Annotated in this window: 32 protein-coding genes and 1 riboswitch; of the genes, 20 read left to right on the top strand and 12 right to left on the bottom strand. The window is 55.5% G+C overall.

Translation table 11 applies throughout. The features are described 5' to 3' along the window. The 4 genes from HMPREF2756_RS06595 to HMPREF2756_RS06580 form a co-directional block, all read left to right on the top strand. Positions 1-644, top strand: a 644-nt coding sequence (locus tag HMPREF2756_RS06595) for a DUF6318 family protein (protein WP_070619529.1), incomplete at its 5' end; no start/stop codon positions are given. A gap of 242 nt (positions 645-886) precedes the next feature. Beyond that, positions 887-1,579: a DUF6318 family protein gene (locus HMPREF2756_RS06590; protein ID WP_070619527.1), complete on the top strand. Its 693-nt coding sequence runs from the start codon at positions 887-889 to the stop codon at positions 1,577-1,579. A gap of 79 nt (positions 1,580-1,658) precedes the next feature. Then, positions 1,659-2,357, top strand: a complete 699-nt coding sequence (locus HMPREF2756_RS06585) for a DUF6318 family protein (RefSeq protein ID WP_070619524.1) — start codon at positions 1,659-1,661, stop codon at positions 2,355-2,357. A 28-nt stretch (positions 2,358-2,385) separates the two neighbouring features. Further along, positions 2,386-3,603 (top strand): MFS transporter, encoded by a 1,218-nt coding sequence (locus HMPREF2756_RS06580; RefSeq protein WP_070619522.1) that lies wholly within the window; start codon positions 2,386-2,388, stop codon positions 3,601-3,603. A 79-nt stretch (positions 3,604-3,682) separates the two neighbouring features. On the opposite strand, the gene HMPREF2756_RS06575 is transcribed toward HMPREF2756_RS06580, so the two are convergent. The 4 genes from HMPREF2756_RS06575 to HMPREF2756_RS06560 form a co-directional block, all read right to left on the bottom strand. Then, positions 3,683-5,674, bottom strand: coding sequence for a M13 family metallopeptidase (locus tag HMPREF2756_RS06575; RefSeq protein ID WP_070619519.1), 1,992 nt, complete (start codon positions 5,672-5,674; stop codon positions 3,683-3,685). Between the two features lie 196 nt (positions 5,675-5,870). Next, on the bottom strand, positions 5,871-7,316 hold the full coding sequence (locus HMPREF2756_RS06570; RefSeq protein ID WP_070619516.1) for an MFS transporter: 1,446 nt from the start codon (positions 7,314-7,316) through the stop codon (positions 5,871-5,873). A 358-nt stretch (positions 7,317-7,674) separates the two neighbouring features. After that, positions 7,675-9,996: a 5-methyltetrahydropteroyltriglutamate--homocysteine S-methyltransferase gene (metE, locus tag HMPREF2756_RS06565; protein WP_070619512.1), complete on the bottom strand. Its 2,322-nt coding sequence runs from the start codon at positions 9,994-9,996 to the stop codon at positions 7,675-7,677. Between the two features lie 42 nt (positions 9,997-10,038). Next, a complete protein-coding gene (locus tag HMPREF2756_RS06560) occupies positions 10,039-10,950 on the bottom strand; it encodes a methylenetetrahydrofolate reductase (protein WP_070619509.1) in 912 nt (303 codons plus the stop codon). A 77-nt stretch (positions 10,951-11,027) separates the two neighbouring features. After that, positions 11,028-11,136, bottom strand: a riboswitch (SAM riboswitch). 415 nt (positions 11,137-11,551) lie between these two features. On the opposite strand from HMPREF2756_RS06560, the gene HMPREF2756_RS06555 reads away from it, so the two are divergent. The 7 genes from HMPREF2756_RS06555 (at position 11,552) to HMPREF2756_RS06520 (ending at position 23,622) form a co-directional block, all read left to right on the top strand. After that, positions 11,552-12,388 (top strand): Abi family protein, encoded by an 837-nt coding sequence (locus tag HMPREF2756_RS06555; protein WP_004006414.1) that lies wholly within the window; start codon positions 11,552-11,554, stop codon positions 12,386-12,388. A gap of 87 nt (positions 12,389-12,475) precedes the next feature. Then, positions 12,476-13,477 (top strand): aldo/keto reductase, encoded by a 1,002-nt coding sequence (locus HMPREF2756_RS06550; protein ID WP_070619506.1) that lies wholly within the window; start codon positions 12,476-12,478, stop codon positions 13,475-13,477. A 120-nt stretch (positions 13,478-13,597) separates the two neighbouring features. Next, positions 13,598-15,079, top strand: a complete 1,482-nt coding sequence (locus HMPREF2756_RS06545; RefSeq protein ID WP_070619503.1) for a sugar porter family MFS transporter — start codon at positions 13,598-13,600, stop codon at positions 15,077-15,079. A 287-nt stretch (positions 15,080-15,366) separates the two neighbouring features. Next, entirely contained in the window at positions 15,367-16,563 is a 1,197-nt protein-coding gene (locus HMPREF2756_RS06540; RefSeq protein ID WP_070619500.1) for a cytochrome P450, read from the top strand. Between the two features lie 1,563 nt (positions 16,564-18,126). Beyond that, positions 18,127-18,324: a hypothetical protein gene (locus tag HMPREF2756_RS06530; protein WP_070619497.1), complete on the top strand. Its 198-nt coding sequence runs from the start codon at positions 18,127-18,129 to the stop codon at positions 18,322-18,324. Positions 18,325-18,365: 41 nt separating this feature from the next. Continuing rightward, entirely contained in the window at positions 18,366-21,407 is a 3,042-nt protein-coding gene (lanM, locus tag HMPREF2756_RS06525) for a type 2 lanthipeptide synthetase LanM (protein WP_070619495.1), read from the top strand. A 1-nt stretch (position 21,408) separates the two neighbouring features. Next, positions 21,409-23,622 (top strand): peptidase domain-containing ABC transporter, encoded by a 2,214-nt coding sequence (locus HMPREF2756_RS06520; protein ID WP_070619492.1) that lies wholly within the window; start codon positions 21,409-21,411, stop codon positions 23,620-23,622. Between the two features lie 220 nt (positions 23,623-23,842). Here HMPREF2756_RS06520 and HMPREF2756_RS06515 read toward each other — a convergent pair whose 3' ends face one another. The 4 genes from HMPREF2756_RS06515 to HMPREF2756_RS06500 form a co-directional block, all read right to left on the bottom strand. Next, positions 23,843-24,262: a VOC family protein gene (locus HMPREF2756_RS06515; protein WP_070619488.1), complete on the bottom strand. Its 420-nt coding sequence runs from the start codon at positions 24,260-24,262 to the stop codon at positions 23,843-23,845. Between the two features lie 87 nt (positions 24,263-24,349). After that, a complete protein-coding gene (locus tag HMPREF2756_RS06510) occupies positions 24,350-25,129 on the bottom strand; it encodes a helix-turn-helix transcriptional regulator (RefSeq protein ID WP_168163749.1) in 780 nt (259 codons plus the stop codon). Between the two features lie 62 nt (positions 25,130-25,191). Then, positions 25,192-25,695, bottom strand: a complete 504-nt coding sequence (locus HMPREF2756_RS06505) for an LURP-one-related/scramblase family protein (protein WP_070619483.1) — start codon at positions 25,693-25,695, stop codon at positions 25,192-25,194. 25 nt (positions 25,696-25,720) lie between these two features. Continuing rightward, entirely contained in the window at positions 25,721-25,969 is a 249-nt protein-coding gene (locus tag HMPREF2756_RS06500) for a hypothetical protein (protein WP_070619480.1), read from the bottom strand. A 278-nt stretch (positions 25,970-26,247) separates the two neighbouring features. Between HMPREF2756_RS06500 and HMPREF2756_RS06495 the strand changes: the two genes are divergently transcribed. Then, positions 26,248-27,477 carry a hypothetical protein gene (locus HMPREF2756_RS06495; protein ID WP_246825867.1) on the top strand — a complete coding sequence of 410 codons (1,230 nt, stop codon included), beginning with the start codon at positions 26,248-26,250 and terminating at the stop codon, positions 27,475-27,477. Between the two features lie 135 nt (positions 27,478-27,612). Then, a complete protein-coding gene (locus HMPREF2756_RS06490) occupies positions 27,613-27,963 on the top strand; it encodes a VOC family protein (protein ID WP_070619632.1) in 351 nt (116 codons plus the stop codon). 77 nt (positions 27,964-28,040) lie between these two features. On the opposite strand, the gene HMPREF2756_RS06485 is transcribed toward HMPREF2756_RS06490, so the two are convergent. Both HMPREF2756_RS06485 and HMPREF2756_RS06480 read right to left on the bottom strand, forming a co-directional pair. Continuing rightward, a complete protein-coding gene (locus tag HMPREF2756_RS06485; RefSeq protein ID WP_070619477.1) occupies positions 28,041-28,781 on the bottom strand; it encodes a lytic transglycosylase domain-containing protein in 741 nt (246 codons plus the stop codon). Between the two features lie 145 nt (positions 28,782-28,926). Continuing rightward, a complete protein-coding gene (locus HMPREF2756_RS06480) occupies positions 28,927-29,670 on the bottom strand; it encodes a peptidoglycan-binding protein (RefSeq protein ID WP_070619474.1) in 744 nt (247 codons plus the stop codon). A 136-nt stretch (positions 29,671-29,806) separates the two neighbouring features. On the opposite strand from HMPREF2756_RS06480, the gene HMPREF2756_RS06475 reads away from it, so the two are divergent. Both HMPREF2756_RS06475 and HMPREF2756_RS06470 read left to right on the top strand, forming a co-directional pair. Continuing rightward, on the top strand, positions 29,807-30,565 hold the full coding sequence (locus HMPREF2756_RS06475; RefSeq protein WP_070619472.1) for an ABC transporter ATP-binding protein: 759 nt from the start codon (positions 29,807-29,809) through the stop codon (positions 30,563-30,565). A gap of 36 nt (positions 30,566-30,601) precedes the next feature. Further along, the gene (locus HMPREF2756_RS06470; RefSeq protein ID WP_083301683.1) at positions 30,602-33,391 is read left to right on the top strand and encodes an ABC transporter permease; all 2,790 of its coding nucleotides are present in this window, start codon (positions 30,602-30,604) and stop codon (positions 33,389-33,391) included. A gap of 141 nt (positions 33,392-33,532) precedes the next feature. Here the strand turns inward: HMPREF2756_RS06470 and HMPREF2756_RS06465 are convergent, their stop codons facing one another. Then, the gene (locus HMPREF2756_RS06465) at positions 33,533-36,487 is read right to left on the bottom strand and encodes a multicopper oxidase domain-containing protein (RefSeq protein WP_371440703.1); all 2,955 of its coding nucleotides are present in this window, start codon (positions 36,485-36,487) and stop codon (positions 33,533-33,535) included. Positions 36,488-36,620: 133 nt separating this feature from the next. Between HMPREF2756_RS06465 and HMPREF2756_RS06460 the strand changes: the two genes are divergently transcribed. Together HMPREF2756_RS06460 and HMPREF2756_RS06455 are read left to right on the top strand one after the other, a co-directional pair. Beyond that, on the top strand, positions 36,621-37,253 hold the full coding sequence (locus tag HMPREF2756_RS06460; RefSeq protein WP_070619469.1) for a hypothetical protein: 633 nt from the start codon (positions 36,621-36,623) through the stop codon (positions 37,251-37,253). Positions 37,254-37,511: 258 nt separating this feature from the next. Beyond that, positions 37,512-38,822: a glycosyltransferase family 87 protein gene (locus tag HMPREF2756_RS06455; protein WP_070619465.1), complete on the top strand. Its 1,311-nt coding sequence runs from the start codon at positions 37,512-37,514 to the stop codon at positions 38,820-38,822. A gap of 90 nt (positions 38,823-38,912) precedes the next feature. Here HMPREF2756_RS06455 and HMPREF2756_RS06450 read toward each other — a convergent pair whose 3' ends face one another. Further along, on the bottom strand, positions 38,913-41,924 hold the full coding sequence (locus HMPREF2756_RS06450; RefSeq protein WP_070619463.1) for a hypothetical protein: 3,012 nt from the start codon (positions 41,922-41,924) through the stop codon (positions 38,913-38,915). A 217-nt stretch (positions 41,925-42,141) separates the two neighbouring features. Here HMPREF2756_RS06450 and HMPREF2756_RS06445 point away from each other — a divergent pair, with 217 nt between their 5' ends. From HMPREF2756_RS06445 to HMPREF2756_RS06435, 3 genes are all read left to right on the top strand, one after another. Continuing rightward, entirely contained in the window at positions 42,142-44,595 is a 2,454-nt protein-coding gene (locus HMPREF2756_RS06445) for a CPBP family glutamic-type intramembrane protease (protein ID WP_246825866.1), read from the top strand. Between the two features lie 9 nt (positions 44,596-44,604). Next, positions 44,605-45,918, top strand: coding sequence for a M18 family aminopeptidase (locus HMPREF2756_RS06440; protein WP_070619458.1), 1,314 nt, complete (start codon positions 44,605-44,607; stop codon positions 45,916-45,918). 186 nt (positions 45,919-46,104) lie between these two features. Next, complete coding sequence (locus HMPREF2756_RS06435) at positions 46,105-47,763, top strand: ATP-binding cassette domain-containing protein (protein ID WP_070619623.1); 1,659 nt, start codon at positions 46,105-46,107, stop codon at positions 47,761-47,763. Positions 47,764-48,160: the final 397 nt, after the last annotated feature.

Here is a 48,160-nt window from a genome sequence, read left to right as displayed (position 1 = left end):
CCGCATGCTCAACCAGTAATTCTAATGGCGGCGGTTCTGATTCGTCGAAACGTGACGACTACAGCGGCGAGGTCAAGCTTGAGAAGTTTGATACTTCCGCCGGGAATTATGAGCCCGCAACCCGTGAGCATCCCGCAAAAAACGTTCCGAAACCTATTAAACCCGATAACCTGAATGATAAATCGGTGGAGGGCTTCTACCAGAATATTGCCTTTCTTGTTGCTGGTATGCAGTATATCTCTATGACTGCAGATGGCAGCGCTCTTAAGGAGAGCAATATTAAAAACAAAGAACAAGTCTCAACGCTTGAAGAACAGATGAAATCTTCTGGGGCACCAGATAAGTCTTGGTCTGAGGACTTCACTGTCAAAGCTTCTCTCGATACTCCGCAGCCCAAGATTGAGGGCGACAACTATACCTGGGAAGGAAAGTTATCGATAAATCTGGGCAGCTTTATGGTTCGAGATGGTCAGGCGATAGATATCCCTGAGAAATCGCGGCATCAGGAAATGCCATATACCTTTACGGGTACCTATAAAGATGGTACCTGGGAAATTGACCTGAAGCCCAAGACTTCCGCGTCTTCTGGTGCCAGCGGTGGCGCATCCACCGGTTCCGGCAGCGGCGGAGGATTCGGGTTCTAAACCTCTTTCGTGCTGAACCGCATCGGACGTAAATATGGGACAAGCCCGCAGAAACACGTGCGTTTCTGCGGGCTTGGTCTATATCTGCGGGGCCTGTTTGTGGTGGGAGTGTCATAATTACCTGTACTGCGGCTCTACTCCGGGATAATAGAGGATGCGCCCGTCACGGTAACATCACTCCCCGAACGAAAATACCGGTAACGACGCCGTATTTTCCGCTTCCATGAGAAAGGTACCCGCCTATGACTTCCTCGTCCTTATCCCGCAGAGCTGCCCTCGGCGTGCTAGGCACCGGTTCCGCGCTCGCCTTCGCCGGATGCGCCTCCCGCGTGCAGCCGCTCTCGGCGGACGCATCCGCGAGCTACCGTGCCGACTATTCGGGTGAGGTCACGTTTAACAGCTACGACACCTCCGCAGGAGAATACGTGCGCGCAACCCGTACCCAACGCGCGAAGAACGTGCCGAAACCGGTGAAAACCGCCATGATGACCGAGAAAAGTTCCGCCGGGCTCTACTCGCTATTTGGATTTCTTGGGGCAGCCTTCACCTACGGAATTATGACCAACGATTTCTCCCCCTTCAAAGAAATTACCTTTGTGGGAGGAATAAACGGAGCCGAAGCCTTTGAGGAAAGCAGCGTGAAGGAGCTTGAAAATATGTGGTTTGAAGACCCTAAAATGACGTTTACGCTCAAAGATCCGACTCCCACCCAGAACGGTGACGTCTACACATGGGCGGCAACGACCACATTCTCAACAGGTAATTTTGTAGTGTATGAGGGCACTGCGGTAGACATTCCCAGCGAGGCAAAGAAAGACGTTCACGACGGAGAGTTTAAGGCACGATATAACAACGGACGCTGGTTGCTGATCGATATTCCCACCAATACCGATTTGTCTTCTAGCTTTGGCTCAGCGGGTAACTTGAGTGCCTAATTCCAGGGATAGTACTGGCCGTGAGTATCCGGGATAATAGTGTTAGAACAATAGTCGCCATCGATGAAAGGTCTTTTTCATGACACAGTCGTTTGTATCCCGCAGAACCGCCCTAGGCGTGCTGGGCGCAGGTTCCGCGCTCGCTTTTGTTGGATGCGCATCCAATGTCGGCAGCGTGAAACCGCTCCCGACGGATGCTACGGCAAGCTACCGCAGCGATTTCAGTGGCGAAGCGAAGATCGATGAATACGATACCTCGGCGGGGGAGTACCGTAAGGCGACCCGCACCGAACGCGCGAAGAACGTGCCCAAACCCATCAAACCTAAGAACGCCGACGAAAACTCGGTGGCAGGGCTGTATTCCAGTATCGCGTTCTATACTGCGGCGACCCAGTACATGATGGAGAGCGGTGACGATAGCCTGATCGAGCAGACCGCGTTGAATGATACAGATAAAAGCTCCGTTAAGTCGTCCTCGTACCAGTTTTCAACGATCTGGTTTGAAGAACCCAAGGTGACAGCCAACCTCACCGCACCGAAGCCCAAGGAATCCGGCGGGGAATACACCTGGCCTTCCCGATTCACCATAGGGTTGGGCAGCTTTATCGCCACCTCAGGAAGGGATGCTGATGTCCCCTCAAGCTCCCGCAGCACCACGCTCGACGTGGATATAACAGGGAAGTATGAAAACGGGCAATGGGTTATTGGCGGGTTCGCCGCAGCCTTCCGCAGCCAGGTAGGTTCAGGCTCTAGCAGCAGTAGTGGATCGAGCATCTAGCCTTCTGCTCTGAGAGGTTTTGCGGAACATGGTGAGGCACAGCAGAGCGTACTATCTCATCCCGGCGACGGCGCTTTCACGCATAGGCACCGTCGCCTACACCATTGTGGTGACCTGGTATATCAGCCAGCACGCCGGTCAGCAGATGGTTGGGGTGATGAATGCGTGTAGCGGTGCGGGCATATTCCTCGCCAGCATTCTTGGATTTGTTGTCATTGACAGGTTTAAGAAAAAATCCCTGCTGATTTTCTACGATATTTTTAATAGCCTCTGCTGCCTGTGCGCTCTTATTCTTTTATCGTCAGCACGCGGAGAATTTATCGTTTATATACTGATTATTCTTTCCGCTCTCATGTCTTTAGCCGCGACTGCGTACAGCCCCACAAGCCGCGCTATTATTCCTGAGATTCTTGGAAATCGAGAATTTGAAAAATACAATAGTACCTATTCGATGGTGGGAGAACTATCCCGTGCTGTGAGCCCCCTCGTGGGAACCATGATTCTCATGCAGAATTTTGCGAATGCTCTGGAGCTTTCAATCATCGTCAATCTGGTGTCATTTATTCTGTCTTTGGTGCTCACTTTTATGGTGCCCGCTGGGTCTGTCGCTACCCGACGCTCGGAGGGTTCCGAAGTATTCCAAAAAACGCATATAGTTCACGATTTATGGTTTGGACTAGTATATATAGCCTCTAGTGCATATTTTAGACGTGAACTTGTCTTCGCCGCCCTCCTCAATATGTGGGGTGCCTCAACCCTTTTCCTGCTTCTAGGGCGAATTGCTTACTTGGGGTTAGGGCAAGAGGTTTACGGTATTGGTATGTTTATGGGAACTATGGGAGCCGTGGCTGCATCTTTTAGTCTCAACCGCATGCCTGCGTTGAGGCGGTGGGCGCATCCACAAATATTACTGCTGGTTATCAGTGGCGCGTATGTATTGGCACTTATACCCGGAATTATCAGCGTTATTACTGCACAAAGTATAGTGAGTGGAATTATTGTTATCTACACTATTGGTCTTTTCTCGGATTTGCAGAAGAAGAGCGATGCTGGGCATATTGGAAAAGTAATGTCTGTCTTTAGTTTAGCGGCAGCGCTTTTTACATCGCTGGGAAATCTACTCTTCTCACATCTAAGTGCGCGGGTAGATACCGGAACATATGCGTTCGTATGTGCCGCATCCTTAGCCCTTACAGCGGCGGTGCTTTGGGCAATACGGCATCTTTTAACCCGCGCGAGCAGATAATATTTCGGCGAGCAGATAGCAATCCGTTATCTGCTCGCCGAAATATTATCTGCTCGCGCTATTGGGAACTGGCAGGTGGCTACCAGATACGCACGCGATCCTCAGGCGCCAGGTACAGTTTGCTGTCCTCAGGAACATCGAACGCATCATAAAACTCGTCGATGTTGCGCACCACGCCGTTCACCCGGAACTCGTCGGGGGAGTGCGGATCCACCGAAATCATCATTTCCGCATGCTGCGGGCGTGACTTAGTACGCCATCCCTGAGCGGTAGACCAGAAGAGGCGTTGCGCGGCCGTCATGCCATCAATAACCGGCGCATCCGCCAGCGAAGTGATGCCCTGCTCGGCAAGCGCAATCTCATAGGCCCTCAACGCAATCGACAGCCCCGAAAGGTCGCCGATATTCTCGCCTAGAGTCAGTTCGCCGTTCACCTGGAACTTCTGCGGGTCAAGGTTCGCAGGGGTGTAGGCGTTATACTGCTGCACCAGCGCGCTCGTGCGTTTGGTGAACTCGGCGAAATCCTCCTCGGTCCACCAGTTATTCAGCGCGCCGTCGCCGTCATAAAGCGCACCCTTATCGTCAAACCCGTGGCCGATCTCGTGACCGATTACCATGCCGATGCCGCCGTAGTTCGCTGCGTCGTCGGCCTCAGGGTCGAAGAAGGGCGGGCGCAGAATAGCCGCGGGGAACACAATCTCGTTAGCGGGCGGCATATAGTAGGCGTTCACGGTCTGCGGAGACATCAGCCATTCGTTCTTATCAACCGGGTCGCCAGCGCGATCGATCATGAAATCGCTGTTAAAGGCGGCGGTGCGGCGCAGGTTCTCGAACAGGTCACCGGGTACCAGGGTCAGTTTCGAGTAGTCGCGCCACTCATCCGGGTAGCCGATTTTCGTGACAAACTTCGAGAGCTTTTCCAGCGCCTTTTCGCGGGTGGCTTCGGTCATCCAATCCAGGTTCGTGATGGATCGGCGGTATGCTTCCAGCAGGTTATTGACCAGCTTGAGCATTTTCTCCTTGTGTTCCGGCGGGAAATGCACCGCCACGTATTCTTTGCCGAGCTCCTGATCGAGCGCGTTCTCCACAGCCGCAACGCCGCGTTTCCAGCGTTCGCGCAGCTCTTCGGTGCCCGAGAGGGTGCGACCGTAGAAATTGAAGTTTTCCTGCACGAACGCATCCGGCAGGTAGGGTGCGCGGGAACGGATAGCGCACCACAGGGCCCAGAGTTTCCAGGTCATCAGCGGGGTGGACTGCCACATATTCGCCACGCCCTCCAGGAAAGACGGCTGAGAAACAATGACTGTGCCCAGCTCTTTGGGGTCTGCCCCCAGCGCAAGAAGCCACTGCTGGAGCGGGAAACCGGGGAATTTCTCGTCAAGTTCGGTGGCTTTGACGGGGTTGTATTTCGCCTCTGCATCACGGTTTTTCACGACATCCCAGTGATGCGCGGCGATCTCGGTCTCGTGCGAGAAAATGAGCTGTGCCGCCTCCATAGGGGTTAGGGTGAAGCTCTCGGTAAGACCGGTCAGTTCGAACATAGTGGCGATATGCTCGATATACGCGGCGCATACCTGCTCGTATTTCTCTTCGCGATAGTAAGCCTCGTCGGGCAGGCCCAACCCGGCCTGGGTGAGGTAAAAGACGTAGTGCTCGGGGTCTTTCTGATCGATGCTGGTGTACCACCCGAGAAGCTGCGCCAGCCCAGCCCGTGAGAGGAGCGCTAGAGTGACGGCGAGCTGCTCGCTCGTGGCGGCGTTGAGAATCGGGGCAACCTCGCGCATGAGCGGTTCCAGCCCGTCGGACTCAATCTTTTCGGTATCCATAAAAGAGTTGTAGAGCGCGCCGATGCGGGATTCAGGCTGTTCCTTGGCGATACGCTCAACGATCTCACGCACATGCTTTTCGGCATCATCGCGCAGAGTGTACAGCCCGCCGTCTTTGGAACGGTCGGCGGGAATTTCATAGGTATCGAGCCAGCGGCCGTTCACGTGGCGGAAGAAGTCATCGCCCGGTTTAACCGCATTATCGACCCATTCGGTCGTAATTCCAGAGTTCTTTGCATTATCCATGACCCCATTCTAGGGGCTTTGAGGCGCGAGAACCTTGAAGATAACACCTCTTCGGCATATTCCCTCAGGGGCGTAATTCGGTGAACGCTGCCACTCTTTGCCCTTAAAGGTAACCGCGAGCAGGTAGGATTTTGCCGATAAGGTAGGAAAATCCTACCTGCTCGTATCAAAAACCACCTGCTCGCGGAAGCTGAAACTACGCCTGTGCGTTTTCTGCAGCGAGTTTCTTATCCCTCTCAGCCATCATGCGTTTCTCGGCCCCATTGACAAGCCAGAGGAACACAATAGCCAGTCCCGAGCACACGATCATGAAGATGAATGCGGTGCTCCAGCCCCAGTGATCCACAATGATGCCGATACCGGTAGAAGCCAACGTAGCACCCAGGGCATACCCGAAAAGACCGGTAAATCCTGCGGCGGTACCCGCGACATGTGAAGGCGACAGGTCAATAGCCTGCAAACCAATCAGCATTACCGGCCCATAAATCAGACCGCCAATCAGGGCCAACGCAATATAGGCGACAATGAGCGGAGCATCGGCTGGAGGCAGCCAATACAGCAAAATAGCGCCTACAGTAGCAATCAAGAAGAGAATACCCGCGGGTGAACGACGCCCCTTAAAGACATAGTCAGAGACGAAACCGCAGAGAATAGTGCCGCCAATACCGGCAAGCTCCAGGATTGAGAACCCAGCGATACCGCCCTCAAGGGAGGCGTGGCGCACATCGTGCAGATATTTAGGAGCCCACACCAGCACACCGTAGCGCAGCGTGTACACAAAGACATTAGCAAGAGCCAGATACACCATGGTCGAATTAGTCAGCACATGCTTACGAATAGTCGTCCATGTTGATTCAGAACGGTCTTCGTCCGTGGACTCAACCTTGTGGGGATCGTTGCGGTACACGTCAATAGTGGGCAGACCCTCAGCCTCTGGATTATCGCGAATCAGCAGCCACGCCACAAAAGCAAGCACAAAGCTAATCACGGCGGGGAACCAAAAAGCAACCTGCCAGGTTTTACCGAAGAGCGTGAAACCCCAGGCAACCAAAAGACCTGAAAGCGCGCCACCAACGTTATGTGCGGTATTCCAGAGAGAAACCTTAGACCCGCGCTCGCTCGTTGAGAACCAGTTCACGAGCACGCGGCCTGAGGGCGGCCACCCCATACCCTGGAAGATACCGTTGAAGACCATAATGGCGGCCATGGTGGATGCGATTGCGGCCCCGTATCCTGCAGCCGCCGCACCGGATCCCATGTACCCGGCGATAGCGAGCAGAACGTTTGCAATACCAGAAAGTACTAATCCTATGGGGAGAAATAACCGCGCATTAGAGCGGTCAGAAATCATAGCGGTAAAGAACTTGCTGAAACCATAGGCTAAAAGCAACGCCGTAGAAAGCGCACCAATAGCCGCATTACTAAAACCGAGCTCATGAGTCAGAATCGGTGTAACAAGCGGAACGTTATTGCGAATCAGATAAAACGTTGCGTACCCGATAAAAATACCCATAAAAACCTGAAAACGTAGGCGTGGGTACTTCGATGCGACCTCTGCTGTGTTCAGTTGAGGTTTTGCTGTCGGGATAGCAAGCCAGCGGGGTACAGAACCCTTCTTCTTTGGAGAATCTGTAGTAGTCATGCTCGCATTTTAGGAATAGATACCTATAGAAATAGTAATTTTAAGAGCATATGTACAGGTTACTTAAACTAGAAGTGAACATATGTTCAGAATGATTATTCTGTGAATAACAATTTTAGGCTGTCACAACAGTAAATTTTTTATTTATGTGAGATAGGACTATGTCTTAGGGAACATAAATGCCTATGTTGGATGCGCATACCCTCTATATAACCGCGAGCAGGTAGGATTTTGCCGATAAGGTAGGAAAATCCTACCTGCTCGAACCAAAAACCACCTGCTCGCGGAATTATTGTGATTGTTTAAGCCTGTAATTAAGGCACTTTATAGGGGTAGGGGAGAGGCTCCGCGCCAGAGACTACAGGCTCGCCCGAACCTTCTTCGCTGCGGACACTACGTTCTCCAGCGTCCTCTTCGTCTCCTCGTAGTCGCGAGTCTTCAAACCGCAATCCGGGTTAACCCACAGGTCAGAGATGGTTCCGTACCCAATCGCGGCACGGATCAGCTCCTCAACCTCAGCCTGCGAAGGCACACGCGGCGAGTGAATATCCCACACGCCCGGGCCCAGCCCCGAAACATAGCTTTCGGGAATATCCGCCAGCAGCTCCATATGCGAGCGCGCCGCCTCAATACTGGTCACATCCGCATTCAGGGCATTAATCGAATCAATAATCTCGTTGAACTCCGAGTAGCACAGGTGGGTGTGAACTTGAGTTTTATCCTCGACCGCGCTCGTCGCCAGGCGGAACGCATTCACCGACCACTTCAGGTACGCGGGCTGCTCATCGCGGCGCAGTGGCAGAAGCTCACGCAGTGCCGGTTCATCCACCTGAATAATGCGGATGCCCGCCTCTTCCAAATCGGCGATTTCGTCGGCGAGCGCCAATGCAACCTGATTCGCGGTTTCCTCGCGCGGCTGGTCATCACGCACGAACGACCAAGCCAGAATAGTCACCGGGCCGGTCAGCATGCCCTTGACGGGACGGTCGGTGAGGGACTGGGCGTAGGAAATCCAGGGCACGGTCACGGCCTCGCCGCGCAGCCCTTCACCTGCGCGTTTCACATCGCCGAACAGCACCGATGGGCGGGTGCAACGCGAACCATAGGACTGCACCCAGCCGTGCTTTGTCGTGGCGAAACCATCGAAATTCTCGGCGAAGTACTGCACCATGTCGTTACGTTCGGCCTCGCCGTGCACGAGCACATCCAGGCCCAAATCTTCCTGGAGTTTAATAACGGAGGCGATCTCTTCACGCAGGAACTCGTCAAGCTGCTGCTGCGTGATTTTACCGGCACGCGCCTCTGCACGGTGGCGGCGAATATCGCCGGTCTGCGGGAACGAACCAATGGTTGTGGTCGGCAGCTTCGGCAGATTCAGATCGGCTTGGGCATCCCGGCGGGTCTTCAGTTCGGGACGCTCAAAATCCTGCGGTTTCACGGATGCGGCACGCTCACGGATTGCCGCATTATGCTTACGCGGATCCGCTGTGAAACGTGCTAGCGCTTCGTCGGCGGTCTTCAACTCTGCCTCAACCGCAGACTCACCGTCGGCAAGACTGCGGGCAAGAGTCACGATCTCGGCGACTTTCTGGTCGGCAAAAGCCAGACCGTCTACGGGCACATCGGCGGGGTCTTCAAGGTCAAGATCGTGCGGCACATGCTGCAGCGAGGTTGAGGACGCAACCGCCACCGCACCGCCGTTAATGTTCTGGAGTGCGTGCAGGAGCGCTCGCAGGTCGGCACGCCAAATATTGCGCCCGTTAATGGCACCTGCCACCAGAGTTACGCTGGAGTCTTTGAAGGCGGTCAGCGCCTCGGCATCGTAGAGCGTGGAAACCAGGTCGAGATGCAGCGCCTCAATACCGGTGTCTAACAGTGCGGGCAGGTTCTCGCGCAGATTGCCGTAGGGGCTTGTCACCAGGATTGCGGGGCGGTTCGTTTCGGCTGCCAACGCGGTGTAAGTTTTACGCGCCAATTCGGCGATTTTGGCGTTGGGAATGTCGCGGTCCACGGTCAGGCCGGGTTCGTCGAGCTGCACCCACTGCACGCCGCGTGCCGCCAGTTCGGCGAGCACTTGCTGGTAGGCTTTCACGAAATCGTCCAGGCGATCCAGCGGTGTGAACCCTTCGGGCGAATCCTGCTCGGCTTTCGCCCCGAGAAGCAGAGTGAGCGGGCCGACCAGCTGCGGGCGCACCGTCACGCCGTGCTCCTTGGCGACTTCAAGCTGCTCGTCGATAGCCTCAAGATTCAGCTTGATCTCGGTATCCGGGCCGATCTCGGGCACCAGGTAGTGGTAGTTCGTATCGAACCATTTCGTCATCTCCAGCGGAGGCAGCGTCTCGGTGCCGCGCGCTAGAGCAAAGTACCCGGGCAGATCGAGCAGGCCGCGCGCATCCTTGGCGTCGGCAAGACGCTTGGGCACGAGGGTGAAAAGGCGCACGGCATCGAGCACCTGATCGTAGTACGAGAAAGTCGCCGGAATAGACGAATCGGTGGCGCTAAGACCGCGCTCGATCACACGGTCATAGTAGGTGCGCTGCACATCTGCGGCCGCCTGGCGCAGTTCATCCTGCGTGATTTTGCCTTTCCAGAACGCTTCCTGTGCCTTCTTCAGCTCGCGGAAACGGCCCACGCGGGGGTAACCGACGATGGTTGCTGCGGGGAATGGGGTGTGGGTCATCCTAGTTCCTTACTGTGGGAGGGTGTCAAATAAAAGGGGAGTTTAGAGGTATTGAAGATCGCTTAGGGGGAGTTTGAAACGGTTCGAGTAGCGCGGAACGTCGAGTTCTTCGAGGACGTCCAGCACAGCCTCATGCTCGTTAAATGTGAAGAAATGCAGGCCGGGGGCGCCAGCATCAAGCACCTTGCGACATTGGTCGAGCGCATGTTCCACGCCGATGCGGTGCATCTCGCGCGGCTCACTCGCGGTTTCCAGACGATACGCCAGCTCGCGCGGTACTTCAAGCCCGGCAAGCTCGCACAGCTTCGTCAGCCGAGTCAGCGAGGTAACGGGCATAATACCGGGGATAATGGGCATCTCCACCCCGGCAAGGCGCGCCGCATCCACCAGCCCCGAATAGCGCTCGGTCTCAAAGAAAACCTGGGTGATGGCGAAATCCGCCCCGGCACGCTGTTTTGAAAGCAGAATCTCAATGTCTTGAAGAAGCGAGGAAGACTCGGGGTGCTTATGCGGGTACGCCGCAACCCCAATCGATACCTTCCCCGCAGCAAGATGCGCGAAATCCTCACGTTCCACCCTACGAATCAGCTCCACCAGGTAGCGGGCAAAAGGCAGCTCAAGCGGGCGCGTGTTTTCGGTCGGAATATCGCCGCGCAGCGCCAAGAAACCGCGTACTCCAAGCCCCAGAATCAGACGAACCGAGCGTTCCAAATCGGCCACGGAATGCCCCACGCAGATTAGATGCGCCAGCGGATTCAGCGAGGTTTCATGCACCAAGTGATCGAGCAGAGCCAGCGTCTTTTGGCGGCGCTGCGCATCGCCCGAATAGGTAACGGAAACATAATCCGGGTTGGTTTGCTCAAGCTCGGCAATGGTTTTGAGCAGGGAATCGCAGCTTGCGTGCGACCGTGGCGGATACAGCTCGTAAGAAAGAGCCGGGTGAACTGTCGTCATTTTCATTCCTCCGTGTTCACCCGATAGAAGCGTGCCCGAAGGTACGCCGAATCTTAGCAAGACGCGAAGGGAATTCACTTCTATCGGTTCTGGCGGGAGCACCTTGTCCGTCCACCCCATGGGTGGAGGCTGGCGAGGTTGCTGCGACGTCTAAGAGCCAGATCTCTCGGTCGCTCTGGATAGATAACGTTCCTATTCTAGGCAGGATGCGCGGTGTCAGCAAGAATATGTCGGCACATGTCGTCGAGCGGTCATAACCGCTTAATATTGTGGGATGCGGCGAAACAATACGTCATACGGGTTCGCGGCAGGTCGGACTAGCGCGTTGAAACCTCCACCTGATTTGGCCGCAAGCAGATAATATTTCGACGAACAGATAGCGGAATGTTATCTGCTCGTCACGAAACTATCTGCTCGCGGGAGAAGGCATTCTACAAGGAAAAAACCGGGTATTGTTCTGAGAAAACATGTCGTGTAAACTATGTGTAAGAGTCCCCCGACCGCCTCTACCCGTGAGTCTGCAGGTTCACAGGATATGCGCATATGTCGGGGCCCTTCTTTACCTGCTTCCGGTCTTATAGATCCTCAAGAAAACCCTGAAATGGTATATACACGACAACCACAAAACTATATTGAACATCTGGAACACAGCGGTTTCAGTAGCCTACCCGATAACTTTTCGAGTACTTCTATCTTCTCAATGCCTTTGGAACGGTTACGCGGATACATCGGCAACTATGTTGTTCTTTCGCAAGAACCCTATCAATCCGCCGGTCTTGCTCGCATTATCGATCTTGATATTCAATGCGCTCAACTGGTTTTTGGCAGATTAATGCAGGCGGAATTGCTTTTGCGCAGACTCACCGTTGAGTCTTATGAAAGACTGTCACAAACCCCTTGTGACTATCTTAATCCTCACTATTATCTGGAAACTAGCCCAGGAAGTGTCACAAGACTTCTAGAAGATCTTGATGAACAATACCGCAGAACGAACCCTCATCACCGCGAGGCGCCTATGCCGTCCTTTGAGCAAGTAGTCGATAGCTTTTCACTGGGTCTATTGAGCAGATTTATCACACAGTACAGACCGGATGCGCAGGATCCGATTCTTTTCTGGAAAACCATTGCCCACGAGCTGGAGATACCTGTTCCTGCTTTTGAAAGCAACCTAAAATCGTTGACGGTTTTTCGTAATCGGGTGGCGCATCATGACAGGTTATGGGCTTCGACAAGCCCTGAGGCGGCACGAAAAGCTCGGCTTTTTGCGAAACGTTTGCGCAGCAGCCACCCGCGCTCATTGCACGTAGCTGTGCTGAATCTTGCGTTGTTTTTGGGACCGGGTGAACGCGAGGAATGTGCCCGCGAGTTTGAAAATTTTATTGCGCAGGATGAGCTGTATTACATAGGGGCTACGACTCTTCACACAAACTTACACTAGAAATCATCTATTGCTCGCGAGGGAGTTGCAGGGTGCCGTGAACGTCATGTTGCGACCATGTACTGTCAAACACGGTAGAGTAAACGTATGGAACGCATCGAATCTCCCGCATATGCACGCCTGGGTAACTCCGGGCTGGTCGTGCCCTCCGTCGGTATCGGCTGCAACAACCTGGGACGCCCCGGCACCCCCACTCAAACTCAGGAAGGCACCAACGCCGTTATCGCCGCCGCAGTTGAGGCGGGCATCGGCTTCTTCGATATTGCCGACCTATACGGCGCCGAGCCCGGGCTTTCAGAAACCATGTTCGGTACCGCGATGCGCGAACTCAACCTCAACCGCGATGACCTGATCATCGTCACCAAATTTGGGCTTCCCACCGGTACCCTCAACGGCAATGATTGGGATGCGCGCGGCTCACGCCGATACATCATGCGTGCCGTCGAAGGTTCACTGCGCCGTCTGGGAACCGAGTACATTGACCTGTATTTCTACCACAGCCCCGATCCGAACACCCCGCTGGAAGAGACCCTATCTGCGCTCGACACGCTCGTGACCAGCGGAAAGGTGCGTTACCTGGGGCACTCCAACTTTGCGGGGTGGCAGCTTGCCCACGCCGAGCACCTCGCCCGCGAACTCGGCATTGAGCGGTTTATCGCCGCCGAAAACCACTACAACCTGCTGGATCGCCGTGCCGAACTCGAAATTCTTCCCGCCGCCCGCCATTTCGGGCTCGGGGTTCTCCCGTATTTCCCGCTCGCCAACGGGCTTTTGACCGGAAAATACCGCCGCGACAGCATCCCGGCAGGGTCACGTCTGTCGCACTCCAAAGCGCAGGTACTCGCGCAAGCCGATTGGGAACAACTCGATGCCTACCGCGAATTCTGCGTCGATCTGGGGGTCTCAGAGGTTCAAGCATCCATCTCTTGGCTCAAACAGCAGAACCCCGTCGCCAGCGTGATCGCCGGGGCAACCACCCCCGAACAAGTACACGCAAACGCGCACGCCGCAAGCGTGCGTTTCAATGATGAAGAACTGGTGCGGCTCAACGAGATTTTCCCAGCGCCCGAAAGCATTGCGCTTTTCTGACAGTTCTCCTTCGCCACTGCAAATATAGCCAAATGGGAATATAACTAATCGGGAATATACCCAAGCCAGCAAGCGTTTAAAGACTGTGCGGTCTCTCAACCTGTGCCGTACAAGACCCTCATGAAAGACAAAAATACCCGCATGAGCATCACCACCGAGCCGCCAAACCGCGCCAGTGCACTACCCCCGCTCGGGCAGGGCGCACACACACGCCGCCTAGGCGTTATCGCGCTGGTGGCAACCTTCGGCGGGCTCCTCTTCGGGTACGACACCGGCGTTATCAACGGTGCCCTCGACCCCATGAGCCGCGAACTCGGCATGGACAACACCATTCAAGGCTGGGTCACAGGCTCCCTCGCCTTCGCTGCCGCCCTCGGAGCCATGGTCACCGGGCGCATCTCAGATGCCATCGGGCGACGCAAAACCATCATCGGACTCTCAATCCTCTTCATCGCGGGCGCGCTCGCATGCGTCTTCACCCCCAGCATTGCTGTACTGTTGATGGGTCGCACGATGCTCGGGCTCGCTGTGGGAGGGGCATCTGCGGTCGTGCCTGTTTTCCTCGCCGAACTTGCACCCTACGAAATTCGCGGATCACTCTCCGGGCGTAACGAACTCATGGTTGTCGGCGGGCAGCTCGCAGCGTTCATTGTGAACGCCATCATCGGTAACCTCTGGGGCGAACACGACAGTGTATGGCGGTGGATGTTCGCCGTCTGCGCTCTGCCTGCGCTCGCGCTTTTTATCGGTATGCTGCGCATGCCCGAATCCCCACGCTGGCTTATTGCGCAGGGGCGCACCGAGGATGCGCGCGCCATTATGCGGCGCATCCGCCCCGCCGAACGTGCTGACGCCGAAATCGCAGACATTGCGCGTTCACTTGAGGAAACGCGCACCCAAATCGGCGCGGGGACTAGGGGCAGCATGGGTAAAATCCTGCGTGAAAAATGGTTTGTGCGGATTCTGCTGGTCGGTATTTTGGTGGGTGCCGGGCAGCAGCTCACCGGTATTAACTCCATCATGTACTACGGCATTAAGGTGCTCAAAGAGGCCGGGTTTGACGAGGGTTCGGCGCTCGTTGCGAATATCGCGCCGGGCGCTATCGCCGTGGTCGGCTCAATCTTTTCGCTGCGTATGATGGAGCGCGTGAACCGCCGCACGATGGTGATCGCTGGGTATTCGCTGACCGCGTTTTTCCACCTGCTGATCGGGGTAGCGTCTATGCTCCTGCCGGAGGGCAGCCCCGCGCGTCCCTATATTATTCTGGTGCTTGTGGTCGGGTTCGTGGGGTCGATGCAGACCTGCCTGAACGTTTCGACGTGGGTGCTGATGAGCGAGCTGTTCCCGCTTCGGGTGCGGGCGGTTGGCATGGGCCTTTCCGCATTTTGCGGCTGGATGATGAACGGCATGCTTTCCCTCGTATTCCCGGTTATTTTGGGTGCGCTGGGACTGACCGGCTCATTCTTCGGGTTCATGGTGGTGAACGTGCTGATTGCCGTGATTATGTGGCGTAACCTGCCTGAGACCCGCGGCAAAACCCTGGAAGACGTGGAGGCGGGCGTTATCTCAGGTGCCGCCTATCCGTTTGCGGCTACTCGGTAGACGCGAGGCTTCGCTAGGACGCGAGCAGGTAGGATTTTCCGACCTGCTCGTACCAAAAACACATGCTCATGGATAGATAAGACCGGTGGATGCTCTGCAGACCCACACAGCAAAGGCATTCCTATCCTGCGAGGGCGCGGGTTAAGTGATAGTGTCAAATATGTTATAACTATCCTTCGGTTGTGGTGCCGTCGCGCGATATTCCCGCTGCCGACTCCACGGATAGCGCACGGTCGCGCATACTTGACGGCACGCGCATACCTGTGACTTTTAGAAGGCAGAAAGTCGTGGCAGACAACGTAAAAAATGATTGGGATTTGCGCAGCGAGAAGGTTCAGAAGAACCAGGTGGCCGCTTATGACGAGATGCGCCGCCGCTGTCCCGTAGCGCACGACGAGTTCATGGGCTACTCCGTGTTCAAGAACGCTGATGTGCAGCATGTGCTCGATCATCCCGAAATTTACTCGAATGTCGTCTCGACGAGGCATATTGCCGTGCCGAACGGTATGGATGCGCCCGAACACACAACGTTCCGCGCCGTGAACGACAAATACTTCACCCCCGAGCGCCTGAGGGAGTTCGAGCCGAAAATTCGTGAGGTCGTCAAGAACCTGGTAGCTGATCTGCCGCGCGGCACCGAGGTTAATGTGATGGATGGGTTCGCGCAGGCTTATGCGATGCGCATTCAGAACGCGTTCATGGGCTGGCCCGCAAGCCTTGAGAAGCCACTGATCGAGTGGATTGAGAAAAACCGCGAGGCTACGCTACGCCGCGACCGCGAGCAGATCGGCAAGGTCGCCCTTGAGTTTGACACCTATATTCGTGAGCTTCTGGATGCGCGCCGCGAGCAGGCTGCCGCCGGTAACCCGCAGGATGTGACCGCCGAGCTGCTGACCGACACCGTGCAGCTGCCCGGTCAGGATCCGCGCACCATGACTGATGAAGAGATTGTGAGCCTGATTCGTAACTGGACGGTGGGGGAGCTTTCGACCGTTTCGGCGTGCGCCGGGATTATCGTGAACTTTTTGGCACGCAACCCGCAGGAGCAGGCGCGGCTGCGTGACTCACTGGGGGAGGGGCATGCGGAGATCGCCGCAGCGGTTGAGGAGATTATGCGCCTTGAAGACCCGCTGGTGACAAACCGCCGTGTGACTACCGAGGATACCGTGCTGGGCGGGCGTACTATTCCGGCTAATTCGCGGGTGACGATTAACTGGTCGAGTGCCAACCGTGATGAGGACGCGTTCGAGGATGCGCTCGCCTATAACCCGCATCGTGATCAGTCCCGCAACCTGGTGTATGGCGACGGTATTCACGTCTGCCCGGGTGCACCGCTGGCCCGCTTGGAGCTGTGCCTGCTCATGGAGGAGCTGCTGAAGGCGACCGAGAGCATTGTTCCTGGTGACGAGTCAGACGTACCCGCCACCGAGAACGCGACCTACCCGATCTCGGGCTACTCGATGGTTAGGGTGGTGTTTGGGTAGGGCTTAGGGTCTGGTGGTAAAGGAAATTAGAAGATGCCTCAATATAAGTTAAGGTATCTGGTTACACTCTACGGCTAGATTGTAATAGAGCTTCCGTAAGTTTTAGACACGCCCTCTAATCCCTGCTTAAATTCCACCGAGGAAACATACCTCAAGCCTGAATGCAGCCTCTGACAGTCCTTTATTTATAAGGAGTAGCCTTAGAGCCTTAGAGTAATCGCGAAAAGGGGCTGGCTACGTGCGCTTACGCTTCCTTAGGCTCCTTAAATAGGGAGTATGACTGTATAGTCATTAGGGCAAAAATTGCCCAGTAGAAACCTGTCGACTGATTATGTTGAGGTCCCCAGTACATTGCACCGAATAGGGTGACTGCAGCGAGGAGAACTGAGAGTATCAACCACACCCTGTGCAGCCCTGTATTCTTCTTATTCTTCATGACGCATCAATCCTTAGGGATAAATCTCAGCTCGTTGAACCTGTTTTTCTGAATACTACCAGACAGAGAACATTCTTCAAGGGGGTATTTGACCCCGTAACTACGCTGTTTAAGAACGGGTCTTGTACCTGTTAACCTGAAGCTGTAAAACTGCCAGAAAACCAACACACGATTCGTTACGCCAATACTGCTAGATACATCCTCAACTCACCTGAGCCTCACTATTGGAAACTGTCGCACAGGCATGCTGCCTGGGCGACAGCATCCAAATTTTTTGGTGCTTCTTCAAAAACCAACGTGGCAAATTCTCTGTAAACCGCATAGTATTTCACCCATAAAGTTTAAATTTCTAAGCAACAATACTCAGATTTCTCGGGAATTTTTAATGATTTTGTTATCTTAAAAATGATACCAAACCGTTACAAAAACTTTTTCAAAATTATTTTTCTAATACAAAAACAAAAGTTACTGTAAATAATGGAATACTTTCCGGACGCTTTATTTTCTGAGTAAACTAACCTAATCCCTTGAAATTACAGCCCAAAATCGTAATGATTATTGTTTTGAATCACGTTTAAAATGCTTGACATCAATATTATTTACCATTTTAAAGAGTGCACAATAAATTTTTGACCCCTAGAGTACATCTTGAAACACGTTTATCAAGTTGTTACTGTAGAGTCACCGATTTCAATAGAGAGAAAACCGACTCTGATAAGGACTTTTGTTCCATGACCTTGCCGCATGATGAGAATAGAAGATATATCTCACCACCCCTATATGTCGCAACCCGCGACGAAAGTTCATAGTCAATGGAGATGTGAGGTTTTCGTTGCTTGGCACCTGTAGCACGCGCGGCATCCCCACATAATTCAGATGACATAGCCCTGGCAGCCTGTGTCCAATAGCTATGTTTACAGTGCTACAGAAATAAGTAACAAATTTTACAAACTTCCTTTCCTTGAGGCGTTAGCTCGCCGTAAGGAAGGGTAGTGGGTTCCAGGCGAATACTGTGGAAAAGCAAACACCTGGAACCCAGTCAGAGAATAGTTTGATGTCTTCAGCATCAAACTAAACACCGATAATACTATTCCTGAACGGATCAGGAATATTTAAGGAGGATAACCATGGCTAAGGATATCACGCTCCTGGAAGAGATCTCGGACCTCGACCTGGACCAGGTTAACGGCAGCGGTCACGGCGGCGGCGGCTACAGCGGTGGCGGCTACAGCGGTGGTGGCAACGGCGGCGGCGGCAACTACTGCGGTAACGGCTGCGGCAACTACAACTTCGGCTTTGGCTTCTGGGGCGGCAGCTCTTCCTAAGTCCGGGGAATAAGTAAATACGATAGATAAGGAGATACCAGGTGTTAATCAGGGAACTTCTTCCTGAACTGGATGATGAGCAATTCCGACGCCTAGAAACGTATGTATCTAGCACTTCGTTGTTAGAACGTTTGGGTACCGCATCCAATACTCCCGACTCCGAGTCTATCGTACGGTTGTCGGCTCCGGTGCTCAAAGCACTGGGGCCGACGGTCGAACCCTCCATGTTTCACGCGCTCATCGCCCAGCTCGCCGAGGGTGAGCGTGACAATGTTGAACGTGCTGTTGCCGCATCGAGCTACGCCGCACCGTCGCGGCTTCCCCTCCTAGCTGGCCAGTTTGTGGAGAACCTGACCGCGCGTTTAACTAATTTCTACCTCAGACCGCTGGTTGCGCACATTAAAAAGATCTCCTCGCAGGGGCTTCTGCACGGCGACACCCCCGAAGAACGGTATGAAGACTACTGCCGACGTTGGGGCGAAGAATTTAGTGACGACTTTTATGCAAGCTACCCGCTTCTGCCCGGTGTTCACGGCAGAACTATTGAGCAGTTTCATGCGATGATTGCCGAGATTTTTGAGCGGGTGAGCGCTCGTGAAGATGATATTCGCGAGCTTCTTAACGTCAAAGATGACGAACCCCTCAAACTCGAATCCTTCGGTCTGCCCAGAACTCGTTACGGCGGCGGACGCGCCGGTTGCCTTCTCGAATTTACCCAGGGTGTGGTGGTCTACAAATCCCGCAATGTTGAAGGCGAATGGGTCTTCTGGAAAATCGTTCAAGACCTTGCCGCGCAGGGGGCGCCTTCGATGCGTGCTGCCCGCGTGATTCGGGGTGACGGCTATGGTTTCATGGAGTTTATTAAACGTGAAGACGCAGACTTTTATGCCGAAGACTTCCTTGGGGCTTGCGGGCGGCTGGCGGCTTTACTCTACACCCTGCAGGCTAAAGACCTGCACGCCAAGAATTTGATACCTCTGCGCACAGAACCCGTTCCGATTGACCTTGAAACGATTCTCCACCCCGTGCATATTCTGACGGAGGATATTCAGAGTCCTCCCGAAGGCAGCGTTTACCTGCGTTGGTTGCGTGGAATCGCATGCAGCGCATTTCTGCCTACCCGCCGCACACGCCGCGATATCTCGCTAGGGTTCCGTGACGTAGGCTTCCTACACGGCGAACAGGGGACGAACCCCTTCCACGAGGTAACCGTCGCAAATCCCTTCCGTGACGATGCTGTGGCACGCATCAACCGTGAACCCAGCCCAGAGAACCCGACCACGGAAGACGCAGATCGCGCCAAAGAAGCTAACGCCAGCACCCCGGAGGAGCGGCGTATTTCTGAGGCAGCCCGCGCCCGCGCCTTCGCACGCGGATTCACGCAGATGTACCGGTGGGTCTGCGAGCACCGCGAAATCATGACCGAGGTGGTCCGCACGAATTGCTCCGGGCTGACGCTGCGTGCCCTGCTGCAATCCACCAGGTACTACACCCGAATCCTCAAAATGCTCAGCAGCCCCGAAGCGCTGGCCTCCGAAAAAGTCTTCGCCACGATCGCGCTGCGTGCCGCAACACTGAGCAATAACCGTCCCCTTGAGATGATCGGGGCCGAAGTAGAAGCCCTCTGGCGGTTCGACATTCCCTTTTTCATGCATCGCACAGATGGCTCCGAGATCATATCTTTCGACGGGCACGCCGTAGGACTGACCATCGACAGCAGCGCGCTCGATGAAACCCTGGAGCATATTGCCGCTCTCGGTGAAGACGACCTTGAAGAGCAGATGCAGCAGATCTGGTCAGCCTTCGTATCACCCTACCCACCGGATCGCATACTCGCGGACGCATCGGCAGAGCTACTGTCAAACAGGCAGAGCGTGCAGCATGAACGAGAACTCTGCGAGGCTATTGCCGACCACCTAACGGCGACGAACCACCCGGGCGGCAGAGAGGAAGACGCCTGGACCTGGCTGGCACCCACCCCCGGCCTGTGGCAGCAGCACCTTAGCCTGTGGAACACCGAAGTCCTCGGCATAGACCTTTACACCGGCTCAACCGGGGCTGCACTCGCCCTCACCCAGGCCGCACGGATGCTCGAAAAACCGGAATACACGCAGACGGCCCGTCGGGTACTAGACCCCATCGCACAAGACGTCTTCGCTGACAGGCTTTTCAGCATTCCCCCCGAAACCTGCGACGGCATATCCTGCGGCGAAACAGGCATCGCCTTCGTGCTCGCCGCTGCCGCAGAAAACCTTCAGGATACCCGTTTTGCTGAGGCAGCCGTCAAGATTGGCGACCGCACCGCCGCGCGCCTAGCGCAGGTTGAACATCCCATGCCCGGGTACCTGGACCACCAGGTAGGGGCTGCCGCCCTGCTCCTGGGTTATAACCTCGCCACCGACCGCGCGGCTCTGTTGGCGGTATTAGACAGGCACGCCCAAGACATTATCGCCGGTATGGTAGAAGAAAACTGGTGGCACCGCAGCGGATTCGCCTACGGAATCAGCGGATCAATCTTCGCGCTCGCCCGCTGGAACCACCAGATGCCCTCACCCGAGCGAGCCCGCGAAGCCGTCGAAATTCTTCTGCGCCGCCTCAACGACTTCAACACCGGGGACGAATGGCGAGCCCAGCTCACCGAGCATGACAGCGGCGAAGAGCATGCCAGCGGCACTTGGTGTTCCGGCAGCGCGGGCATCGCCCTCGCGTTCGCGGCACTGCACCTGTGGATGCCCGAACTCGCCAGCCGCACCGACCTCGACCGCGCGGTACAGCATGCGTTCCGCACCGGAACCCAAAGCAACCTCACCCTCTGTCACGGCGACTTCGGCACCCTGGATGCGCTCGCCTGGATAGCCGACCGGATCCCCGACGTGCCATGTGCAGAGGCTATCCGGGATGCCATCGAGAACGGTTACAGCGCATCGGATATTCGGGCAGTCCTCGACGATAAATCCGTGCGCTACTCGCTGACTCCCTCGTTCATGGTCGGCACCTCCGGTGTGCTGTCCTGGCTGGCTCGCCGAGCAGACAATGCTCGCCCGTACAGCCCTCTTATCCCCGAGCCGTTCGAGGTTCGATAGTATGGGTTTTCCTGCTGTTCTTCAGGCGGCGAAGACCGAATGCGGGCTGGGCGTGGGGGCGTCCGTCCTGCAGCACTACGGGCGCTATCAGACTATTTCAGACCTTCGCCTGATTGCCGAACCCGGTCGTGAAGGCCTCTCGATGCGCCAAGTGCGCGACCTTCTCGTTGAGGAAGGTATGGAGGTCAAAGCCTTCAGGGCGCCCTCTCTCGAACATCTTCGGGATATTGGCAAGCCGGTTATTCTGCACTGGAACAATTCCCATTACGTGGTTTTGGTGCGCATCCGTAAGGATCGCGTGCATATTATGGACCCCTCCACGGGAATGCGGGTTATGGATCTTCAGGAGGCTGAAGAGTCTTTTTCCGGCAGTATTCTGGTGCCGTCTCCGCGGAAAGATTTCAAAAAGAAATCCCGCAGTGTCTTTCAAGATTGGCAGTTGGGCACCTTCTTCACGAAGAAAATGTTCGGCCAGTACGCGCTGTTCCTGCTGCTTCTCATCATCACCTACAGCGTTACCTTTGCCGTGCCTATGGTGATCCAAACCGTGGTGGATGCGCAACTCAGGGGCGCAAAAAACACCGTCGTGGAAACAACGGTCGGTGTGGTAGTTGGTGTTATTGGCTACTACCTGGTTTCCATTGCGCGCGCCGCAACGCTGGCGAGTATCGTCTCGTCCATCGGATATAAGCTCTTGGGCAATATGTTCGACAGGCTGCTGAGGCTGCCGCTGACCTATTTCGCGCTGCGTTCTCCGGGCGATATTCTCTACCGCCTTTCAAGCGTGAACACGCTGCGCAACTTCTTGTCTACAAGCCTGACCGAGTTCGTGATTAACATCGGCACGATGATTGTGATTCTCATCTTTATCGCCCAGCAATCGAGCCAGGTTTTGATAATCACCTTCGTGGTTCTTGCCGTGCTGATGCTGATCTGGTTCGTCACGGCGCGCCCCACCTCCCAGGCGCTCGACGCCGAGTATGCGCACGCCTCCGAAGCGCAGGTGGTTGAGCTTGACGCTATTAACACCATTGCAGCCATGAAGATGACGGGTTCCTCAACGCCCACCTATAACACCTGGCGCGAAGCCTATATGCAGTCGCTGGCGTCAATGCGCCGCCGCATGGTGCTGCAGCAGGGTGTGCTCGGGTCTGCCGCATCCGTGGTGCAGTTGGGCGGTCCTCTGATTCTGCTGTTGGCGTCGATACCGCTGGTGAATGATGGAACGCTCACGCTCGGTCAGGCTATTGCGACCGAGGGTATTTCTGCGCTGCTGTTTTCGTCGGTTGCTTCGACGATGTTTGGCATTATGAGCATTATCGCGGTGGACCGTGCGGTTGCGCGTATCGTGGATATTCAGCGTTATGAACCGGAGAAGAGCACGGGATCTGTCACCGATATTGCTGATGGTGACCTTGACCTTGAGAACGTGAATTTTACGTATCCGGGCGGTAATAAACCTGTGCTGACGGATATCTCGCTGCGCGTGCCGGAGGGCCACGATGTTGCTCTCGTGGGTTCGTCCGGTTCGGGTAAGAGTACCTTGGCTAAGCTGTTGTGTTCGTTGTACAGCCCGGTTTCTGGCACGATTCGTGTGGGCGGAATCGATGTTAAAGATTATTCTTTGGACGAGTTACGTTCCCATATCGGGTATGTGCCGCAGCAGCTGCAAACCAGGTCGGGAAGCCTCTACGATAACCTCACGGCGGGTCTGGATGACGGGCGTAGCCGTGAAGAAATCGAAGAGAGTATTCTCGCGATGGGCATCCTGGATTTTGTGAAGGATTTGCCGATGGGCTTCGATACGATCATGGCGAGCGGCGGCGAGAACTTCTCGGGCGGTCAGCGCCAGCGCATCGCGATTGTTACGGCTCTGCTGCGGTATCCGCGCATTTTGGTGTTGGATGAGGCGACCAGCGCGCTTGACACCGCGACCGAGCGGCAGGTGACGGAGCTGATTGCGCAGTATCAGTGCACGAAGGTCGTGGTGGCGCACAGGCTTTCAACGGTGCGCAATGCCGAGAATATCGTGGTCATGGAGGATGGGCGCATTATTCAGAGCGGACGCCACGATGACCTGATGATGGTTGAGGGCCGTTACCGGGAGCTTTATTCTCAGGAGGAGCAAAGCAGCCAGGCGGGGTACATTTGGGCGCAGTGGCCCCCCACGAAGGTTTCTCGCCACGGCTTCGGCTTGGGAATGTTCACCTCGTAGCTCACGACTCTGTTGGATGCGCGGTGCACGCGGGCGTTCTGCAATGTTTGGCAACCGGCATAACAACTTCGGGAGCGATGGTTTCCAGCGGGAACAGGGTTCCTCTGGGTCGTTAACCTCGCCAGCTTCGGAACGTTATTGTATCCTCGCGCACTCGGCATAACGTCCCTCAGCAACTGAAAACCACCATCGCTTTCACTTCTCGCTTCTACGCCATTTCCTAGTACATGACTTCCCAGGCGGTGCCGAACCGGTCGATGCAGCGCCCGTCGTATGCTCCCCACACCCGCTTCTCAAGCGGGTAAAGTACGGTTCCGCCCTCTGACAGCGCTGCAAAAACGCGATCCGCATCGGGCACAGAATCAGCCGGATAGACCAGAAAACTTGCTGGTGCGCCTTCGGGTGCTTCCTCATGCATAACATCCGAGCCCATGAGAGTCATGTTATTAAACTTTAAGGCGGTGTAAGCGATCTTCTCACCCCATTCTTCCTTATACATCCCAGCGCTCTTGAGCGCGTCTGCCATGTCCCGGTAGCGGATAAGGCCATCTCGCTGCGCCCCGAAAAGCTTCTCATAGAAGTCGAAAGCTTCACGGGTGGTTCCGTGGTGGTTTGAAAGATAAACATTCATCTGTGCCATGTGAAATTCTCCTGATTTCGGATGATGGGGACAATAATTTCATGGTAGCAAAGCCACGCTGCCCTTTGCTTATCTTCAATTGCGCACTTATTGACTCTTGCGGGATGACAGCAGGTAACGTGCCAGCAACACCGGAAAATTCGTGGTGATAGGCGGGTCTTCGGGCAGAGGCATGCGCATTGTCAGATGAACTGGGTCAGGTGTTGTCGCCGCATCAAATGTTATAGGAAAGTCTGCTTTAGCTCGGTAATTCTGACTAAGCGCCTTCAGCGGATGCACCCCGAAACGCACCTCGCACGCCAGCAGGTAGTAGGTTCCAGACGGAATATTTGTGAAGGTATGTTCCACAGAACCAACCGCCGCCACCCCAATAACCGGCTCTCCCTTAGGAATCGCGGTAGGAAATAGCCCCATAAACGTAATATCACTGCGGTAGCCTGGTGGATACACTGCGCGCACCGTCAGCTGATGCGGTGTTGTGACGGCGCTTTGACGGTGCTCAAACTGGGCGTTATAACCACGTAGCCCTGAGAGTAAGTTTTGAGCATTGAGAGACTCCCGTATATATTCGCGAGGTGAGCTACCTGTATGTTGCTTGAAGATACGAGAGAAGGTCGTCAGGCTGTTGTAACCAGCGCCGATAGCGCAGCTTGTCACAGTTTTAGCGGGCGATGTGTTTAGGAGCTTTTCAATGCTGTGCTGAATCTTCAACGCCTCAACATACTGCTTAATGGTGTATCCCCTCACTTGTCTAAAACGGCGTGAGAGATGGTACGGGCTGTAACCGCAGGCTTTAGCGATGTTGGCAAGAGTCGGCTTATCTTCTGCGTGCTGACGAATGTAATGTGTGATCTTGGTGGTATCCATAAGACTTCTGGGAGCGTGCATAAAATCTGGAGGTTCATATATGAGGCGAATAAGGGGAAGGACTATCCTGTGGCTACTACAAAGCCGCGCCTGCCGCCGATGTAGTGGGAGAGCACCATGAAAGCGGCCAGAATAAGCTCTTGGAGATTATCATCGAGAATTTCGAGGGCGTAGTTGTATTTCAGAACAAAACCCGGGCGAGTAATTTTGGCGATGATCTTATCTTCCTGGGTTATCGTGAATTTGCCGGAACCGATGCTTCCTTCCAGGAGGAATTCTGCATCGGCTGTTTTAATGCTGATGCTCGGGTGGAATGGTTTCCACTCTAGCCTTTCTAGGGAGGCGCTGCTTCCGTCGGCAAAGTCTGCGGTGTAGTGGTGTTTGGTGTCTGGGACACGGCTGACCGTGATGACTTTTTCTTCGGTATCTGCCTTAGTGAAGACGACGCTTTTTCCGCCGAGACGGAGCCTGCCGTCGGTTTCATAGACTGGTTTGAAATCAGTGTTGAGGATGTTGTACCGGTATTCGGGGTATGCCATCTTTGACTTGGCGTAGAGAGTAGTCATAGGTTTGTATCTTTTCGTAGAAAAATTAGTGGTCCTGGGGTTTATTTTTATTTTTCTGCGCGGAAGATTTTTTGTGTTCGCGGTACATCATCCAGAACCCGCAGACGATAAGAACCGCGCCGAGTATAAAAGAAGTCGTGAGATCGAGCGGTAATATACGACCGTCACCAATACGGGGTAGCGCTAAAACGAAAGTTGCTAGGGCAAAGACCCAGAGCGAAGACGGAATTTCTTTACGTTTTGGCTGTTTATCTTGGTGATCATTATGTGCCATGCTCGCTCCTCTCATAGGTTTCCGACTAGGGGTTATGACATGTTGAGAGAATACGCTCACTAAAACATTATACTGTTCAAATTTATAGAAAACAAGGAATTTGTGCATCATTTACATTTATTGTTATGTATAAAATAGTTCTACTTATCAACTGCTTAAAAATATAAAAATATATTAGGGTTTACGCGGTGTATGTGTGATGTTATTGTGATTCAAATAGATGTAAAAACTTTTTATTAGATTCTTGTATGTTTATGAATAAGCACAGGTGGTTTTTCATGAAGGCAGCTTATCCGGGTGTAAGGTTTACCGTCCTTGGAGTGCTGCTCACATTATGTCTTACGACGTGTGGCACGCCGAAGGCGCAAGAATCTAAGAGCCCGGAAGAATCGTTGAAGAATAGCGCCCTAGCGGTCTCTGTCGCTGGTGACTATCGAGAAAGTGAGGATCCTGGAGGAGGTGTGGGCTTCTACGATCCGCACACCAACTCGTGGACTAAGCTGTCAAACGAAGGATCTCAGACCTCAGAAATTGACTACTATAACAACAAGCTTTATTTCGGGGATAAAAAGAAGGATTATATTTTAGGAGACTCACTGCAAGGTTACGACAGGAACTACGAGTCTGTTTATAATGAGGAGGTATGGGGACTGGATAATGGTGGATTTATCGCAACCAAAAATATTGGCTATACCGAAGATAAAACCTCCTATATTTATAAAATAGTCACCCATGATGGGCAGAATACCGAAGTTCACACCTCGAATCGTAGTATTAAGAACCCTGCACGGTGCGCTAATGGCAGTGTATGGACTGTCAATAATGAATCACACAATTCTCTTGGGCAGAAGCAGAAAGAGAACCAAGGCGATACAAAAGATAAAAACGAACCGACTAAACTGATTCGCCTATACCCTAACTTTTCCGATGATCCTGTAACCGAGCATACGTTTTCTCTTCCCAATGAAGGAATCGATGGCATCACGTGTGTTGGGAATAAAGTCGTTATCATACGGGATACCTATCCTCCCGGCAGCGACCCGCAGAGGAGCAGCTCAAAAGATGTTACGGGTTCCGTTCTTGAGGTATTTGATACAGATACCAGTCAGGCACATGAAGTTCCTATAAGCGGCGACCATGCAGTGCGTGTGAACAATGACATGTGGCAGTCGAAGGAGGGGCATTACCATGCAATCGGTCGCGAAATATGGTGGCAGTCGGGCGATGGGACTATTATTTCTACAGATGTAGAAACCGGGGAAAATACCCGACATTTCACCCTTAAAGACTATAAGAGGTCAAAAGATCAGGGTCTCTTTTATTGGTCTGATAAATATCTCTACAACATAAACTCAACGGACAATAAGGATACTCTGCGCATATACAGCCTTCACGAGAATAAGCTGATTAAAGAAAAAGAACTCCCCGACATGAAGGCTATCCTGTCGAAGCATCAATTTACATATGCCATGGTGGTCACAAACGAGGAAGAGCTTCTCAAGCTATAAAAATAAGAAGGCTTATCCATAGGGTCTGTGCGCCCCAAACCCTGCCTTCACCCCATCAGCGTGCATCTTTGATAGGCTTCAGAGTAAGTGCCGTGAAGATTTTGCCAGGATAAAACACTCATGGAAGGGCTGCTTATGGCTGTTAAGCGTATCGTTACTAACCTTGCCGCTGATAAACCCGAGTCTGCCGCTACTTTTTATCGGGATGTCCTGGGTCTGGAGCTGCTCATGGACCACGGATGGATACAGACTTACGGCAATGCGGAAACTATGACTGTGCAAGTCAGCATAGCCAGTGGAGGGGGCTCAGGTACACCGGTTCCTGATTTATCGATTGAAGTAGATAATCTTGATGAAATCCTCGCTCGCATTCATGCGGCAGGTATTACGCTTGAATATGGCGTTGCTGAAGAACCCTGGGGAGTGCGGAGGTTTTTCGTTCGCGATCCGCTGGGGAACCTTGTGAATATTTTGCAGCATGTATAGAGGACTCGCCGCCATCAAAAATTATCGCCAGAAAATGGGTTATCAAATTATTGAAAGAGCGGCTAAAACCTCATAACTTAGCTTTCCTTAGATCCGGCGCGCGAAGACGGCACTACGGCATGTATGGAGTCTGCGGCGAGTGCATCCGGCGCGGTGGAGTCTTGCTTGGAAGCCTGAGCTTCAATACGCACAATCTGCGACTGCTTAAACCGGTGGTCCGGTGTGCAGGTCAGCTTATATTTTGTCTCGGAAAGATCGCGAATCTTCTGCACATAGTTCTGTGTCTCGGGGAAGGGTGGAATGCCCTTGTACTTCTCGACTGCACCGGGGCCAGCGTTGTACCCGGCAAGCGCCAGATCGAGCGCCTCGTCGTCGTTATGGGCGTATTTGCCCAGCCGTTTCTTGAGCGATTCCAGGTACCGGCCCTGCGCATCAATCGAATTGTGCGGATCGAGGATATCGCCGCCGTTACCCCAATCCTTCCAAGCCTCATCGGTGAACTGGGCTACGCCTCGGGCACCCGCGCTCGAAGCCGCATTGATGCGCCAGTGGCTCTCAGTTTCAAGCTGTGCCGCGATCACACCCGGGCGAATATTCGCTGTCTGCCCGGCCTTGCGGAGATCCTCGTGAACCTCTTCCGGTGCGTAGGTCAAGTCGGTCATACCGCAGTAGTCGTCGTAGGTGGCAGCGAGCCCCACCACACCCGTACCCAGGAGCAGCGCGGAGGCAATAATCTGCCAATGCGCCAGCGCCCCGGCGGTCACTTTCGTGAAGATGTTCTTGCCGGATGCGGTCTTGAGTGAGCTCTTCTTCGCCATTTCTCTAGCCTAGCACCCCAGTAAGCCCGACTGGCGCGGTTTTCACGGACCGGAAAGCAAAATTCCTGTCTCCATTCGCCCCTTTGTTTAAGCGTTAGTATCTGCACAGGAATGAAGGGGTAGGCAAGAACCGATATGCCAGAACCTACCGAGCCTCAATACCGTCGGGGAGGTCATCGCTGGTGAGATAGTAGCCGTTGGGCCAGATAACGCTCCAGGTGACGGATCCGCTGCCGCCTTGATCCCCCGAAGAACGCTCGACCGCGCGAACAACAAATACGCTCTGTGGCTTATCCATACCCGGAATCTTGACCTTAGCTTCGCGGTAATCCCGCACCTGAATATAGGTGCCGGGTTCGGGGTAGAGCCATTTACGTGCGTACTGCTCCGCCTCCTGCATAGTCTTCAGGCGCACCTTAGAATAGTCGAACGTGCAGTCAGCCTCTCCATCTGCAACCTGCTGGTAGGAGACGTCCTCCGGGCATGTGGGTTCTTTCCCCGGGGATGCGCTGGCAGACCCACTGGCACTGGGGGCGGCGCTTGTAGCATCGGCTTTATGTTGTTCCTGCCCAGCGTCAGATGAAGTGCTCGGCGACGGTTTGGCAGTATCTGTTGCGGATGGCGAAGCAGATTCCGAGGGCGAATCCTGCGCTCCCTGCGACTGCTGCGGCTGTTCCGGTGCGGGTGCCGCCTGCGCGCTCTGCTCAGAAACCTGCGGGGTCTGTACCGGGGCGCTCGATACCGGCGCGGAACTTGTGGATACGCTGGGGGTCGCCGTTCTGTTGGGTGTAGCCTCGTTCCGCTGTGTGCCTTTATAAAGCAGGAACATCAGGGTCAAGAACGCCACAATCGCTAGTGCTATGAGAGCGTATTTACGAAATTTTGCCACGGAGTCAACCTCGCCATCGGTGTAAGCACTGAGGGTTTTTCTTTAATGGTATCCGTGGAAACTATAAATATATAGGGGTTTTCCCTTCCGTTATAAATACAGGGTTTTGCGGTGGGTGACTGTAACAATTAAGAATATGACTACTGCAGAAACCACCGCTGAAACTCCAGCGGTATCCACCAAAAACCTGTTCAAAACCTACGGTCGGGGTGAGGCAACTGTACACGCCCTGAATAATGTCACTATTGATTTTGAGCGGGGTAAGTTCACCGCAATTATGGGACCTTCAGGTTCGGGTAAATCAACACTGATGCAAACCCTCGCCACACTGGATACTCCCGATCATATTCCAGAGACCAGCATCCGTATTGGTACCACCGAACTGTACGGGCAGAAGGATAACCAGCTGACCGAGTTCCGGCGTGAGCACGTGGGGTTTATCTTCCAGGCGTTTAACCTGGTGCCTACCCTGACCGCCGGGCAGAACATTGATTTACCGCTGGGGTTGGCGGGTAAGAAGCCAGACCCGGTTTGGCGTGAATACCTGGTCAAAACCCTTGGTCTGTCGGATCGGTTAGGTCATCGCCCCGAACAGCTTTCAGGTGGTCAGCAGCAGCGTGTTGCTATTGTACGTGCGCTGCTCTCGCGCCCGGAGGTGGTGTTTGCTGATGAACCCACCGGTAACCTCGACTCAAATTCGGGTGCTGAGGTGCTCAGGCTATTGCGGGATGCCGCCACTGAGCAGAAGCAGACGATTCTGATGGTCACCCATGATGCGCATGCTGCTTCGTATGCTGATCGTGTGGTGTTTTTAAAGGATGGTGCGATTGCTGGGGATATGCTGAATCCTACGCATGATGCTGTGCTGCAGGCGATGGGACAGCTGGAAGGGTAAAGCACTCGTACGTCTGACAGGAGGGGAAATAGCCGCATGTCTACTATGTCCAAACGATCTAATACATCCACCAATCTGAATACGGTGGCGCGCTCTAACCTGCGTGCTTCTAAAGGTAAGTACGTTCTGACCGGCATCGGCATAGCGGTTGCCTCATTCTTTATTGCCGCCATTATTGTGCTCCTCAGTTCGCTACAGGGAACTATGGATGCCGCTATGGGAGATATGTTCTCAGAGGACGATAACGTGGTCCTTTCGGCGGGAGCTAACGCTCCAAATAATTACACGGCAAACCGTTATCTCACGCCCGAAAATCTTGACACGATCACCAACGACCCTTCGGTTCAGCGGACCTGGGTCATATATGACGGGCAGGGTAAACTCGGCACCGGAGAAGACTCAGTAAAGGTACAGTATGCACAGGCACCCACCGACACCGAGCTCTTCCCCTTCCCCATTGACGGCAAACTGCCGGGCACAGACACCGAGCTGTTGATCTCAAAAGACTTCGCCGAGAAACACAACCTGCACCTTGGCTCAACGGTGACCTCACCGGATGTTGTGGCAGCTATTACCGACCCTAACACCGGTGCCACTAAGGAATACACCATTGCTGGTATTTTCGACACCGGGTTCTCCGGCTCACTCTCGAACGACAGCGTTTATATTGGTGGTACCTCCTATCAGAACGCGGCAGATGAAGCGCTCAAACAGCTTGACCCGACATCTAGGGAGGCGTCGCAGCTACCGTATCCAAGCATGATGTTCGTCCAGTTCAAAGGCGACGATGACGCCCACGCACGCACCGAGCTACAGAAAAAGCTAGCTACCGGTGATCAGAATACCGAACCCGTGGCGAAGTCAGGTGGGGAGTACCTGCAGGATCTCAAAGAAGAAACATCACAATTCTTTGCCTTTATCGGCGTGATTCTAGGGGCGTTCGCGGCGCTCGCCCTGCTGGTCTCATCTTTCGTTATCTCGAATACGTTCGCAGTGCTGGTCGGTCAACGCATCCGCGAGTTGGCGCTACTGCGCACCCTGGGGGCGCACGGGAAATCCCTGGTGCGCATGCTCTTAGTTGAGGCGCTCGTGGTGGGAGTCATTTTCTCCGCTATCGGCGCTGCGCTCGTTTACCCGGTCGCGGCGCTCGCCGGTGTGTTGTTTAAAGATTTCATGGTCTCGTATAACCCGCTGGCGTTCGTGGTGGGTGTGGTGGTCTGCACGCTCGTGACGGTTGTTGCATCGCTCGTCCCGGCACGTAGCGCCCTAAATATTTCGCCCATCAGCGCCTTGGGGGAGGGTACCGCCCAAGCCGTGAAGAAGCCGGGCATTGCGGGTCTGATCCTGGGCCTGATTGCCGCCCTGGCAGGGGCAGCAGCAGTGTGGCAGTCGCTGAGTCTGACCAGTGCCCCGGATGCAGGTGCGCAACAAAGCAGCGCTGGGGTGCTGTTGGTCATGGTTGCGGCGTTGCTTTTGGGCGTTGCCGTGTTCTTACTCCTGCCGTGGTTGTTGCCGCCGCTGATTCGCGTGTTTGGTTCGGTGATTCGCTCCCAGACCGGGAATCTGGCAGTCGCTAACGCGCTGCGTTCGCCTAAGCGCACGGTTTCGACCGGGCGTGCCGTATTGGTGGGTGTGCTCGTGGTGTCTGCAGTACTGAGCGGGTACTCCATCATGACTGCATCGACGGCGAAGTCCATGGAACGTGCCTATCCCGTCTCGGCGACGGCAACCTACGGGACCGGTGGCGGCACGGGAGCTGAGAGCCTTGCTAAGGCGCACTCGGTTGCCGATAAAGTGCAGGGGATTAAGAATGTCGAAAGCGTTGCGGTGGCTCCAGCCGCCGGTGCCCTAGAGTACACCCTCACGTCGAAAGACGGCAGCCAGTCAATGAGCAACACCGCGAGTATGGTGGCGCTCAGTCAGGAAGACTTCGCCAAGGTTATTCCGGCTGAGGGCAAGTACCCGACTGAAGATAACACGGTGCTTGTGCCCGAATCTCTGTATAAAGATGCGGGCTTTGACGATTCCACCCGCCTGAAGGCACGCGGGCCCTTGGGAGAGATTGAACTCAAGCCTATTAAGTCGACCAGTAAGATCGCGAATCTGTACGTGGTGAACCCAGCCACCGGTGCTAAACTGCAGAACCCGGATGACCCGCAGCCCTTGACTCTGCAGCAGCCTGGAGAAGCTGGGGAACAGCCCCAAGGCTCAGCCGCGCAGGGGCAGCGGGGCGCATCCGCTGCCCCAGGGGGTATGAATCCCTCAGCCGGGGCGGAGACTATGGTGCTGGTACACGCTAAATCCCCGCTGACCGCTACTGAGAACTCCGCGCTACAGGATCAGCTTAATAAGGCTAATGACGGCAACGAGTTCACCGGCGGTTTGCAACAGCGCGGTCAGCTCGATCAGGTTCTGACGGTTATGCTGGGGATCACCCTGGGTCTTCTCGCCCTTGCCGTGGTGATCTCGGTGATCGGCGTGGCAAATACGATGACTCTCTCGGTCAATGAACGCCGCCGCGAGAATGCGATGCTGCGCGCGTTGGGGCTCTCCCGCAAGCAGCTGCGCCGCATGATTTCGGCGGAGGCGGTACTAATCACCCTCGGCGCGGTGGCGTTGGGTATCCTTGGGGGCGTCTTTATCGGTAGCGTGAGCGCAAAGGTGGTGCTTGCTGCAACAGACCAAAAGGTGGATTTCGTGCCGGATCTGCCGTATCTGGGTCTGGCGTTGATATTGCTGGTAGGTCTTGCTTCGGCGCTGGTTGCATCCGCTCTGCCGGCGGCACGGTCGGCTCGGATGTCGCCGGTGGAAGGACTCGGCAGCTAGCTAGTCTACGCTGAGCCCATACTTTTGTCATGGTTGTGCTTTTGTCAAACGACCGTAACCATGACAAAAGTGTGGGAAGACAGTAAGGGGGGGGGCAGGGAGTCGACAGCGATAATCCCGCCACCTCCCCGACTGCCCGGACTACTTATCCGTCACCTTGATGTGCCCCATAGCGCCGCGTTCCATCTCGGCGAACTGGTGATTCACGAACGTGTACGTGCCGGGTTCGCGGAACTGCATCTCAACAAAACCACCCTGCGCCGAGTCCAGATCGAGGGCCTGCGAGTGACCGCCGGTTTCCCCATACGGATCTCTGCCGTCCCGAAGCAGGTAGCCGCCTTCCTTATACACGGTGTCAAATTGTGAGCCGACCACGTGGAAACTCATGCCCTTCGACGGTCCCGCAGCCAGCAGCCAGATGCGCACACGCTCGCCGGTTTTCACCTCCAAAGGCTGATTCACATACTGGGTGGCGTGCCCATTGAACATAGTGAGCGAGGGGGTGCCCGCCGCAATGCCATCAGAGGAAACTTCGGCGAGCTTATTGCCGTCAGCCGCAGTCTGCCCCGTATCGGTCAGGTATGTTTCATTCTGAACCATCACATACTCATGATCTACCGGTTCCAGATCCGGCGGGTCGATAATCACGGCACCGTACATGCCCGCCGCCATATGCAGACTCATGGGCGCGGTCGAGCAGTGGTACAGCCAAATACCAGAGCCGGTAGCCTCAAAACGGTAGGTCAGCTTCTCGCCCGGAGCAATGGTTTTCATCGTGTTATCGGGCGAAACCATGCCCGCGTGGAAGTCGAGCGAATGCCCCATCGAACCGTTGTTCTCCAGGGTAATCTCGAAGACATCGCCCAGCTTACCGTGCAGCACCGGGCCCATATACGAACCGTTGAATGTCCATGCCTTCACATCAAGCCCGGGTGCAATTTCACGGTCGAGCTCCTGCACATCCATGGTCATCTTGTGAACAGTCTTACCGTCACGTTTCTCGCCCGCAGGCACGGGACGCAGCACCGGGTCACGGCGCTCATGATCTTTGCCGGGGGATGCGTGCATATCAATATTCGCGTTCTGCGCGGTCAGCAGATTCGTGTTTGTGCCCGAGCCATTTGACCCGTTATTACCGCCGGAACCACCCCCGTGATGCCCGTTCGCCTGCAGGTTATTGCCGGTGGTTTTCACATGAAATACCATGCCCTGCTGGCGGTGCCCGGCAACCGAGCACCAGCCCTCAAGGTCGGAGGTCACCACGCCAACATCCACGCTCTTAGTCTCGCCGGGGTTCAGCGTTCCGGTTTTCGCGCCGTTGGCGAAGGTGAGGTCGTGGGTCATACCCTGATCGTCGTTCGTCACCTCAATCACCAGGCGGTTACCCACCGGAACCTGCGCGGTATCGGGCGTAAACCGGTAATTTGAGGTCGCCTTGACCTTCAGCGTTGTGGTCTGCCCCGTGCCGGTCGCCGTAGAACCACCTATAAAGTTGAAGCCTACCGAGCTGGGATCGGCCGCAATACCCAAGGTCAGCGCCAGAATCACAGCAAGCGCACCGAAAAGGGTCTGCCGGGTATGATTCACAGGTTCCTGTTTGACCTCCGTAACAGGGACAGGCTTCTCACCGCGCGCCCGCGCAGCCATCATCTCTTTACGGGTATTGACCGAAGCCTTAACGCCGCGCACCATAAACGGCAGGAACGAAGCCAAACCGAGCGCACCCACGGCAGAGACAGCGACCTTCACCCAAGAACCCGTAAGCGCATTCGGCAGCATAAAAATAATAAGGCTCAAGTTCACAACCGTCACACGCCCGGCGGCAAGCCTACTAAACTCCTTATTGGATGCGCGCACCACGGCGGGACCGCCGCCCATACGCTGGGGAAGCAGGTAACTCATAGCCCCCAGAAGCACCTGAAGCAGGAAACCCGCCACGAAAATGGGGGTAACCTCGCTCATGCGAAGCTCCTCAAACGGGGTGGTAAACACCAAGCCAGCAGTCCACACCACGCCGATAATAAGCCAGATAAAACCTGCACCCACCGACATTGGTGGGAACTCTGTGGGACGCTTCGTACGAAGGGTTCGCACCATCACCCACGCCACGATCAGCAGCCCCAGCAGATACACGAGCAGGCCCGCGCCCGCGAGGGGGCGCATCCCGAAGAGTGAAGCGAGCGTGGTAACCCCAACGCCCACACACATCAGAATGAGGGCGCGCACGCTGGTTCCCAAAGCGTTTTCGACCATCTTGGTGCGCAGCATCGTAGGCCAGAAGGTAATAAGGGTACCAACCACCGTAATACCCACGAACCCGAGAACATTCACGGCCTCATGCGCGAGCATAAACTGCGAATGCAGCGTGCCCCGCAAACCAGGCAGAGCCGTCATCGCGCCCAGTACGGCACCGACGGGAAGCAGGAACGCCGCAGCGATATAGAAACGAATCGTGGCGCCAAACCGCGAGGGAAGCGCCTGTTTGACCTGGCGAAGAAGCGCATAGCCATGCCAGGCGACCATAGCACCCACCACCAGCGCCCCGACAACCGTCAGGGGATAGAACTGCGGCATGAGATCCTGCAGAATCATGCCCGCCATCAGCAGCACAATACCGCCGTTAAGCGCAAAAATACGTGTGATCTGAATACCGCGGGCCGAATCAGGAATTTTAATCTTCATGAGCGCTTCGGTGAAGTGCTGGCTCCAGATCAGAATCGAATTCGTAATCAGCCCCAGAGTCACCATATGCACGATCAGCCAGCCGCCCTTGGGGATAAAGCGATGCACCAGAATTGCGATAATAACGCCAAAAATCCAGTACGATACCGGTTTCGATGCGCGGCGGTGCCAACTGCCCCGACCGGAGGCGCGCTTAGCAATCTCCTCGGGCGTTAGCGAGGCACCGGGAAGCTCGGTGGGGCGCATCCCAATTGTGAGTCCATCGTTGCCGGAACCTGAAACATCGGCCCCGGACCGTGCAGAATTTTGCGCCGCGCTCGGCTTTGAGGATGCGCCGCCACGACCGGTATCGCGGCCGGTTGATCCTTCTGAGTCAGAACCCGAGGGAGTGGGGTTATGGGGATTCTCGCTCACGGTGTTGTCTTTCGATCGCTTTTAGTCACAGTGCATATAGTTCCATTATATTGCCCGATTCATGCGAATTTTGGCTTTGCGTGAGCCGTCATACAGTAAGGTGCCGGCGAGTGGTAAACGCTAGAATAGCCCTATGAAGTATCTGACTCTCGCCCCCCTCGCCGCTGTTTCCGCTGTGATGCAAGCGCTCGCTATTTACGCTTACGACCAAGATGGAATGGCGGTGGCGGGGCAGATCTTCTTTCCCGTTCTCTTTACGCTGATGGCGTTGTACCTGATGATGAGGAATCCGGGAGGGTCTGCCAAACAGCTTGTGGTGGTGGTCCTTGAGCTGGCAGTTTTCGCCGTCACGATGGTGGGGGTAAATCAGAAAAATCCTTATCTGTACCCCTCGATTATCGTCTACTATGCGTCGTTTGCGGTGCTTGCCTTAGAGGTTGCGGTGCGCATCGCCGAGATGCCCAAGAAGGCGAAGGTTCAGGACGATAGCGAAGATCCCGAATCTTCCGATCAGGATGCGCCCGCCGAGGGCAGCGATGATACCGCCTCCGTAAAAACCGATGAAAAACCTGCGGCGAAATCTTCGGCGGCAACAAAATCGGCAGGTCATGGACTGCGGCGCGCCCGAGCTCAACGCGGTACGCACTTGGTGGCGAAGGTGAAGCCGCGTGAAGGCGCCGAGTCTTCCGGGCAGAGCTCTCAGGATAAGACTCACGACAGCACGAAATCTGAGCCCAAAAAATCTTCGGAAAAGACTTCTGACTAGTATATATTTTGTATTTGGAATATAACGTGGATGGCTTGTTCGCATAGGGTGAGGAACCGTATTCGCTGCACATCAGCGATTGGCGTGTGCATCCCACGCCCCAAGCAATGTATTTAACGTAAGCAGATGTCACCCCAGAAAGACAGGCTCTCATCTGGGTATATGCCCGAAGAGGAATATAATCTTTCGGCGAACAGAATATCCACGCTACACTAAAGGGCGAGAACTTCAGCTCAGTAAGACAGGTACTAATACGCCATGACTGAATCCCGCGCCCAGACTCCGGTTCTGGGCAAACTTGCAGTAGCGGCGCTCATCCTCATGGTGGTGGGCGGCTATATTTTTGAAGCCTTCGTGAACACCTACGGCGGTCTGGATTTTTCGATCTACCGCATGGGTGCCATGACCATTTTCGATAATGAAGGCTTCGACAAAGAACTTTATGGGCGCGCTATGGTGAGCATCGGCGTGCTGGATTTGCCGTTCACCTACCCGCCCTTTGCGGCGCTAGTCTTCCTGCCGTTCGCCTTCATACCGCTCAAGGTAGGTATGGCGATTATGGTGCTTATTACGACCGCCGCCGCCTGGTGGCTCTCCAGCATCATGTACTCCTATGCCAATGCGAATAACCGACCCTTACCGCTTCAGGATAAGCTCGGGCGTTACGGCACGATCGCCGCACTCACCATAGTGGTAATGCTCTGCGGCCCCTGGCGGCGTACCTTCGACCTTATGCAGATTAACCCCATCATTATGGTGCTAATTCTTGCCGATTTTCTGCGCCCGGCAACACGTGTGCCGCGCGGAGTACTTATCGGTATCGCTGGCGGTTTGAAACTGACCCCGCTCGTATTCGGACTTATTCTGCTGGTGCGCCGCGACTGGAAGGGCATTATCACCCTCGGTGCAACCTTCCTCGCCACCATTGCCCTCGGCTTTGTGCTGCTGCCGCAAGAAGCCCCGCAGTACTGGTTCCACGCGGTTTCAGATCCTTCGCGTGTGGGCGATATTAACTTCGTCGATAATATTTCGATTCAGGGCTGGCTCATGCACTATGGGCTGAACGGAACCGCCGCCAAGCTCTGTTTCTACCTGCTGGCTGCGCTCTCCGTCGTGCTCACCGCCGCGATTCTCTATCAGCTCGAACGCCGCAACAAGGTTCTCGCCCAGGTTGCCGTGACCGGGTTCCTCATGGTCAGCCTCTCGCCGATCAGCTGGTCGCATCATAACGTGCTTCTGCCGCTTCTGGTCCTCGTGCTTATTGTGGATGCATTCGGCGAGTTCTTCACATACCTGCCGCCCGCTGCGATGACTGTGGCGCGCATCTTGACCTGGGTGGGCGTTGTGGGGCTCTATATTTCCCCGCGCGTGCTCGGCGGCATGACCCAGTGGAATATGAACGGGCTCGAATTCTTGGCTGCGCCGGGTGTTGCGCTGGGTGGCACGCCGATCGTGTGCCTCTTTATCGTGACCGTTCTGCTGTGGGGGTGGGCGGTCCTCACCCCGAGAGCACGCAGCGCTTCGGTCAAACCCGCCGCAGAGTCGGCAAACGCCCCGAACTCGGCATAGCCTTGCGAACCGCGCAGAAGACCCCCGCATCGTTGATCACAATGCGGGGGTCTTCTCTATCTCGGTTTAGACCAAGAAGTTATCGGCTACTTAGCGAATACCGACGTTCCAGGTGCCCTGGAAGGAGTTAATTGCCAAGTAAACATCTTCGGAAGCGTCAAACTTCGCGGTGCCCTGGAACTCTGAGGTACTGGACTCCAAGATAACATCGTTCGAGCGGGCCGCATCCATCACGCGCAGGTTCATTACCGGCCTGCGCTCGTAGCCAGCCTCCAAAGTACCCGAGCCGCCCGAGTAGATCACGGCGTAGGAGTTGAACGCGGCGCTGATCTTCTCGCCCTTAGAAATCTTGGGTGCGGAGGAAGCATCGTAGACGCGAATAAGCCACTCGCCCTCACTATCGACATTTACCTTGCGGGTGGGGCTGGAAGTCTTCAAGTCCATCCACAGGGTGCCCGAGATTTTATCTTTGGTCAGTGCGGAAGTGTAAAGAGCGAAGCTGGAAGTTTTATCGTCCCCCGTGCGCCCCTCCAAGGAGTGGCGCGAGTTGGATTCTTTGGAGGGGGTGAACTCATAGTAGACGATAGCCTTCGAATCGTTGCCCTTGGGCTTCTCGATATCGATGGTCTGCTTATCTTTGCCCTTGTACTCCTTGAAATCGCCGCTGGGCAGTTTTGCTTCAACATTCTTCAGCTCGGCGGGCGATGAGCTTGCCGAGCTCTCTGACGATGCCGAGGCTGCCGATGATGACTCGGCGGGGCTTTCCGATGCTGCTGCATTGGAAGATCCGCGCGGCAGGGTGAAAATCAGTACCAGAATGATAATAATCAACAGCGCCACAGCACCGGCGATGACGCTCCACCCGGCGGGAGTCGCAAAGAACGGGCGCTTCGGCTTCTCGGGCTGGTTGAAGGGAGTCTGACCGTTTGCATACGGTGAATCGCTGAACCCGGATGCTGCCGCCGCAGTGAACCCGTTGAGCGCATCCGAGGTGTTTGACTCGGAGTATTGCTGATTCTGGTTCGACTGGTTCTGATTGTACGAACCCTGAGCAAAACCGCTGTTCTGAACGTTATTATTCTGAGCATCGTTCTGCTGCTGGAACTGCTGCGATTGACCGGCCTGGTACTGACCCTGCTGAGGCTGGTTCTGCTGCGACTGCGAGCCCTGGAACTGGTTGGGCTGACCCTGCCCCTGGAACTGGTTACCCTGCTGGTTCGAAGCGTTCTGCACCGAGTGCTGCTGATTCTGTCCCGACTGAGAGCTCTGATCCTGTTGGGCATTCTGACTCTGCGTATTTTGGTTCTGAGAACCCTGCTGCTGAGCCGAAGCGCCGGATGCGCCCGCCCCGGAGGAGGCCGCTGCACCCGCGCCCGCTGCGGCGCCTGCGACAGCACCAGCGGCGGCACCTGCACCGAAGCCCGAGCGTGACCGATCCTGACCCTGCTGAGGCTGTTGTCCCTGCTGAGGCTGACCGGACTGAGAATATCCTGGCTGGGATTGTCCGGGTCGCGCCTGGCCGGATTGCTGCTGCTGAGACTGCGGCTGAGCGAACCCCTGCTGGCTCTGCTGCTCTCGACTCTGGGACTGCTGCGCCTGCGAACCCTGGTTCGGGGCACTCTGACCCTGGGTGTCTCGGTTCTGAGCGCCCTGGCTTTGGGTACTCTGGGTTCGCGGATCCTGCGCTTGAGCGCTTCGCTGCTGAGCGTTCTGCCCGGCAAATCCCTGCTGCTCGGAGCCCTGGTTCTGCTGCACAAAACCTTGACGCTGCTCAGAGCCCTGCTGTTGCTGGTTGAAGCTCTGTTGGCGCTGTGTAGACTCCTGTTGCTGACGCTGCGCAAAATCCTGCTGAGGCTGATCAGAGCCAGAGCCCTGCTGTTGATTGAAGTTCTGCTGGCGCTGTGTAGACTCCTGTTGCTGACGCTGGGCAAATTCTTGCTGACGCTGGGCCTCAAAAGACTGCGGCTGCTGAGATTGCCCGGGCTGTTGAGTCTGAGTAACGTGTTGAGACTGAGCGGGCTGCTGAGGCTGAGACTGCTGACCCCGGTTCTGAGCGTTCTGCTCTTGAGAACTCTGCGCGGCAAAGCCCGACTGCTGCTGATTCACGGGAGCCTGAGACTGTCCCTCAAAACGCTGCTGCGTGGGAGGAACCTGGGAAGTGCCGCGCGGGGGAGTAGCCGGTCGGGAAGATGCCTGAGCCTCGGTACCACGCGAATCAGCCAAATCGCGCGCATCGGACTGGGGGCGCGCATCCGTAGGCTCACCCTGAGACGGACCCGAAGACTGCTCGGGGCGCGACTCGCGTGAAAGAACCTGCTGCTGTGTGGATTCTGAAGATACAGACTCCTGTCGTGCAGCCTCGGGCCGTTCGGCACCTGCTGCAGTGGCAGAACTTGCGGACCCCTGAGAATCCTGTGCGTCGCTGAGGGGCTCTCGTGCATCGTAAGAAACACCCGAACCCTGCGCGACTCCCGGCTGCTGTGCGCTCGTGTCCGGCGTGGATGGGGCGTTATGGGTATCGCGAGCGGTCTCGCGAGTAGGCTCCGAAACCTGAGGCTTTGGAGCCTCGGCAGTGCCGCTCTGACGGTTCACGGGGGTCTCAGAAACGCTCTGCTCGGAACGCACCTGCGAATCGGCTGAAGAGCCTGCCGCTGCACCGGGACCGGATGTGCCCGCACGCTCACCCGCGACCTCGCGCGACTCGGAACCGGCTGACGCCGCATCCTGAACATGGGCAGACTCCGCCTGAGTCTTCTGCTCAGGGGTCTGCTGATGGGAAGTTTTCTGCTCGGCAAACTGTTCGGAAATGGTCGGCGCGGTACGCTGCTTCGGGGCGGAATCCTGCGCAGACTCACCGCTCTGCTCAGAGCTTGACGATGGCGAGGGCTTCGCGCTGGAAGAACCCTCAGAAGAGCCCGATGCGGCAGATGAAGATTCCGCCGTCGAGGGTGCCTGCTCATTCTCAGGCTCGGGCTCCTCAATCCACAGCTGCCAACCTTCGGGAACAGGACCCCATGCGGGATCGGGCCGCCACGTCGGGGTAGGAGACCACCCGGCAGGCGGTTTGGGCCAATTTGGGGGCGGATTGAAGACGAGAGCCATCTGAACCTTCCTTCACTACTGGCGCCAAAAACACCCGGAAGCGTAGGCACGAGTAGCCTCAAATTTTAAACTACGGTAACCCTCAAATTATGGCATATTTCCCATAAAATATAAGCCCGAAAAGTTCATAGGCAGGTAAATTATTACACCGTAAGGCAACCCGCACAGATGGCCCCGGTGTGACATTCGGGGGAGGGTCCCCTCTATTATGGATACTATGAGCACTAATCACCAGCAGGAACCCGGACATCACGGTTCTGAGTTCATTCCAACAAACCAACCACCTGGCGCAGTCACTAATACCCAAAATATGCCCACGATGCTGAGCCCGCATCAAGCAGAAAGTTACGGGTACGGCGCTGAGTCTACCTTCGCCTCCGCTGAGTATTACAGGAGTAACCGCCTTACCCGTAAGGAACTTCTGGAACGCGCCAGCGAGCTGCCCTATCACCGGTTATCGCATGTGAACCCGCGTGCCCGTTGGTTCACCCCGGTTCTTGAGGGTTTGCTGTTTGCCGGCATCTATTTTGTGCTCCTGCTGATGGTGAGCTTTGCGCTGCTGGCATTCGCCGTGATGCTGCGCGTCCCTTACGATTACCTGACCGATCTGCAGCGTATTTACGCGAACGTTTTTAAGACCCCGCTTGTTTTTATTGCGCTTCTTATTACCATCATTCCGGTGATTCCGGCGATTTTCATTGCGCGCCTGATTACTAACTTCAAACCCTTAGGGCTGATTCACTCCATTGCGGGCCGCATGCGGTGGTCCTATTTGAGTGTTTTCCTAGGCTTTGGGTTCCTCATTTTCGGTCTTTACTATGTAGGGTTCGCGACTCTGGATGGTTCTTTGACCACGCAGAACAGCGTGCATCCGCTGAATTCCGGCATGTTCTGGCTGTACATTGTGCTTATTCTGCTAATAGTTCCGTTCCAGTGCTACGCCGAGGAACTGCTCTTCCGCGGTTATCTCATGCAGACCGTGGGCCGGTGGCTGAAGAACCCCGTTTGGGCAATTATTATTCCAGCGCCTATCTTTATGGTGCTGCATGGTTACGGACTGTGGGGTCTGCTTTCTGTGCTGACGATGGCTCTGATCGCCGGGTTCTTGTGCTGGTACACTGGCGGTCTTGAAGCCGGTATCGGCCTGCATATTGCGAATAATGTTTCGATTTTTATCTTTGGACTGCTGGGTCTGGAGGATCCCTTTGGTGCGGTTCGTGAGGAACAGCCGCTTGACTTTGTGCAGGCCCTTATTCTGCAGCTTGCCTTCGCCGGGCTCGTGTGCATGTACACCTACCGGCAAAAGAGAAAAGCCGCTCTGAACCAGGGGCAGGATGCGGCTGCCGCCTCCTCGGCTGAGGGTGCTTCAATGGGCGTGGAACCGCCCGTTTCTTCCTCGGATGCGCCAGCCGCAGCACCGGCTCCGGGCGCTGCGCACGCGGCCACACAGCCCGGTATGTCCGTGAAAAATGCTGCTGCTTCACCTGCTGCTGATACTTCTGCTTCTGCACCGCAAGGGTCGCAGGCGCCGGTACAATCACAACCTGTACAACCTGCTGCCCCTGTGGCGGGGAACGCCAATCCTGCACAGGATAATGCTTCGGTAAAATCGGCGTCTTCGGCTGCCCCCACCAACCCGCAAGCAGCTGAGGAACATCGTGCACCCGAGCGGAATATCGCGGAGAAACCGGCTGCGCAGGCACCCGCCGCGAAGCCTGTGGAAGGCGCTCGTAAGAGCGAGCAGAATGATACGTCGGTCAAGGCTTCTGCCCCCGCGCAGCCCGAACGTTCACCGGCTCATGGTTCGGCACCGGCTAATAAGCCTGCACCAATCGGTAAGCCTGCGCCAGCCAAGGAATCTGTGCCGACTCATGAGTCAGCCCAGTCCCAGAAACCGGCGCAAACTGCCAAACCGGCACAGGCTCATGAATCGACTCAGCCTCAAAAGCCGGTACACACTAACGAGTCAGCCCAGGCTGAGCGTCCGACGACCGCGAATACCGCAGCCCACGCAACCGGGAAAGAAGCGCCTGCTGCCGATAAACCCGCGCAGTCTGCACAGGCGAGGACTATCGCCGACGAACTCAATCCTGCCGTGGTTGCCCCCGCAGCAGCGGAAAAGGCTCCGTCAGGCATAGATCTGGATACGGCGCAGAAAGCTGCACGCGCCTCCGCGCAGAAGACTCAGCAGGGCTCGAATCAGGCCGATTCTTCGGTGCATGCCTCCGGGACACACGGGTCTGCGTCGAATGCAGCCGCGCCGCAGAAGGGAACCGCTAGCGCATCCGCCGCGCAGTCAGACGATACGAAGAACCCTTCCTCGAAGAACTACGCGCCGGATACCTCCACAATGAGCATTCCCGTGCAAAATGCCTTGTCGGCCTATGAGCGTGCCAAGGCTCAGGCCCTAGCTCAGCAGAAAGAAGCTGCCCGGCAGAAGGAAAGCGGGCAGGGCGCATCCGCTAAGAATGCGGCTGCGGACGGCTCGGCTGCAGTTTCGCAGACCTCGCGGGCTCAGCGGGAGGCATCCCAGAACACCTCAGAGGTTCCCTGGGCTACCGCTCCGATTCCGAAAATCTCGCCGGAAGCCGCACAATCGCATAAGCAGGGATCAACAGACGCTTCACCGTGGACCTCGGCGTTCCCCGTCATTCCCAAACCCAAGAAGTAGGCGCATAGTATGACCGTTGATGCCGTCAAAAATATCGAAGACCTCGCCCAGTTCGTCTGCGATTCGCCCGTCTCATATCTGGCGGCGCGAACCGTAGCACGGCGCCTGCAGGCGGCGGGGTTTACCGAGCTGAACGAAACCGAGCCGTGGCAGAATGAGGTTGCCGTCGGCAGGCATTTTGTGATGCGTGACGGCGCGATTATCGCTTGGGCTGGCGGTCGGCGGGCGCAGAAGGCGAGCGGTTACCGGGTGCTGGGTGCGCATACGGATTCGCCGTCGCTTAAGCTCAAGCCGAGTTCATCGGTGACAGCGGCAGGATGGCATCAAATGGGCGTCGAAAATTACGGTGGCGCACTGCTTAATTCCTTTTTGGATCGTGAGCTGCGCGCCGCCGGGCGCCTGACGGTACTTCGGGAAGACGGCACCCTTCAGGATCGCTATGTGGTGACTGGACCGTTGGCGCGTGTGCCGCAGCTGGCTCCTCATCTGGACCATAAACGTAATGAGCTGACCCTCGATAAACAGTTCAATATGTACCCCATTTGGGGCGTGGATGATACCGAGAACGATGTGCTCGCCTATTTGGCACAGCAGACCATCGACGAGGGCGGTTCGGTCGATCCGGAGCAGATCGTCGGTTACGATGTGCTCTTTGCGGATGCGCAGGAACCTCGCCGTTTCGGGCGAGATGGAGAGTTTTTCGCCTCGGGCAGGTTGGATAATCTCTCGTCGGTTCATGCCGGATTGTGCGCCTTAGAACGCTATGTGGCCGAGAATGCTGACGAAGACTCGGCGCATACCGTGATGCTTGCAGGATTCGATCACGAAGAGATCGGTTCTGAAACCCGCAGCGGCGCCGCTGGTCCGTTCTTAGAGGATGTGCTGGTGCGGCTCTCGCAGGCTCGCGGGGAGAGCCAGGACGAATACCGCCGCTCGCTCGCCGATTCGGTGTGCCTTTCGGCGGATGCCGGGCATCTGGTGAACCCGAACTACCAGGGGCATCATGACCCGACGGTGCGCCCGCTTCCCGGTGCTGGACCGCTGCTGAAGATCAACGCGAATCAGCGATATGCAACCGATGCGGTGGGTGCCGGTATTTTCGCGGCGGCGTGCAAGGCGGCGGACGTTCCTTATCAGGAGTTCGTGTCGAATAACAATATGCCCTGCGGTTCCACGATCGGACCTATCACCGCCACCCGACTGGGGATGCGCACCATCGACGTGGGGATCGGACTACTGTCGATGCATTCAATGCGCGAAATGTGCCACGTTCACGATATGGCATACCTGACCCGCGCGGTGGAAGGCTTCTATCGGTTGTAGCTGCCGCATCCTTTCTGTCCCGCCTCTATCGCCCATAAGTCGTACACTTTCCTGCATATCGTACGTTTAAACCTTACGAATATGCAGGAAAGTGTACGATATATACCGTTATACCGTGCCTAGGTGCACACATACCGACAATACATTCTCCCGCCGCGTCAGGCAGCGGGAGAGAAAGAGAACTCGGTGAAATACCTCAAACCATATTTTATATTTTGTGCTCGCGTTATGACTTTAGCCTGGCGAGCTTCACCCCCGAAAAACCTTAGCGTACTGGCCGCCGTCATTATCTCTGCGCTCGCTCTGATCGCCTGCCCAATTCTGCTGGGTTATGGTGTTCAGCGCACCCTTGAAAGCCCAGAAGCCTGGCGTCAAAACCTTGCCATCCTCGTGATTCTTTACAGTATTTTGTGGCTCATCGGGCAGAGCTTTCGGTATCTTTTCTACCCTGCTTACGGGTTCATTGAGCAGAAAATGCAATCGCGCCATATGGCGGATGCACTCGTCACCAGCATCGGCGCCGACCCGCGCGCACGCGCTATGCTAGGCGCCTCCGAAATTGCGTATGCCGTCGATGCGCAGGCCGCATCCATTCGCGAAACCCTTGCCACCTTGTACCTCTCAATTCTGCCCGCCGGGGTTGGTTGTATCGCCGGTGCTGTCTCAATTCTGGTGATGGGTGGCGTGCCGGAGCTAGGCATATTTTGCGGGTTTGTAGCCCTATATCTGGCTGGAAGCATGCCGCTGATTGCGCGTCATCAGAAGTTTCAAGGCGAATTCTTTGACGGCTCAATGCGCAGTTTCGGCACCCTGGAAAACACGCTCCGCCTGTGGCGTGAAAGCAGAATCCTTGGGGCGGCTCCCTTTCTGCGTGACCGATACGCCCAAGGCCGCCTGCCTGTAGAAGCAAAAGCTCTCAAAAGTTACCGTTACACCATGTTGTTACACACCTGGCAGGGCGCGATGCTGTCTCTATGTCTGCTCGCAATAGTGCTCAAAACCGTATTATTCGGTGAAGATTCTCCGGCGCAGATTACGGGTACTGCGGTGGCACTCATCGGAGTATGCGCGGCGGCAATTGGCCCGCTCCAAGCCGTCGGCTTTGGGGTATCGACCATCGCGGTCTCGGCGGAGCGTTACCAGCAGGCGCACCATAAAATAGCCACTCCTGCCGCTGAGAATTCGGCGTATCTCATCGACTACGTCGTAACCACAGGTGAACTTTCCCTCCGCCTGGATGCACGCAACCTGAGTGAAACATCCTATGGTGTGCATACGGTGAAGCCGGGACGCCCATGTTGGGTGCGTGGCGCATCCGGTGCGGGAAAAAGTTTGCTTTTAGAACGGCTTCTTGGTGTGCGTGCGACAACTACCCCCGCTTATATGTCGATGAGCGCACCGCAAGGCACTCTTCGGTTTGTCTACCTGCCGCAGGAAGCTGGGCTGCTGGTTGGTACCGCGCATGAGAATGTGGCGTTTGGGCGCGACATTCCGGTGCATATATGCGACCGGTACCTGCAGGCGGTGGGGCTAAGCGAATTTACCTCTAGTGGTGCTCGATGTCATGACGCCGTCGCGGGTGAGAACGGCAGCGTGTCCGGGGGAGAGGGCAGGCGCATCGCCTTGGCGCGTACTTTGGCGGCGGCCGAAGCCTTGAATGAGCAGAAAGCCCCGAGCCCCGCGACCGTCATGGTTCTCGATGAGCCGACCGCCGGGCTGGATGCGCCTACCCGTGCCCGTGTCTGGGAACTGATTGAGCGAGCGGCCCATACCGCAATCGTGCTGGTGAGTACCCACGATGAGGATGCGCCCGCCCGGCAGGACGATACCGTGATCGAACTCTAATGCGGGGCGAACCCTAAGAACGAGAAAGTTTTACCTGTAAAACATGCGGTAAAGTTGAATTAACCCTTTTCACCGGGGTAAGAGCACACGGCACGCATTATGGCCGTCCTTCCGCAAGAGAATCTTAGATACAGCCCTTTGCCTGGAAAGCACAATAGCTTCTGCAACCGTCTCAGAAAATAAGGCCGCGCGGTAGGTTATCCCAACGTATCCCCAGAAATCTCCTAAAAGGGATAACTAGCTTTGCTGCTTATCTCAACCTATCGGGACTTATCTTAAAAATCCCGATAACCCCCCGATAGGTTCCGATAACTATTGTTCCCCCTCCCCGTAAAAAAGAGCCTTTATGTAAATAAAGCGGTGAAAAATACTCTTTATTCACATAAAGGCTCTTTTT

This window comes from Rothia sp. HMSC067H10, from assembly GCF_001810635.1.
Taxonomy (GTDB): Bacteria; Actinomycetota; Actinomycetes; order Actinomycetales; family Micrococcaceae; genus Rothia; species Rothia dentocariosa.
The sequence above is the reverse complement of the archived record's forward strand: the minus strand, read 5'-3'. Positions and strand labels throughout refer to the sequence as shown.

Excerpts from the sequence above, each read along its gene's own strand:
- HMPREF2756_RS06445 (WP_246825866.1), top strand. The coding sequence starts at position 42,142 with ATGAGCACTAATCACCAGCAGGAACCCGGACATCACGGTTCTGAGTTC.
- HMPREF2756_RS06455 (WP_070619465.1), top strand. The coding sequence starts at position 37,512 with ATGACTGAATCCCGCGCCCAGACTCCGGTTCTGGGCAAACTTGCAGTA.
- HMPREF2756_RS06580 (WP_070619522.1), top strand. The coding sequence starts at position 2,386 with ATGGTGAGGCACAGCAGAGCGTACTATCTCATCCCGGCGACGGCGCTT.
- HMPREF2756_RS06550 (WP_070619506.1), top strand. The coding sequence starts at position 12,476 with ATGGAACGCATCGAATCTCCCGCATATGCACGCCTGGGTAACTCCGGG.
- HMPREF2756_RS06500 (WP_070619480.1), bottom strand. The coding sequence starts at position 25,969 with ATGGCACATAATGATCACCAAGATAAACAGCCAAAACGTAAAGAAATT.
- HMPREF2756_RS06495 (WP_246825867.1), top strand. The coding sequence starts at position 26,248 with ATGAAGGCAGCTTATCCGGGTGTAAGGTTTACCGTCCTTGGAGTGCTG.
- HMPREF2756_RS06490 (WP_070619632.1), top strand. The coding sequence starts at position 27,613 with ATGGCTGTTAAGCGTATCGTTACTAACCTTGCCGCTGATAAACCCGAG.
- HMPREF2756_RS06555 (WP_004006414.1), top strand. The coding sequence starts at position 11,552 with ATGGTATATACACGACAACCACAAAACTATATTGAACATCTGGAACAC.
- HMPREF2756_RS06570 (WP_070619516.1), bottom strand. The coding sequence starts at position 7,316 with ATGACTACTACAGATTCTCCAAAGAAGAAGGGTTCTGTACCCCGCTGG.
- HMPREF2756_RS06530 (WP_070619497.1), top strand. The coding sequence starts at position 18,127 with ATGGCTAAGGATATCACGCTCCTGGAAGAGATCTCGGACCTCGACCTG.
- HMPREF2756_RS06560 (WP_070619509.1), bottom strand. The coding sequence starts at position 10,950 with ATGACGACAGTTCACCCGGCTCTTTCTTACGAGCTGTATCCGCCACGG.
- HMPREF2756_RS06510 (WP_168163749.1), bottom strand. The coding sequence starts at position 25,129 with ATGGATACCACCAAGATCACACATTACATTCGTCAGCACGCAGAAGAT.
- metE (WP_070619512.1), bottom strand. The coding sequence starts at position 9,996 with ATGACCCACACCCCATTCCCCGCAGCAACCATCGTCGGTTACCCCCGC.
- HMPREF2756_RS06485 (WP_070619477.1), bottom strand. The coding sequence starts at position 28,781 with ATGGCGAAGAAGAGCTCACTCAAGACCGCATCCGGCAAGAACATCTTC.
- HMPREF2756_RS06440 (WP_070619458.1), top strand. The coding sequence starts at position 44,605 with ATGACCGTTGATGCCGTCAAAAATATCGAAGACCTCGCCCAGTTCGTC.
- HMPREF2756_RS06505 (WP_070619483.1), bottom strand. The coding sequence starts at position 25,695 with ATGACTACTCTCTACGCCAAGTCAAAGATGGCATACCCCGAATACCGG.
- HMPREF2756_RS06460 (WP_070619469.1), top strand. The coding sequence starts at position 36,621 with ATGAAGTATCTGACTCTCGCCCCCCTCGCCGCTGTTTCCGCTGTGATG.
- HMPREF2756_RS06450 (WP_070619463.1), bottom strand. The coding sequence starts at position 41,924 with ATGGCTCTCGTCTTCAATCCGCCCCCAAATTGGCCCAAACCGCCTGCC.
- HMPREF2756_RS06475 (WP_070619472.1), top strand. The coding sequence starts at position 29,807 with ATGACTACTGCAGAAACCACCGCTGAAACTCCAGCGGTATCCACCAAA.
- HMPREF2756_RS06585 (WP_070619524.1), top strand. The coding sequence starts at position 1,659 with ATGACACAGTCGTTTGTATCCCGCAGAACCGCCCTAGGCGTGCTGGGC.
- HMPREF2756_RS06575 (WP_070619519.1), bottom strand. The coding sequence starts at position 5,674 with ATGGATAATGCAAAGAACTCTGGAATTACGACCGAATGGGTCGATAAT.
- HMPREF2756_RS06545 (WP_070619503.1), top strand. The coding sequence starts at position 13,598 with ATGAAAGACAAAAATACCCGCATGAGCATCACCACCGAGCCGCCAAAC.
- HMPREF2756_RS06515 (WP_070619488.1), bottom strand. The coding sequence starts at position 24,262 with ATGGCACAGATGAATGTTTATCTTTCAAACCACCACGGAACCACCCGT.
- HMPREF2756_RS06590 (WP_070619527.1), top strand. The coding sequence starts at position 887 with ATGACTTCCTCGTCCTTATCCCGCAGAGCTGCCCTCGGCGTGCTAGGC.
- HMPREF2756_RS06520 (WP_070619492.1), top strand. The coding sequence starts at position 21,409 with ATGGGTTTTCCTGCTGTTCTTCAGGCGGCGAAGACCGAATGCGGGCTG.
- HMPREF2756_RS06470 (WP_083301683.1), top strand. The coding sequence starts at position 30,602 with ATGTCTACTATGTCCAAACGATCTAATACATCCACCAATCTGAATACG.